The organism is Blautia wexlerae (assembly GCF_013300825.1).
GTDB classification, from domain to species: domain Bacteria; phylum Bacillota; class Clostridia; order Lachnospirales; family Lachnospiraceae; genus Blautia_A; species Blautia_A wexlerae_B.
Genome location: NZ_JAAIMY010000015.1, coordinates 1 through 57,671 on the forward strand (window position 1 = coordinate 1; position 57,671 = coordinate 57,671).

The 57,671-nt window shown below is 42.0% G+C and carries 54 protein-coding genes and 1 riboswitch (1 of these 55 running past the window's edge); of the genes, 39 read left to right on the plus strand and 15 right to left on the minus strand.

All coding sequences use genetic code 11. The features are described 5' to 3' along the window. Positions 1 to 203: 203 nt before the first annotated feature. Both G4417_RS09085 and G4417_RS09090 read left to right on the plus strand, forming a co-directional pair. Positions 204 to 428, plus strand: coding sequence for a hypothetical protein (locus G4417_RS09085; RefSeq protein ID WP_243872104.1), 225 nt, complete (start codon positions 204 to 206; stop codon positions 426 to 428). A gap of 156 nt (positions 429 to 584) precedes the next feature. Continuing rightward, positions 585 to 1,553, plus strand: a complete 969-nt coding sequence (locus G4417_RS09090) for a biotin--[acetyl-CoA-carboxylase] ligase (RefSeq protein WP_173684214.1) — start codon at positions 585 to 587, stop codon at positions 1,551 to 1,553. A gap of 63 nt (positions 1,554 to 1,616) precedes the next feature. Here G4417_RS09090 and G4417_RS09095 read toward each other — a convergent pair whose 3' ends face one another. The 3 genes from G4417_RS09095 to G4417_RS09105 are packed head-to-tail and all read right to left on the minus strand — an operon-like array spanning position 1,617 to position 3,388. After that, complete coding sequence (locus G4417_RS09095) at positions 1,617 to 2,381, minus strand: hypothetical protein (protein WP_173684213.1); 765 nt, start codon at positions 2,379 to 2,381, stop codon at positions 1,617 to 1,619. A 4-nt stretch (positions 2,382 to 2,385) separates the two neighbouring features. Then, positions 2,386 to 2,880: a hypothetical protein gene (locus tag G4417_RS09100; RefSeq protein WP_173684212.1), complete on the minus strand. Its 495-nt coding sequence runs from the start codon at positions 2,878 to 2,880 to the stop codon at positions 2,386 to 2,388. A gap of 4 nt (positions 2,881 to 2,884) precedes the next feature. Beyond that, positions 2,885 to 3,388, minus strand: a complete 504-nt coding sequence (locus G4417_RS09105) for an RNA polymerase sigma factor (protein WP_173684211.1) — start codon at positions 3,386 to 3,388, stop codon at positions 2,885 to 2,887. A gap of 446 nt (positions 3,389 to 3,834) precedes the next feature. Here G4417_RS09105 and G4417_RS09110 point away from each other — a divergent pair, with 446 nt between their 5' ends. Together G4417_RS09110 and G4417_RS09115 are read left to right on the plus strand one after the other, a co-directional pair. Next, entirely contained in the window at positions 3,835 to 4,986 is a 1,152-nt protein-coding gene (locus G4417_RS09110; RefSeq protein ID WP_173684210.1) for an alanyl-tRNA editing protein, read from the plus strand. Between the two features lie 181 nt (positions 4,987 to 5,167). Further along, positions 5,168 to 6,034 (plus strand): amidohydrolase family protein, encoded by an 867-nt coding sequence (locus G4417_RS09115; protein ID WP_173683654.1) that lies wholly within the window; start codon positions 5,168 to 5,170, stop codon positions 6,032 to 6,034. 223 nt (positions 6,035 to 6,257) lie between these two features. On the opposite strand, the gene G4417_RS09120 is transcribed toward G4417_RS09115, so the two are convergent. After that, positions 6,258 to 7,436, minus strand: coding sequence for a hypothetical protein (locus G4417_RS09120; RefSeq protein ID WP_118410739.1), 1,179 nt, complete (start codon positions 7,434 to 7,436; stop codon positions 6,258 to 6,260). A 537-nt stretch (positions 7,437 to 7,973) separates the two neighbouring features. Beyond that, positions 7,974 to 8,079, plus strand: a riboswitch (THF riboswitch). Positions 8,080 to 8,166: 87 nt separating this feature from the next. On the opposite strand from G4417_RS09120, the gene G4417_RS09125 reads away from it, so the two are divergent. After that, complete coding sequence (locus G4417_RS09125; protein ID WP_161276138.1) at positions 8,167 to 8,727, plus strand: folate family ECF transporter S component; 561 nt, start codon at positions 8,167 to 8,169, stop codon at positions 8,725 to 8,727. Positions 8,728 to 8,974: 247 nt separating this feature from the next. On the opposite strand, the gene G4417_RS09130 is transcribed toward G4417_RS09125, so the two are convergent. Both G4417_RS09130 and G4417_RS09135 read right to left on the minus strand, forming a co-directional pair. Then, positions 8,975 to 9,751 carry a GNAT family N-acetyltransferase gene (locus tag G4417_RS09130; RefSeq protein WP_119244183.1) on the minus strand — a complete coding sequence of 259 codons (777 nt, stop codon included), beginning with the start codon at positions 9,749 to 9,751 and terminating at the stop codon, positions 8,975 to 8,977. A 358-nt stretch (positions 9,752 to 10,109) separates the two neighbouring features. Then, the gene (locus tag G4417_RS09135; RefSeq protein WP_173683653.1) at positions 10,110 to 10,742 is read right to left on the minus strand and encodes an SGNH/GDSL hydrolase family protein; all 633 of its coding nucleotides are present in this window, start codon (positions 10,740 to 10,742) and stop codon (positions 10,110 to 10,112) included. Positions 10,743 to 11,277: 535 nt separating this feature from the next. On the opposite strand from G4417_RS09135, the gene G4417_RS09140 reads away from it, so the two are divergent. From G4417_RS09140 to atpC, 8 genes are all read left to right on the plus strand, one after another. Further along, entirely contained in the window at positions 11,278 to 11,940 is a 663-nt protein-coding gene (locus G4417_RS09140; protein WP_173683652.1) for a F0F1 ATP synthase subunit A, read from the plus strand. Between the two features lie 262 nt (positions 11,941 to 12,202). Continuing rightward, positions 12,203 to 12,421 (plus strand): ATP synthase F0 subunit C, encoded by a 219-nt coding sequence (gene atpE / locus G4417_RS09145; protein ID WP_008707007.1) that lies wholly within the window; start codon positions 12,203 to 12,205, stop codon positions 12,419 to 12,421. A 40-nt stretch (positions 12,422 to 12,461) separates the two neighbouring features. Continuing rightward, on the plus strand, positions 12,462 to 12,962 hold the full coding sequence (atpF, locus tag G4417_RS09150) for a F0F1 ATP synthase subunit B (protein WP_243100202.1): 501 nt from the start codon (positions 12,462 to 12,464) through the stop codon (positions 12,960 to 12,962). Next, positions 12,943 to 13,446 carry an ATP synthase F1 subunit delta gene (gene atpH / locus G4417_RS09155; protein ID WP_173681168.1) on the plus strand — a complete coding sequence of 168 codons (504 nt, stop codon included), beginning with the start codon at positions 12,943 to 12,945 and terminating at the stop codon, positions 13,444 to 13,446. Before atpF ends, atpH begins: the two co-directional genes overlap by 20 nt. A gap of 16 nt (positions 13,447 to 13,462) precedes the next feature. Beyond that, entirely contained in the window at positions 13,463 to 14,962 is a 1,500-nt protein-coding gene (gene atpA / locus G4417_RS09160) for a F0F1 ATP synthase subunit alpha (protein WP_330594000.1), read from the plus strand. Between the two features lie 8 nt (positions 14,963 to 14,970). Beyond that, on the plus strand, positions 14,971 to 15,861 hold the full coding sequence (gene atpG, locus G4417_RS09165; protein WP_008707001.1) for an ATP synthase F1 subunit gamma: 891 nt from the start codon (positions 14,971 to 14,973) through the stop codon (positions 15,859 to 15,861). A gap of 5 nt (positions 15,862 to 15,866) precedes the next feature. After that, positions 15,867 to 17,264 (plus strand): F0F1 ATP synthase subunit beta, encoded by a 1,398-nt coding sequence (gene atpD / locus G4417_RS09170; protein WP_008706999.1) that lies wholly within the window; start codon positions 15,867 to 15,869, stop codon positions 17,262 to 17,264. A gap of 12 nt (positions 17,265 to 17,276) precedes the next feature. Then, entirely contained in the window at positions 17,277 to 17,690 is a 414-nt protein-coding gene (gene atpC / locus G4417_RS09175; RefSeq protein ID WP_055053358.1) for an ATP synthase F1 subunit epsilon, read from the plus strand. 111 nt (positions 17,691 to 17,801) lie between these two features. Here the strand turns inward: atpC and G4417_RS09180 are convergent, their stop codons facing one another. Together G4417_RS09180 and bsh are read right to left on the minus strand one after the other, a co-directional pair. Beyond that, positions 17,802 to 19,313, minus strand: coding sequence for an ATP-binding protein (locus G4417_RS09180; RefSeq protein WP_173683651.1), 1,512 nt, complete (start codon positions 19,311 to 19,313; stop codon positions 17,802 to 17,804). A 122-nt stretch (positions 19,314 to 19,435) separates the two neighbouring features. Beyond that, positions 19,436 to 20,413, minus strand: a complete 978-nt coding sequence (gene bsh, locus G4417_RS09185) for a choloylglycine hydrolase (RefSeq protein WP_008706993.1) — start codon at positions 20,411 to 20,413, stop codon at positions 19,436 to 19,438. 269 nt (positions 20,414 to 20,682) lie between these two features. On the opposite strand from bsh, the gene yicI reads away from it, so the two are divergent. The 13 genes from yicI (at position 20,683) to G4417_RS09250 (ending at position 33,582) form a co-directional block, all read left to right on the plus strand. Further along, positions 20,683 to 23,037: an alpha-xylosidase gene (gene yicI / locus G4417_RS09190; protein WP_173683650.1), complete on the plus strand. Its 2,355-nt coding sequence runs from the start codon at positions 20,683 to 20,685 to the stop codon at positions 23,035 to 23,037. Positions 23,038 to 23,267: 230 nt separating this feature from the next. Next, positions 23,268 to 23,768: a prepilin peptidase gene (locus G4417_RS09195; protein ID WP_243872105.1), complete on the plus strand. Its 501-nt coding sequence runs from the start codon at positions 23,268 to 23,270 to the stop codon at positions 23,766 to 23,768. Then, a complete protein-coding gene (locus G4417_RS09200) occupies positions 23,765 to 24,778 on the plus strand; it encodes a hypothetical protein (RefSeq protein ID WP_243872106.1) in 1,014 nt (337 codons plus the stop codon). Before G4417_RS09195 ends, G4417_RS09200 begins: the two co-directional genes overlap by 4 nt. Beyond that, positions 24,775 to 25,965 carry a CpaF family protein gene (locus G4417_RS09205; RefSeq protein ID WP_173683649.1) on the plus strand — a complete coding sequence of 397 codons (1,191 nt, stop codon included), beginning with the start codon at positions 24,775 to 24,777 and terminating at the stop codon, positions 25,963 to 25,965. The genes G4417_RS09200 and G4417_RS09205 overlap by 4 nt, the downstream gene beginning before the upstream one ends. Next, positions 25,962 to 26,735 (plus strand): type II secretion system F family protein, encoded by a 774-nt coding sequence (locus tag G4417_RS09210; RefSeq protein ID WP_173683648.1) that lies wholly within the window; start codon positions 25,962 to 25,964, stop codon positions 26,733 to 26,735. The genes G4417_RS09205 and G4417_RS09210 overlap by 4 nt, the downstream gene beginning before the upstream one ends. Positions 26,736 to 26,743: 8 nt before the next feature. Next, positions 26,744 to 27,778, plus strand: a complete 1,035-nt coding sequence (locus G4417_RS09215) for a type II secretion system F family protein (RefSeq protein ID WP_173683647.1) — start codon at positions 26,744 to 26,746, stop codon at positions 27,776 to 27,778. Between the two features lie 106 nt (positions 27,779 to 27,884). Then, positions 27,885 to 28,085: a Flp1 family type IVb pilin gene (locus G4417_RS09220; RefSeq protein WP_173683646.1), complete on the plus strand. Its 201-nt coding sequence runs from the start codon at positions 27,885 to 27,887 to the stop codon at positions 28,083 to 28,085. A gap of 61 nt (positions 28,086 to 28,146) precedes the next feature. After that, complete coding sequence (locus G4417_RS09225) at positions 28,147 to 29,604, plus strand: DUF5702 domain-containing protein (protein ID WP_243872107.1); 1,458 nt, start codon at positions 28,147 to 28,149, stop codon at positions 29,602 to 29,604. 34 nt (positions 29,605 to 29,638) lie between these two features. Then, a complete protein-coding gene (locus G4417_RS09230; protein WP_173683645.1) occupies positions 29,639 to 30,433 on the plus strand; it encodes a TadE/TadG family type IV pilus assembly protein in 795 nt (264 codons plus the stop codon). Between the two features lie 56 nt (positions 30,434 to 30,489). Beyond that, positions 30,490 to 30,915 (plus strand): prepilin peptidase, encoded by a 426-nt coding sequence (locus tag G4417_RS09235; protein WP_243872108.1) that lies wholly within the window; start codon positions 30,490 to 30,492, stop codon positions 30,913 to 30,915. Further along, the gene (locus G4417_RS09240) at positions 30,912 to 31,352 is read left to right on the plus strand and encodes a TadE family protein (RefSeq protein WP_173683642.1); all 441 of its coding nucleotides are present in this window, start codon (positions 30,912 to 30,914) and stop codon (positions 31,350 to 31,352) included. The genes G4417_RS09235 and G4417_RS09240 overlap by 4 nt, the downstream gene beginning before the upstream one ends. Continuing rightward, positions 31,349 to 32,776, plus strand: a complete 1,428-nt coding sequence (locus tag G4417_RS09245) for a DUF6382 domain-containing protein (RefSeq protein ID WP_173683640.1) — start codon at positions 31,349 to 31,351, stop codon at positions 32,774 to 32,776. Before G4417_RS09240 ends, G4417_RS09245 begins: the two co-directional genes overlap by 4 nt. Before the next feature lie 134 nt (positions 32,777 to 32,910). Beyond that, positions 32,911 to 33,582, plus strand: coding sequence for a rhomboid family intramembrane serine protease (locus tag G4417_RS09250; protein ID WP_173683655.1), 672 nt, complete (start codon positions 32,911 to 32,913; stop codon positions 33,580 to 33,582). Here the strand turns inward: G4417_RS09250 and G4417_RS09255 are convergent. Next, a complete protein-coding gene (locus tag G4417_RS09255; RefSeq protein WP_173683639.1) occupies positions 33,555 to 34,235 on the minus strand; it encodes a sensor histidine kinase in 681 nt (226 codons plus the stop codon). The genes G4417_RS09250 and G4417_RS09255 overlap by 28 nt on opposite strands. A gap of 117 nt (positions 34,236 to 34,352) precedes the next feature. Here G4417_RS09255 and G4417_RS09260 point away from each other — a divergent pair, with 117 nt between their 5' ends. Next, entirely contained in the window at positions 34,353 to 34,766 is a 414-nt protein-coding gene (locus G4417_RS09260) for an HIT family protein (protein WP_173683638.1), read from the plus strand. Positions 34,767 to 34,790: 24 nt separating this feature from the next. Continuing rightward, on the plus strand, positions 34,791 to 35,324 hold the full coding sequence (locus G4417_RS09265; RefSeq protein ID WP_173683637.1) for an RNA polymerase sigma factor: 534 nt from the start codon (positions 34,791 to 34,793) through the stop codon (positions 35,322 to 35,324). On the opposite strand, the gene G4417_RS09270 is transcribed toward G4417_RS09265, so the two are convergent. After that, a complete protein-coding gene (locus tag G4417_RS09270; RefSeq protein WP_173683636.1) occupies positions 35,325 to 36,395 on the minus strand; it encodes an undecaprenyldiphospho-muramoylpentapeptide beta-N-acetylglucosaminyltransferase in 1,071 nt (356 codons plus the stop codon). It abuts the gene before it with no gap. Between the two features lie 189 nt (positions 36,396 to 36,584). Between G4417_RS09270 and G4417_RS09275 the strand changes: the two genes are divergently transcribed. Next, complete coding sequence (locus G4417_RS09275) at positions 36,585 to 37,079, plus strand: hypothetical protein (protein WP_173683635.1); 495 nt, start codon at positions 36,585 to 36,587, stop codon at positions 37,077 to 37,079. 291 nt (positions 37,080 to 37,370) lie between these two features. Further along, positions 37,371 to 38,987: an MBL fold metallo-hydrolase RNA specificity domain-containing protein gene (locus G4417_RS09280; RefSeq protein ID WP_173683634.1), complete on the plus strand. Its 1,617-nt coding sequence runs from the start codon at positions 37,371 to 37,373 to the stop codon at positions 38,985 to 38,987. Positions 38,988 to 39,048: 61 nt separating this feature from the next. Here G4417_RS09280 and G4417_RS09285 read toward each other — a convergent pair whose 3' ends face one another. After that, positions 39,049 to 39,294: a TIGR03905 family TSCPD domain-containing protein gene (locus G4417_RS09285; protein WP_173683633.1), complete on the minus strand. Its 246-nt coding sequence runs from the start codon at positions 39,292 to 39,294 to the stop codon at positions 39,049 to 39,051. A 281-nt stretch (positions 39,295 to 39,575) separates the two neighbouring features. On the opposite strand from G4417_RS09285, the gene G4417_RS09290 reads away from it, so the two are divergent. From G4417_RS09290 to G4417_RS09330, 9 genes are all read left to right on the plus strand, one after another. Beyond that, positions 39,576 to 40,274 (plus strand): 5'-methylthioadenosine/adenosylhomocysteine nucleosidase, encoded by a 699-nt coding sequence (locus G4417_RS09290; RefSeq protein ID WP_173683632.1) that lies wholly within the window; start codon positions 39,576 to 39,578, stop codon positions 40,272 to 40,274. Positions 40,275 to 40,380: 106 nt separating this feature from the next. Next, the gene (locus G4417_RS09295; protein WP_173683631.1) at positions 40,381 to 40,749 is read left to right on the plus strand and encodes a hypothetical protein; all 369 of its coding nucleotides are present in this window, start codon (positions 40,381 to 40,383) and stop codon (positions 40,747 to 40,749) included. Positions 40,750 to 40,848: 99 nt separating this feature from the next. Then, positions 40,849 to 42,009, plus strand: a complete 1,161-nt coding sequence (locus G4417_RS09300) for a class I SAM-dependent methyltransferase (protein ID WP_173683630.1) — start codon at positions 40,849 to 40,851, stop codon at positions 42,007 to 42,009. Beyond that, positions 42,009 to 44,462, plus strand: coding sequence for a hypothetical protein (locus G4417_RS09305; RefSeq protein ID WP_173683629.1), 2,454 nt, complete (start codon positions 42,009 to 42,011; stop codon positions 44,460 to 44,462). The genes G4417_RS09300 and G4417_RS09305 overlap by 1 nt, the downstream gene beginning before the upstream one ends. 203 nt (positions 44,463 to 44,665) lie before the next feature. Then, the gene (galT, locus tag G4417_RS09310) at positions 44,666 to 46,156 is read left to right on the plus strand and encodes a UDP-glucose--hexose-1-phosphate uridylyltransferase (protein ID WP_173683628.1); all 1,491 of its coding nucleotides are present in this window, start codon (positions 44,666 to 44,668) and stop codon (positions 46,154 to 46,156) included. A 171-nt stretch (positions 46,157 to 46,327) separates the two neighbouring features. Continuing rightward, positions 46,328 to 48,751, plus strand: a complete 2,424-nt coding sequence (locus G4417_RS09315; protein ID WP_173683627.1) for an InlB B-repeat-containing protein — start codon at positions 46,328 to 46,330, stop codon at positions 48,749 to 48,751. Positions 48,752 to 48,900: 149 nt separating this feature from the next. Continuing rightward, entirely contained in the window at positions 48,901 to 50,292 is a 1,392-nt protein-coding gene (gene asnS, locus G4417_RS09320) for an asparagine--tRNA ligase (RefSeq protein ID WP_008706954.1), read from the plus strand. An 84-nt stretch (positions 50,293 to 50,376) separates the two neighbouring features. Next, positions 50,377 to 51,429 (plus strand): metallophosphoesterase family protein, encoded by a 1,053-nt coding sequence (locus G4417_RS09325; protein WP_173683626.1) that lies wholly within the window; start codon positions 50,377 to 50,379, stop codon positions 51,427 to 51,429. Positions 51,430 to 51,439: 10 nt separating this feature from the next. Further along, entirely contained in the window at positions 51,440 to 52,765 is a 1,326-nt protein-coding gene (locus G4417_RS09330; RefSeq protein WP_173683625.1) for an ATP-binding protein, read from the plus strand. Between the two features lie 166 nt (positions 52,766 to 52,931). Here the strand turns inward: G4417_RS09330 and G4417_RS09335 are convergent, their stop codons facing one another. The 4 genes from G4417_RS09335 to murC form a co-directional block, all read right to left on the minus strand. Next, the gene (locus G4417_RS09335) at positions 52,932 to 54,119 is read right to left on the minus strand and encodes a ribose-phosphate pyrophosphokinase (RefSeq protein ID WP_026648770.1); all 1,188 of its coding nucleotides are present in this window, start codon (positions 54,117 to 54,119) and stop codon (positions 52,932 to 52,934) included. A 3-nt stretch (positions 54,120 to 54,122) separates the two neighbouring features. Then, positions 54,123 to 55,106 carry an ATP-binding protein gene (locus G4417_RS09340; protein ID WP_173683624.1) on the minus strand — a complete coding sequence of 328 codons (984 nt, stop codon included), beginning with the start codon at positions 55,104 to 55,106 and terminating at the stop codon, positions 54,123 to 54,125. A 67-nt stretch (positions 55,107 to 55,173) separates the two neighbouring features. Continuing rightward, a complete protein-coding gene (locus G4417_RS09345; RefSeq protein WP_173683623.1) occupies positions 55,174 to 56,256 on the minus strand; it encodes a DnaD domain protein in 1,083 nt (360 codons plus the stop codon). Positions 56,257 to 56,850: 594 nt separating this feature from the next. Further along, a protein-coding gene (gene murC, locus G4417_RS09350; RefSeq protein WP_173683622.1) for a UDP-N-acetylmuramate--L-alanine ligase crosses the window boundary here: on the minus strand, positions 56,851 to 57,671 show its 3' portion. Its footprint extends 559 nt past the window's final position; the window shows 821 of its 1,380 coding nt (coding positions 560–1,380); the start codon falls outside the window, past its right edge; it ends in the stop codon at positions 56,851 to 56,853.

Sequence of the window (57,671 nt, forward strand, 5' to 3'; positions counted from 1 at the left end):
TTCTACAGGTATAGAATTTACTCTTGCAAGGTAGAATTAAAAAATACATTTAACCCATAACAGTTTTTTTTTGCTAAAGAAACAATCAAAAGAAACAAACGTTCGAAAAACCTCTTCCATTTTTCATAAGTGTGTGGTATTATAAAATACAGAAACGAATGTATGTTCTGAAAATATGTTCGAAAGAAATAGGAGGGATTATTATGGGAAATGCAGCAGGTACCGCACAGAAAATGAGAAGAAGAAAAGAAAATCATAAGTTTTCCAGAATGATGGCAGTTATTCTGGGCCTGATCGTTACTGTTGAGGTGATGATCGCGGGCGGCATGATCTTCAATATTGATTTTCATTCCGCTGATATGGTTGCGGTAATTATGGGATTTATCGTATTATATTTCGGAGTTGTGGCAGTTCTGACAGATAATTAATATTGACGTGTTGCTGAGAAGGGAGAGAACAGTAATACCAGTGCAGAGATATGTAATGGAAACAAAAACAGATATTAGACAAAAACAGCGGCAGATGATATGATTAACAGTAGATAATGAGAGAAAAATAACGGGAGAAAGTGCGAAGAGAACATTATGACTGTAAAATCAAGTCTTTTGGAAATGCTGGAGAAGAATAAAGGAGAAGTGCTTTCCGGTGAGAGTATTGCCGGTGAGCTAGGGTGCACCAGGACAGCAGTGTGGAAGGCGGTAAAGTCGCTCCGGGAAGAAGGGTATCATATAGAAGCAGGACCGAATAAAGGATATATGCTTGCGAAGGATACGAACCGTCTGTCGCAGGAGGGAATTCGCCTGTTTCTGGATGATCCTGCGGTTAAGGTAGATATTTACGATGAACTGGAGTCTACGAACCAGACTGCCAAGAAAGAAGCTATGGTGGGAGAGGCCGGACACGGTGCATTTGTCATTGCCAGAAGTCAGACTGCAGGCAGGGGACGCAGAGGACGGGAATTCTATTCCCCTGCAGATGCAGGTCTTTATATGAGCGTGATCCTGAAGCCGCAGGGAACTATACATGACAGTCTGCTGATCACAACTGCGGCAGCAGTGGCAGTCTACAGAGCAGTTGCCCGGATCTGTGGAATCCAGCTTGATATTAAATGGGTTAATGATCTGTTTTATAAAGGAAAGAAAGTCTGTGGAATACTCACAGAGGCTGTCACAGATTTTGAGAGTGGAAATATTGAGTTTGTGGTAGTTGGCATGGGATTGAACCTTTATCTGGATCAGGAGAATCTGCCTGGGGAATTAAGAAATATAGCGGGAGCTCTTTATGAGACAAAAGAAGATGCAGAACAGACTGACCGTAATAAACTGACTGCAACGATCGTGAACGAGCTGCGAAAAGAAACAGCAGATCTGAAACTATCTCCGGATTATGTGGAACATAACATGATCCCGGGACATCAGATCACAATTATAGACGGAACCTCTTCCAGACAGGCATTTGCATTGGAGATATGCAGGGACGGACGGCTGAAAGTACGGGAAGAGGACGGGCAGGAGACAATATTGTCCTTTGGAGAAGTTTCGGTATCCATGTGAGAATAATAAGAATGGGATTGTTACATGAAGGTAGATTCCTTGATGTGACAATCCCATTTTGAGTCATGATTCAGAATTTGTTGTTTGTGATGAATCATCCTCCTGAGACACCCCGGCAACAGAATCTTTTTTCAGAGATACCGGGCTTCTGTCGTTTGCGGTATTTGAGATATCGATATCTGTACAGCAGTCAGGATTCACTGTGTCTGTGGTATTTTTCACTGCGTCAGTAGACATATCCGAAACATTCTGCTGATACGGACGATAAGGTGTCCAGTAATGTTCCTCCTCAGTGAAGCTGTCAGGCTGTTCTTCATCCAGTGCATCCTTCTTGTGGGTGAGAATATAAATTCCTGCAAAAATGATAGCAGCTGCAATCACAAGCTGTGGCAGATGATATGTGAATCTGCCGATAACATCAGCCAGATATCCGGGTAAGATCATATAGAGGAAATCTACCAGAGTGTTCCACAGAATAGAAGCGCCAAGGAAAACCAGCAGAATCGCAGTTATCTTTCCGTGATGTTTAAGCAGAGAACTGATATCTCCTGCCAGTTCATCCATATGAAGGAGATAGGAATCTTCTATGGAGTAAAATTCTTCCTCGGAAAGAGATTTCAGATTGTGCACATTAAAGAAACTGTAGAACCAGATGATCGGGATCAGGAACACCAGCCAGTCCATTCCGGTACAGGCTCCGATCGCAAAGACACCCCAGAATAAGAACATAATACTGATTCCCTGTTTTTTGAATCCCATGTACATTTCTCCTGCACCTGGAATCAGGGAGAAGATAAAAAGCCAGAATCCACGTTTTTGTTTTTGCATACTTTTATTTGCCTCCATTCATTAATTTGCTGGAAAAATCACTGACATATTTTATAAAAGAACTGGTGCCATCACCAATGTTCTGTCCGAGTTCTCTGGTGAACTGGTAGAGCCTGCCGTTTTCATGTTCGGGCAATATTCTGTCTGTCTGAGAGGAAGTATCCTGATGTAAGGAAGTGAAATCCAGATTTGGGATACTGAATAAAAGCAACAGGGCAACCATTACACCTGCAGCAGTCTGAAGACTGTAATGAAGCAGCTGGATTTTGCGCGATGCTTTATTTGCTGCCCGGGCAAGCTGCACTTCACCGGAGTCTGCTTTGTCCAAAATCTGTTCCATCAGATAGGAGGGAGCAGTATCCGTACTGCTGTCTTCCTGTTCCATCATCTGATCCAGACAGAAATCGCAGTGATCAAGATGTGACAGAAACTCAATGACCTCCTGTGTGTTCATATTTCCGTTGTCAAATTCTATTAAACCCTTCTTATTAATATGCATCTAATCACCCCCTTTCAAGCATTTTTTTCAGCATTGCCCTCGCACGATAGAGCTGTGTCTGAACTGTTTTCGGATTTTTCCCTGTCTGCTGTGCAATCTCAGGTACTGACATTTCCCTGCAGAAATGTGCGTAAGCGACTTCTTTGTAAGGACTTTTCAACTGCATACACAATGCCTCTACGTGAGTATTGGATGCAGTTTTCATATATTCATCTTCGGGAGAGGATTGTCTGTCCGGAATCTGGGAAAAGTAGGTGTCTTCTGTTGGAATACTTCGCCGTCCGGCTGCCTTCAGATAATCCAGACACTTTCGGACAGCGATCTTGCTTAGCCAGGCTTTCTCGTATGTTCCATCGAAACGGGAAAGGTTTTTGTAGGCAGACAGAAATACTTCCTGAGTCAGATCCTCGGCGTCGAATGGATTGCCGACGGATTTCAGGCAGATCGAGTATATTAAGTTCTGGTATTGTTTGATAAGATATTCCAGATATTGCTTTTCTGTGATCATTTCTGTCTCCTTTTCCCTGTTCAATTAATTATAACGCGGGAGAGGGGGGAATGGATTCAGATATTGAGGAATATAAAAAATCTTTTGATAAGGGACGCGCAGAAAAATAGTTTGTTTTGGGTGCGGTTTCGGACACTAAGATATTCTAAGCTGTCAGAAATCTGCTAAAAGCATGAGGAAAATGCCACAAACTCGCCGCGCTGCGGCTCAGACAGTGTGTCATTTCTGCGCTGGGTACTGGCTATAACAGTTTGGATGTTTCTATTTTGCGAGGAGGTGAGGGGGGAATATGAGATGTGAATATGGTGTAGAGGGTGGACGTGGACTTGATAAGGATGGTTTTTTGTTTTATACTTGAGGGCAGTGAAATATAGATGATGAAATGTAAGTATGGGAGTTTGTGAGTATTTGTGGGTATGATGATTGGCAAAGGAGAGACATAAGATATGACAGAGACAAGACGTTTATATTATGAGGATGTGTATAAAAAGGAATTTACAGCGACCGTTCTGGAGTGTAGGGAGCGTAAGAATGGGTTTGCTGTGATTCTGGATGAGAGTGCTTTTTATCCGGAGGGTGGCGGCCAGCCGAGTGATGTGGGAACTCTGGGGGATGTGAAGGTGACGGAGGTTCATGAGAAGGATGGCGAGCTGCTTCATTATACGGAGCAGGCGTTGGAAGTGGGCGCGAAGGTTGAGGGTAAGATTGACTGGGCGCGTCGTTTTGACCTGATGCAGCAGCATTCCGGAGAGCATATGGTGAGTGGTGTTATCCATGCGAAGTATGGTTATGATAATGTGGGATTTCATATGGGTAGTGATGTAATCACAGTGGATCTGAATGGGATGCTGGATGAAGCGCAGCTTGCGGAGATTGAGAGAGAAGTGAATGAGAAAGTGTGGGAGGATAAGGAAGTTGTGATTACTTATCCGACTGAGGAGGAGTTGAAGACTCTGGATTACAGAAGCAAGAAGGAGCTGACAGGTAAGGTTCGTATTGTAGATTTTCCGGGAGCGGATGTCTGTGCGTGCTGTGGAACTCATGTGACTCATACAGGTGAGATCGGGATGGTGAAGCTTCTGTCTGTGGTGAAATTTCGTGATGGTATCCGCATGGAGATGATTTGTGGTAAACGTGTTCTGAATTATCTGAATATGGTGAATGAGCAGAATCATCAGATTTCCATGAAGCTTTCTGCGAAGATGGACAGAACAGCAGATGCGGTACAGCGTCTGCAGGATGAGAACTTCCGCCTGAAGGGACAGGTTGCCCGTATGGAGGAGGATATGTTCCAGGCAGAGGCGAAGAAGTGGGAAGGCGCAGGAAGTGTCCTGATTTTTAAAGAAGGGTTGGAGGCAGATTCTGTTCGTAAGCTTGCAGATGCGGTGATGAATACCTGTCAGGGATGCTGTGCGGTATTTTCCAGAAATGAGGATGGAAGCTACAAGTATGCTATGGGTGAGATTGATGGAGATTTGCGCCAGTATACAAAGGAGCTGAATGCTGCATTGAATGGAAGAGGTGGCGGTAAGCCATTCTTTGTGCAGGGATCTGTGCAGGCAACAGAGAAGGAAATTCGTGGCTTTTTTGAGAAATAAACAAGTCATAGAAAATATCTGCTTATTTAATATGTTGTAAAACTTCTTGTTTTAACTATTGGGAGCATTAACGATAGAGTTATATTGAGTGAAGGTTAATTTTGATGACAAATGAATCTGGCTATTAAAAAGAAAAATGGATGGAAGTAGCGAAACAAATGAAAGCAGAGGAACGAGAAAAATGTTTGGAGAATGTCATGCGCATATAATCATGGACGGTGTGAATTACCGCCATGCGATTGATCTGCATAGGAATGGACCGGATGACAATGTGATAAGGGAACATTTGAAAATATATCAGGACAGAGGAATTACCTTTGTGCGTGATGGTGGAGATGCCCTTGGAGTTTCGGCGCGGGCGAAGGAACTTGCACCGGAGTATGGCATTGATTATCGGACGCCTGTGTTTGCTATTCATAAAGAGGGTCATTATGGTTCAATTGTCGGGAAAAGCTTTTCTACGATGCCGGAATTTCATAAACGTGTGCTGGAAGCGAAAGAGCAGGGTGCGGATTTTATTAAAATTATGACGACAGGGTTGCTGGATTTTAACGCGCATGGAGCGATTACCGGAACACCGTTGGATGCGGCGGAAGTAAAGGAAATGGTACATATTGCGCATGAGGAAGGTATGGCTGTGATGTCTCACACCAATGGAACTTACGGTGTGCAGGCAGCGGTGGAGGCTGGCGTGGACAGTCTGGAGCATGGGAATTATATGAATGAAGAAAGTCTTACCATGTTATCTGAGAGCCATACTGTGTGGGTGCCTACTCTGGTTACTGTGCGAAATCTTCTGGGTGACGGGCGGTATGCGGATGAGACTTTAAAACCAATTATTGAGACAGCAGAGGAAAATGTGCGAAAGGCATTTAGGCTTGGCGTGAAGGTGGCGCCGGGAAGTGATGCAGGAGCTTACCGGGTTCTTCATGGACAGGGGATTCAGGATGAAATGCAGGCATTTGTGCAGATTCTGGGAAATGAAGAAAAGGCTTATCAATGGCTGATGGAAGGCGAAATGGAAATCCGAAAGAAATTTTGCAGATAGAATAAAATAGACCGTAGCAAGTATTTTCAGAATTTAACCGAATCAAGTAAGTCCCCTGCTTCAATTGCGAGGAGCAATAAGCAGTGGGTGGGACTTGCTTGTATCAGGAGGGGTACAAGCCCCTCCTGATAAACTGCGGAGCAGTTATTCGGTTATGAGCAAGTAGCGAAAGCGGATTGCGAATATCCGATTGACCTGAGAGTATTTGCTACGGTTTTATTTTTTACGAATCCTGTACTTTGACAGCAGTATAAATATTGGAAGATTTTGACCTGGAAGGATGGAAAGTAATGCGGACATAATCTCCGTATTCCATGCCTCCCTCGGTAAGGTTTTCAGCATTTTCGATGCGGAAGGTATCTACAGCTCCATCGTCCGTCTGTAAAGTGATTGTATTGGCGGTGCTGCCAATGATCGTACCGGATGCGGTAAAGGAAATATGTTTATTGTCAATGGTATCAGGATCCTCACCGGTTACGGCAATGATACGGACTGCTTCAAAAGGATTGGTCTGCAAGTCCCCGATATAGGTAACATTGACGTGAGAGCCAGGTGCAATCCCGCCTTTGAAGTAAGCTGGTATTGCGGACATATCAAGATTGAAGGTAGTATCACTTCCGGCTGGAAGAATCTGGAGGATGTTTGCATTTACTCCCTGTATAGTTGCCAGAAATTGTTTTTCGGTATTGGCAATCTGTTCAGGAGTTAATGTGACATTTGGAGCCGGAGTTGGTGTTGGATCAGGAATCTGCAAGTTTTCCAGATCGGAGATACTGAGTACTTTCAGATGACTTGCATTCAGGGACGCGGAAGCGTCATCGGAAGTGTCTGGAAATTTACCTTTGAATGTCAGGTAAACCCAGTTTCCGACCTTGATTCCGTTTTGATAATATTGCTCAGTTCCGGTAATCGGGTAGGTAGCAGTTTTACCCTTTTTTGATTTTATGGTAATTGTATTGGAGGTCAGGGAGATAACCTGTCCATGAGCAGTTCTTTTCTTTAGTTTATTTTTTTTGTGATATTCATCTACGACTTTGAGAACATGCACGCTGCTGGTATCTGTACCGGAGAGCTGCCCCTCATAAATAATACTGATCTCGTCACCGGTGATCATTCCGCCCTTACATTCCAATGTGGCATTAGAAACATTAAATACATAAGAGGCACTGTCTGTATTCAGGATGAGCTGACTTCCGGAAAAATCCTGTAAGGTGCCGGAGAGCTCATCCATATAAACGCGGTCTTTGGCTTCGGTTGTAGTTGTGGTATCAGATGAAGAAGTGAGTTCCCGGACGGATGTATCTCCGGTAGATGTAAATTGTTCCAGTACAGTTCCAGGGCTGCATCCGGCAATAGAGAAGCTAAGACCGGCACAGACACATGCAGCAAGCAGTTTTTTCATAATATAGACAGGACCTCCGATAAATCATTCGTTTGAACATGATTCCTGCCGTATGCAATAATTATTTACAGAGAGGGATACCGTCTTCTGGTGGTTCAGGGATAAAATCAAAAATTTTCCGGTAGCTTTCCCATTCGTCATTGTCTTTGACAGGAGTGCATATCAGGCCGGTACATTCCGTACAGGCGTTGGTATTCAGGTAATTATCATAACATATATTATAAGGATTTTGGCAGTTATTTTTGCATATTTCTGACATTTTTTTACCTCCATGATTATAGCAGACCGGGACGAAATATCTGTATTCATGTAATTTCTCATTGCTGAAGATGCCGGACTGCTGCATAATGTTATAGTATTAGTATATGCGGCTGTTTTATTCATAGACTTATGAGTGTTTGCAGCAATACTCTCAAGTAAAAAAGCAGATTATTCGTATAGAATGAACAAAAAGCAGTATTCAAATTTGTGAAAATAATAACGGAAAATATATTGTAATTTTTATGAATTGTGTTATAATTTCGATAAATAAATAATAGCGAAGTAGGATTTTATGCGTCAAGTGTTCACAGGCTGGGGAGTCGCCGTGAAACGAAAAGCAGAAAAGCGAGCTGCTTACGATATAATTTCCGCACCCGTTGCTACATGTGAGGACATCTCATAATGTGGAGGGATTATTATTTATGTAACTACTCTATTTTTTTAAGCACATTATGGAGGTGTTTTTATTATGCAGAAAAAACAATATTGGAACGTAAAAACATTGGTGTTCATGGCTCTTCTGATCGCCATGCATCTGGTACTCACACGAGTTCTGGTCATTGATCTTGGTGCGTACCGTATTTCTGTGGGAAGTGTATGCACAATCCTTGCTGGTCTGTGGCTGGGCCCGGTAGCAGGTGGTGTCTGTGGATTATGTGCAGATATTATCGGATGCTTCATGAAAGGTTATGCGGTAAACCCGTTTATTACAGTTGCGGCAATCCTCTGGGGTGTTCTTCCTGCTCTTGCGAAACCATTGTTTGCAAACAGAAAGAAAACCGGAAAAACAGTTGGTATCTGTGTATCTATCGTGGTGACTGCAATTCTCAGTTCTCTGGTATTTACAACAGCTGGTCTTGTAATCATGCTTGGTTACAACTTCTATGCGATCATGCCGGGAAGACTGGTACAGTTTGCAATTATGATTCCGATCTACTGTGTACTGACCTGCCTGCTGTACTTCAGCCCGCTGACAGCAATGGTTGTTGGTAATGTGGCACCGGCAGTATTAAAGAAGAAAACCGTATAAATAAGGATTCAGAATAAAAAATGATGGCTTTGCTGAAATCAGAAAAAATGGTAATAGTATAAGACTTGAATGATGGACTGATAAGATAACATAGCATGCGCGAACTATGTTAATTACATATCAATCGATTCCCCGAAAAAGAAAAAAGTGAAGGTAAAGAAGCCCGCTGTGGAGCAGATAAATGAAACTGCTTTATAGTGGGCTTCTTTGATTTGAGAATATCATCGGATTTATTTTGTACTTTCATTTATTTCTCAGGTGGGAAATTCCCATTTTCATCCGGCTGCACGCGGAACCAGTAGGTATAAAGCTGGTGAAATCCGAGTGATTTATAAAGTGCCCGGGCAGTATCATTTCCTTCAACGACCTGAAGGTAAGCATTCTGCGCACCTTTTTTCATCCCCTCTTTCAGAAGTCCGGTGCAGATCTGGCGTGCATAGCCATGCTTGCGATATTCTTCTTTGACGTGGATAGCGTAGATACCTATATAATCACGATCCAGAATTCCAAGTCCGGTTGCAATAATCTGTCCGTCTATACGGATGGAAGCGCAGATCGTTTCTTTCAGGATGGCCTGATACATGGATGGAACGACCTTTCGATGAATCGGATTTGTGGTGTTCTTTAAACGGAACAGACTTTCAATCCATTCGGAAGGAATGTTATCGCAGAAAGTCACGTCAGGATATGGTGCCTCCAGATGTGCTGTTTTCAAACTCATTGCCATGACGTTTGTTGTATGTTGGATTGCATATCCGCGGTTCTCCAGGACATAATCAAAGTCCGGGGAAACAAGGGGGCTGATTTTAAAAACAGCAGGAGTTCCCAGGCGTTTGTAGACGCTTTCGCAGTAAGGGATTTTTTCTCTCCATGTGAGAGTGGAATTTCCAAACTGCTCTACGCTGTTGGTTCTGTGTGTATAAAAATAGGAAAATCTCAGAATCCAGCCATCATACAGTTCCATCTTGTGAGAAGGCCAGGCATTCAGGGACATATCTTCGATTTGCTTAATTGTAGTTTCCATATAATAAGGAAGACTCCTTTCGATAAGATACTTATATACTGAAGTGTCTTTTTTGAATTATACAGAGTTTGAAAAAAATGTGCAAGGTTGTTTGGCATGAAGATCTATGATTTCAAAAGGATTAAAGGTAGATGAAAAAAACAGTTTTGAAATTGTTATGAATAGAAGAGAGTGTCATATGATCATCGAAAGTCAATCGGATATTCGCAATCCGCTTTCGCTACTTGCTCATAACCAAATAACTGCTTCGCAGTTTATCAGAAGGGGCTTGTACCCCTTCTGATACAAGCAAGTCCCCACCCACTGCTTATTGCTCTTCGCAATTGAAGCAGGGGACTTACTTGATTTGGTTAAATGGTCAGTGGAACTCTTTTATTATTACTTCATACAACAGAGTAGCAAGTAATTCGTGTCCATATTGAGTAAGGTGAATGCCATCAGTAGTAATCTGGTCAAATCCCTTTTGAATTGCTTCATTATTAAAGTAATCATGTAATGGCAGAAAAGGCAGATTGAACTTTTCGGAGAGCTGTCGGATATGAGTGGACATGGTTCGGACGTAAGGAATCCATGTCTGATATTCTTCGGGGTGAGGAAAGATAAATGGTTCCATGAGAATCACCTGTCTGGCATCTCTGGTAAGCAGTTTTAGTAATTCTTTATAATGTGCAACAAAGTCCTGCATCATTTGCTTTTTCTGGAACTCGGTGCGGTCAGTGTTCATCATCAGACCGATATCATTGACAGCAATCAAAAGTGTGATAATTGGAGAGCGATGCAGGGGAATTCTTTGCAGTCTGATATTTTCCAGAACTCTTGCTACAGTGAATCCATCAATGCCGTAATTTTTGAATTGCATTGTATCAGATATATTTATAGTATGTTTCTGAAACATTTCAGAAAGCATCTGTACATATCCGTTTCCTAGAGGGAAATCTTCGAATAAATGATTACAGTCCGTGATGCTGTCTCCGAGGCAAATGATCTGCATAAAAATTTTCTCCTGTATAGTACATCTTGAAATGGTATTACCAATATATAGATTGGTAAGTTTGGGAATATAAAATTTATATAAAAACTATATAAAATAATATCATCAGCTTACAGTTCGGTCAATGAAAAATGCCGTTTTTTCGTGAAAATGCCTTGGGAAAACTGTGAAAATAGATTTTTAATCAAAAATAACTGGATAGAATGTACAAAAAACAGAACTATTTTTGTCGGAAATGGTCAAAATGATTGTTGACTTTTTAATAGATTCGAATATAATAAACTCAAAATCTTGAATCTCTTAAAGAATTTATAAACAAATTATAAATTTTAAATATGATTATCCGGATGAATCCCAATCCTTAGCGGATGTGGATTAAATAAAATTTCTACCGGATAAAAAGATACTTTTCAGGCTTTCCGATAAGAACAGAAACAACAAAGACGGACCTCAAAATGGAAGAAGTGAAAAGGAATCAGAGGGATTCGAAATAGAAAAGGAGGGAAAAGAAACGGGTAATTTAGCAGACACGTTAATGGAAGAACTTCAATGTAAGACAGTTTTTACCATACCGGTGTTTGGAGGAATACCAGTTGCAGAGTCAGTAGCAGTGACATGGGTGATCATGGCAGTGCTTTTAATTTTGTCATTGGTGCTCGTAAGAAACCTGAGTGTGGAAAACCCCGGCAAGAAACAGATTTTGCTGGAAACAGGTGTCAGTTTTCTTCATGATTTCTTTAAGGATATCCTTGGAGAAGAGGGAAAAATGTATATTCCCTATCTGATGACAGTTGTCATTTACATTGGAATTGCAAACATTTTCGGTGTGTTTGGATTTGTACCGCCTACAAAGGATTTGAACTGTACGATCGGTCTTGCACTCACAAGTATTTTTCTGATCGAGTATGCAGGATTCCATAAGAAAGGTCTGAAGGGCTTTCTTAAAAGTTTCGCAGAGCCGGCACCGATTATGCTGCCGATCAATATTCTGGAGGTCGCCATTCGACCCACATCACTTTGTATGCGACTTTTTGGTAATGTGTTAGGAAGCTATGTGGTTATGAAACTTCTTGAGTTTATATGCCCGGCAATTCTTCCTATCCCATTCAGCCTGTATTTTGATTTCTTTGACGGATTCATTCAGGCTTATGTATTTGTATTCTTAACTTCTTTATTTATCAAAGAAGCTATTGAATAAAAAAGACTACTGTTCATACAGGAATATGACACCTATATAAGACCTGAGACGCGGGACATAAGGGATAAGACAGCAGTTATGAACAGCACTTAAATGCTGTCCGGATATCCGGTGGGTCATAACGGTTATAAACAACCGTTGGTACAGACATCTGTTGCACAGGCATCAAATGATCTCATCGGAATATCGACAGGATAGCATATTGTGAAGAAAAATTTGTAATATTTAGTTTATTTCAGTTAAACAACAGGAGGAAAAAGTTATGTTAGTAGCTATTGGAGCAGGAATCGCAGTTTTAACAGGTATTGGCGCTGGTATCGGTATTGGTATGGCAACATCCAAAGCAGTAGAAGCAATTGCAAGACAGCCGGAAGCAGAAAGCAAGATCAGTAAATCCCTTCTTTTAGGATGTGCCCTTGCCGAGGCAACAGCTATTTACGGTTTCGTTATCGGTCTTCTGATCGTTATCATGCTTGGCTAATTGACAGATAAAGAATAACTAAGAAAGGCAGGTGGGACAGGTGATCGAGATTAACATCAACCTGGTCTTTACAATTATTAACCTGATTGTTCTTTATCTTTTAATGAAGAAGTTTTTATTTGGTCCGATTCTCAATGTGATGGAGCAGAGAAAAAACATGATCGACCAGCAGTTCGCAAGTGCCAAGGATACAGAAGAACAGGCATATGAACTGAAAGGCAAATATGAAGATGCACTGAAATCTGCGAAAGACGAATCCATGCGTATTGTAAACCAGGCAAAGGATGAGGCAAAAGTACAGGCTGAGCGTATTGTAAAAGATGCAAATACACAGGCTGGTGCAATGCTTGACAAAGCAAAGGCAGATATCAAGACAGAGCAGGAAAATGCTATGAAAGCTATGGAAAGCAGAGTGGCAGAGATTGCGCTGGATGCAGCCTCAAAGATCATGGGAGAGAAAAACAGCAGTCAGCAGGATTTGTCCCTTTATGACCAGTTTATAAAAGAGGCAGGTGATTCCAATGACGGAAACAAGCATTAATTATGCAAGAGCATTATATGAGCTTTCTGTCCCGGAAGAAGCTGTTTTGGAGACAGAAAAGATTTTCAGGAGTACCCCGCAGTTAAAGGGGGCTCTTGAGAATCCGCTGGTTTCTTTAAAAGAAAAAGAACATGTAATTGACAGGGTTTTCCCACAGGAGATGAAAAATTTCCTGAAGGTGACCTGTAAATATCAGAAAATCAGCAGCATTTATGATATCCTGAAAGCATACGGTGATTATAGCCGCAAGCAGAAAGGTATCCTGAAAGCTGTTCTCACATATGTAACAAAACCGGAAGAAGCCCAGAAAGAGAAGATGGAAGATTTCCTTCGCAGGGAATTTGGAGCAAAGGAAGTAATCCTTACTCTCAGAGAAGACAAATCTTTGATCGGAGGCTTCATTCTTTCTGCCGGAGACAAAGAGTTCGACTGGAGTCTCCGCGGACGTTATAACAATTTAAGACAGAAATTGACACGGAGGTGAATAAAAGTTGGCTGCAATGAATCCAGATGAAATCATTTCGATTCTGAAAGAAGAAATTAAGAATTATGACGAAATCAGCAAGGACCAGGAAGTAGGAACAGTCATCTCCGTCGGAGATGGTATCGCCACGGTACATGGTATCGATCATGCTATGTATGGCGAGGTTGTAACCTTTGAGAATGGTCTGAAAGGTATGGTTCAGGATATCCGTGCAAACAGCATCGGATGTATCCTGTTCGGTAAAGATACAGGAATCAAAGAAGGAACAAAGGTGGCAAGAACCCAGAAACAGGCAGGTGTGCCTGTAGGTGACGCTTTTATCGGAAGGATTGTAAATGCTCTGGGAGCACCGATCGATGGTAAAGGCGAGATCAAGGAAGACGGGTATCGTCCGGTAGAGAATCCGGCACCTGGGATCATTGAGAGAAAATCTGTAACAGTTCCGCTGGAAACAGGTATTCTTTCCATTGACTCCATGTTCCCAATCGGCCGTGGCCAGCGTGAGCTGATCATCGGTGACAGACAGACAGGTAAGACTTCCGTTGCACTGGATACCATTCTTAACCAGAAAGGCAAAGATGTAATCTGTATCTATGTTGCGATCGGACAGAAAGCTTCTACAGTAGCTAAGATCGTATCTACTCTGGAGAAACATGGTGCTATGGACTATACAACAGTATTCTCCTCTACAGCCAGTGACTGTGCACCACTTCAGTACATTGTTCCTTATGCAGGTACTGCACTTGCTGAGTACTTTATGCATAAAGGAAAAGATGTATTAATGGTTTATGATGATTTATCCAAGCATGCAGTTGCATATCGTGCACTGTCATTGCTTCTGGAACGTTCACCGGGACGTGAGGCTTATCCTGGAGATGTATTCTATCTCCATTCCAGATTACTGGAGCGTTCCAGCCGTCTGAATGAAAAGGCCGGCGGTGGTTCTATCACTGCACTTCCTATCATTGAGACACAGGCAGGTGACCTTTCCGCATATATTCCTACAAACGTTATTTCCATCACAGATGGTCAGATCTTCTTGGAGAGTGACCTGTTTAACTCCGGTATGCGTCCGGCGGTTAACGTAGGTCTTTCCGTATCCCGAGTTGGTGGTGCTGCACAGGCAAAAGCCATGAAGAAAGCAGCAGGAAGTGTCCGTATCGATCTGGCTCAGTATCGTGAGATGGAAATCTTTACACAGTTCAGTTCTGATCTGGACGAGGCTACAACTCAGCAGCTGAAATACGGAAGCGGACTTATGGAACTTCTGAAACAGCCGCTTTCAAGCCCGTTAAGTCTTCATGAACAGGTCATCACTCTTTGTGCGGCAACACACAAGGCAATGATGCACGTGGAAACTAAGAAGATGAAGAAGTATCAGAGAGACATGCTGGACTACTTTGACAGTGCTTATCCGGAAATCGGAAGAGAGATCGAGGAGAAGAGACAGCTTCCGGATGAACTGGCAGAAAAGATCGTGAAAGTGGCAGAAGAATTTGCAGATAAGAGCAGGTAGGTGTTGATATGGGCAGTACGAAAGAGATTCAGACTCGAATGAAAAGCATTCAGGACACCATGAAGATCACCAATGCCATGTATATGATCTCTTCATCCAAGATGCAGAAGGCCAAAAGAATCCTGTCCGATACAGAGCCGTATTACTATAATATGCAGGCAGCAATTTCCCGAATCCTGCGTCATATGCCGGATACAGAGCATCCTTTTTTCAGTATCCGTCATAAGATCGCAGAGGAAGACCGTAAGATCGGCTGTATCGTAGTTACCGGTGATAAAGGTATGGCAGGTGCCTATAACCATAATATCCAGAAAATGACAGAACAGTTTATGGCAGAGCATGAGCACTGCAAGCTTTATGTGCTGGGTATGGTAGGCCGTCAGTATTTCACGAAGAAACATATGGATATCGCAGAGAACTTTCCATATACAGTACAGAAACCGACCATGCACAGAGCGCGTCTGATCTCAGAGGAGATTGTCAGAGCGTTCCTGGACAGAGAACTGGACGAAGTCCGTATTTTCTATACGGAGATGCAGAGTGCAGTTGCCATGGAGCCGGTGAATATGCAGCTTCTTCCATTGAAGAAAGCAGAGTTCCTGCCAAATCAGGCAATGCTTGCGGATATGCCACAGGAGGAAATCGTGCTGTCACCATCAGCCGATGTACTTCTGAATACCATGATCCCAAATTACCTGACCGGTCTGATCTATGGATGTCTTGTAGAAGCGTATGCCAGTGAAAATAATGCCAGAATGATGGCAATGCAGTCCTCTACGGACAGTGCAAAGAAGATGCTCAGGGAGTTATCCATTGAGTATAACCGTGCGCGTCAGGCTGCCATCACACAGGAAATCACTGAGATTGTCAGCGGTGCAAAAGCACAAAAAAGGAAGTGACGACGATGAACAAAGGTAAAATTGTACAGGTTATGGGACCTGTTGTAGACGTTGTTTTTGAAGATGGAAATCTTCCTGAGATCAAGGATGCCCTTGAGGTAGAGAACAACGGTAAAAGATGTGTAATGGAAGTTTCCCATCATCTGGGAAACAATATGGTACGCTGCATTATGCTGAGCGCAAGCGAAGGCTTACAGCGTGACAGAGAAGTCATCGCCACAGGAAGCGGCATTAAGGTTCCTGTAGGTGATAAGACACTGGGACGTTTATTTAACGTACTTGGTGATACAGTAGATGACGGTCCTTCCCTTGAGGGAGAACAGAAATGGGTCATCCACAGAGATCCGCCGGATTTCGAACATCAGAAACCGGCTGTAGAAATCCTGGAAACAGGTATTAAGGTTATCGACCTTCTTGCACCATATGCCAAAGGTGGTAAGATCGGTCTGTTCGGTGGTGCCGGTGTTGGTAAGACAGTCCTGATTCAGGAGCTGATCCAGAACATTGCTACAGAGCATGGCGGATATTCCATTTTCACAGGTGTTGGAGAGCGTTCCCGTGAAGGTAACGATTTATGGTCAGAAATGAAAGAGTCCGGCGTTCTTGAAAAAACAGCCTTAGTGTTCGGACAGATGAACGAGCCACCGGGATCCCGTATGCGTGTTGCTGAAACCGGACTGACAATGGCTGAGTACTTCAGAGATGAGGAACACAGAGATGTGCTTCTTTTCATTGATAATATTTTCCGTTTTGTACAGGCTGGTTCCGAGGTTTCCGCCCTTCTTGGACGTATGCCTTCAGCCGTAGGTTATCAGCCAACACTGGCTACTGAGATGGGTGAACTTCAGGAACGTATCGCTTCTACTAAGGATGGTTCTGTAACATCTGTACAGGCTGTCTATGTACCTGCCGATGACCTGACTGACCCGGCTCCTGCAACTACATTTGCTCATCTGGATGCAACAACCGTTCTTTCCAGAAAGATCGTAGAGCAGGGTATTTATCCGGCCGTTGACCCGTTGGAATCTACTTCCCGTATCCTGGAGCCGGATGTTGTAGGTGAAGAACATTATGAAGTAGCACGTAAAGTACAGGAAATCCTTCAGAAATATAAAGAACTTCAGGACATCATTGCTATTCTTGGTATGGAAGAGCTTTCTGAAGAGGATAAGAGCACTGTATTCCGTGCAAGAAAGATCCAGAAGTTCCTTTCTCAGCCGTTCCATGTAGCTGAGAACTTCACAGGTATCAAGGGTAAATATGTTCCTCTGAAAGAAACCATCCGTGGATTCAAGGCAATCGTTGATGGTGAGATGGATCAGTATCCGGAAAATGCTTTCTTCAATGTTGGTACAATTGAGGATGTCATCGAGAAAGCAAAGACTGAGATGGGTCAGGAATAAGGAGCGGATTTTATGGCAGATACATTTGGTCTTGAGATTTATGCCAGTAATAAGCTGGCGTTTGCAGGACGTGCCAAAACCCTGACAATCCCGGCTGTTGACGGTGAGCAGGCTTTTCTGGCACAGCATGAGAATATTGTTGCTGCTATCATTCCTGGTGAAATGCGTTTCGAGGAAGCTGATGGCACAAAGCATATTCTGGCTGTGAGCAGTGGGTTTGTGGAGATGATCAATAACCGTGTGAAGCTGTTCTGCCTGACAGCAGAGAGTCCTGAGGAGATCGATATCCGCAGAGCACAGGAAGCAAAGGAGAGAGCAGAAGAGCAGATGAGACAGAAGCAGAGTATTCAGGAATATCATATGAATCAGTTGGCTCTGTCCAGAGCTATGGCACGACTTAGGGTTACGAGTCATAAAGAAATTTAAAGAAACAAAATATATCAATAAAAAGCATCTTTGGATGGTCTGATGAAGGCTTTCCGTAGATGCTTTTATTGCTTTGTACCATGTTCTGACTTGTTTCTTAGCTGGTGAAAATTATTTTTGCAGAGTCCATTTTCTGTTTGAATTATTTCCAATTGGAGATACATCAGGTATTTCTTTTAAAATAGCCCGGGTTCGCGGAAGACTTAATCCAATATATTCAGCAATATCACTGGTTTTTGAGATATTGTTTTTAGATAAATACTCTCTGATTTTTTCTATATTTTCCAAAGTTTTTTGGTTTTGTTTTTTATGACAGGATTTATTCGCTTGTTTTTTATCGCTTGTTTTTATCGCTTGTTTTTTATCGCTTGTTTTTATCGCTTGTTTTTTATCGAAGCTAAGAATCAGAAGAGTTCTGTCTGGATCAAATTGTTCTTCTATAACTGGTTCAACCCAGCCTTGATTCTCCCATGTGTTAAAAATGTTGGGTACTCCGCTGCCGGCACGCTCGCCGATATTGATCAGATTAAACATTTTCATGAGTACTTTGTTGCGAGGATCAGAAATTCCCCCTTTTTTCATTTGTTGTTTTCCTGTTCTGGAATATCCTGGATTTTCAAATACTATTCTGTCAGCTTCTTTTCGGACTACAATGCCTCGAACACCATAAAAGTCTGCATTTATCAAACAGTTTGCGAGGGCTTCCCTCAATGCTTCATGTACGGGAGTATCATCAATACGGTTTCCATCGATTGTTTTAAAAGGTACCTTGATATCTTTAACAAGTTTATTATATACTCGGAAGTAAAAATCACATATATTACCGGACCATTCACCGGAACTTGACTGTAAGCGATCGGTCCAGCGTATAGTTGGATCCAGAATTTCACGATAATCTAAAAAATATTCAGGGAAATGTCGTACAATGTTATATTCATCTCCAAACATTAGCATTCCTGCAGCTGTTGGATGAAGGCATTTATCAATATTGGAAATGGCAGCAGCTCCTATGCTGCGTAAATATTCAGAATCATTTAAACGGCCAAATGGATGTGCAGGTTTAAGGGCTCGATGTCTGTTGCGATATCCCTGAATGGTTTCATAATTTAGGTCGCTTATTGGAACATCATCCAGTACATCCATATCCATAGTGTTGTCTGTCTGGTCGCGGAGCATGGCTTTCACCTGAAGTTTGGTACAATGATAGTCTCCTTCGTGATTTCTTCGAAATGTTCCGCCAAATATATCATCATTAATATACACAGGTTTTTGTTCTCTGTTTGCCATAGGAACATAAATCACGATGATAGTATCTTCATCCTTCTCATATATCTCTACATCCTGATCAGATAGAAGATTTACGTTGACCTTTTTTCGATTATTGATTGTATCCCAGAAATGTTTTAACAGCTTGTCCCTGTCTGTACTTTTTAAACCTGTAGTTCTCCAGGTTCCATCTTTGTTTTCGGCAACTCCCAGAATAATTACGCCGCCATAACAATTTGCAAAAGCAGAGTAAGTCTCCCATAAAGAAGAAGGAAGGCCGCCATTTGCTTTTTTTACTTCGCGCCGGTTATCTTCTTTATATAAGTTGAACTTTGTAATATCAAAAAAATGTACCATTGTTATTACCTCTTTTTGAAACCAATAATTTGTCCTTATTATACCGTACAGAACTGAAAAATGGCAATGGCTATAATTAAAGAGTCTTTGTCGAAATTGCCACAGGTATAGAGTGCTTCACATTAATTCTGGAAACAGATATTCTGTTTTGCGAGTACAGGATATCGGATTAGGACTGTTGTATCCAGATTTTCACGATGCATATCAACAGCATTGATCTGATGATTTTCATAGGTGGTATAATAATAAATTCCCTTTGTTGTGTTGCAGCAGGAAGTGTAGAGAGTGATCTCATATTTGCCTTTTGCTACTTCGCAGCAGCCACGCTGCTGATCTACGGAGCCGAGGATGTGGAAGAACTGGCTGACGCTTTCGAGTTCGGAGTCGCCAGATCTGGAGTTCATTTTTGTGAAGGCAACTTTGGCAAAGCGGGAGGCGGAGGAAAGGTCTCCCGGGAGGCCGAGGGCGCCCATACCGCGGCTGTAGGATTGGAGTTCTAATCCTGGAGCGAAGGTGTTCTCTGGTTGGCGAGGGGAGAGAGACTGGTAGTTGTTAAGCTGGAACATCTGCTGTGGGAAGGGTGGGTTATTGGTTAGTACCCCTACAGGATTTTCGTAGATATGGAGGCCGTCCTGCATGGATTCGATAACGAGGCAGCCGGAAGCATCTGCGAGGATCCAGTGGAGCTGAGCACATGGGAAGTTTTCACTGAACTGTGTGTTGGTGAGATTCATAGTTGAGAGTCTCTGGCGGGCTTCTTTTAAGGTGGCACACTGGCTGAGAATCCATGGGATGAATTCGAACTGGGCTACGTTTTCTTTGTCCGATACTGGTTCTGCATAGACTGCATTTCCTACGAAATTCAGACCTGCCATGCCGAGACCTTTTTCATTAATGGCATCATAGTAGAGTGGATAGTCTCCGGCCACATGAGCCATTCCGATGATGGCATAGTGAGAGTCAGGGGCTTTATCAGAATGACGGAAATGGAATGGGTAGTTTCGTGGTGTGATGGTGATTTCATCACCGTAGGAAAATTCATAATCAAGGGTTCTGCCGAAATAGAAATCTTTTGTTTTATAAGTTGCTGCTGTGCACATATTTTCTTACCTCCTGGTGCCAAAATAGATATACTTGTAGAACGTGTATATTTTGAAGAATATTACCACAATCTTTTGTTTTTATGCAATATACAGATTTTTGTTTTTGCACAGATAAAAATTGGGTTATATTGCTGGTAAGAAAAAGAATCATGATGTATACTGGTATCAGATAATTATTCAGCAGTCCGTTATCCCGCGAGGTACTGAAAGAGTTTCAATTTCGGAAAATAAGCAAATCATAAGATTAAAAGCAAGGAGGATCAGGAATGAAGTTCACAGAAGGTTACTGGGAGAAAAATGAACGCGCAAACGCATCCTATGCGATGCAGGCTTTTACAGCGGAGGCAATTCCGGGAGGAATGAGAATTGTTTCTCCATTCCGCCAGATCATAGACAGAGGCGGTGCTCTGGATGTAGGAACTATCACTACAGAATTTACTTCTGCACGTAAAGATATCATCAGCGTAAGAAGTTATCATTATGAAGGTTATGTAAAAGGTGAGCCAAGATATGAGCTGAATGAGGATCCGCAGGAAACAGAGGTTGAGATTACAGAAGATGAAGCTGTGATGAAAGCCGGAAGAATGACAGTAAGAGTGGACTTGAAAGACTTTAAGATCACATATGAAGCAGATGGAAAAGTTCTCACAAACATCGGATTCCGCAATCTTGGCTATATGCAGTATGACAGAGCTACTCTGACAAAATTCCCGGAACCAAACTATATGGCAGCACAGTATCAGCCATATATGGTGACAGAGCTTTCTCTTGCACCGGGAGAATGTGTATATGGTCTGGGTGAGAGATTTACAGCGTTTGTAAAGAACGGTCAGGTTGTTGATATCTGGAATGAAGATGGCGGTACAGCTTCTCAGATTTCTTATAAAAATATTCCGTTCTATGTAACAAGCAAACATTATGGCGTATTCGTAGACCACAGTGATCATGTTTCCTTCGAAGTTGCAAGTGAAAAGGTTGAGAATGTGGGATTCTCTGTGAAAGGTGAAGAGATCAGATATCATATTATTTACGGAGATGACATTAAGGGTGTGATCGAGAACTACACAGATCTTACAGGAAAACCGGCATTGCCGCCTGCATGGTCCTTTGGATTATGGCTTTCCACATCCTTTACAACAAACTATGATGAAGAGACGACCAATTCCTTTATCCAGGGAATGGCAGACAGAGATATTCCATTGAGTGTATTCCATTTTGACTGTTTCTGGATGAAAGAGTTCCACTGGTGTGATTTTGAATGGGATTCCAGAATCTTCCCGGATGTACCGGGAATGCTGAAACGTTATAAGGATAAAGGACTTAAGATCTGTGTATGGATCAATCCATATATTGCACAGGGAACTAACTTCTTTAAAGAGGGTCTGGAGAACGGATACCTGGTACAGCGTGCAGACGGAAGAGGAATCAAGCAAATCGACAACTGGCAGCCTGGCATGGGCCTGGTTGACTTTACAAATCCGGATGCAGTGAAGTGGTATCAGAATAAGCTGAAAACTTTGCTTGATATGGGTGTTGACTGTTTCAAGACAGACTTTGGCGAGAGAATTCCGGTCGATGTGAAATATTATGACGGTTCAGATCCGGTTTCTATGCATAATTATTATACGTACCTTTACAACAAGGCAGTATTTGATCTGCTGAAGGAAGTAAAGGGTGAAGGTGAAGCAATCCTTTTTGCAAGAAGTGCGACAGCAGGCGGACAGCAGTTCCCGGTTCACTGGGGCGGTGACTGTTCTGCAACCTATGCCTCCATGGCTGAGAGCTTAAGAGGTGGTCTGTCCTTTACTTTATCAGGATTCTCCTTCTGGAGTCATGATATGGGCGGATTTGAAATGACAGCAGCACCGGATGTATACAAACGCTGGCTGCAGTTTGGTCTTCTTTCCACACACAGCCGTCTCCATGGTTCCAAGAGTTATCGTGTACCGTGGCTGTTTGATGAAGAAGCTGTAGATGTATGCCGTAAGTTTACAAAGCTGAAATTAAGATTACTCCCATATCTGTATTCTATGGCTGTAAAATCACACAAGACAGGTATTCCGTCCATGCGTGCAATGATCATGGAATTTAACGATGATCCTGCAACCAAATATCTGGATATGCAGTATATGTTAGGTGACAGTATTCTGGTTGCACCAATCTTCAACAAAGAAGGTCATGCAGAATATTATCTGCCGGCAGGAAAATGGACTCATCTTTTAAGCGGAGAAGTCAAAGAAGGCGGAAGATGGTATGAAGAAGATTATGATTTTTCTTCACTGCCTGTATTTGTAAGAGAGAATACTCTGCTTCCGATTGGTGCTGTAGATACTACCGTTGATTATGAACTGGAGAAAGATGTACAGATTCAGGTTTATGAAGTAAATGAAACTGCATCCTGTGAGGTAGTGACGCGTAAAGGAGAGACAGCTTTTACAGTAAAAGCTGTAAGAGAGGGAAATAAACTCACTCTGGAAGCTTCAGCAGAAAATGGAGGTATGACCTATCTGCTGAGAAATATTCATGAAATAGCTGATGTTACTGGTGGAAGCATAGTGAAAGATACAGAAAATGGTATTATCATTGTACCGGAAGGATGCAGAATGGAAATTGAACTCTAATTGACAGGTAACAAGTTTATAAATATTTTAGAAATTCGACAAAAAATAGGACTGGACAAATCAATTGTCCGGTCCTATAATAATACTCACCAGAGGTCTTCTGGTAGTTCAATCTCGCCGGTTCGGCGGTAAATTCCACTTTTACTTATTATGAAACACGAAAGAATGAAGCATCTGTTTTTTGTTGCTAAATAAAACTGTAGGAAAGGCAGGCGGTGCAGTATGATTTTTTGAAACTTTTTCCTGTAGCAGTTGCCGGAATTTCCGTAATCATGGATATTCGCACTGCAAAGGTTGATAATGGCTGGATTCTGTTTTCTATGTTTATTGGAATGTTTATCCGTGTCTGGCAGAAAGGCATTGCAGGACTCGGTCATTTTGTTATGGGAAGTGTAACACCTTTATTTCTTATTGTTCTGTTTGTCTTCGGAATGATAGGTGCGGGAGATATTAAATTGTTCTGCGTACTTGGAGGCATTCTGGGACCCGGAGCTGTCCTGAAGTGTATTTTCAGTTCTTTTATTGCGGGTACATGTATTGCGGCCGTGCTTCTGATCATCCATCGCAATTTCTGCGAAAGAATCCTTTATTTTATCAGATATGCAGAAACTACGGTCACTACCGGAAAGATTACACCTTACAGAAAGGGAAACATTTCAGCTCCTGAGAATTTTCATTTTACAGTTCCCATTTTGGTAAGCGTGCTGTTATACGCAGGAGGTATCTATTGAAGAAAAATATTTTTGCAGTATGTGATCTGGAAGTGGAATATGCACTGAATTTCATGGATTATCTGAATCAGAAAAAAAATATTCCCTTTGAGATACAGGCATTTACAACTGTAGAGAATCTGATCACTTACGGGAAACACACACATATAGAGTTGCTGTTGATTTCCGGACGTGCCATGTGCAAAGAAATCCGGGAGTTAGATATTGGAAAAGTTATTATTCTTTCAGAAGGAGTACATCCTCCTGAACTTGACCAGTATCCAAGTGTGTATAAATATCAGTCTTCTTCTGATGTGCTCCGTGAAGTAATGGCATGTTATGGTGCTGAAAAAAAGACCATGTCAGATCAGCTTGCGGTATTAAAAAAGACAACAGAGATCCTTGGCGTATTTTCTCCCCTGGGGCGCTGCCTGAAAACTTCCTTTGCACTTACACTCGGACAGATCCTTGCGAAAGACAAAGCAGTTCTGTATCTGAATCTGGAGGAATATTCCGGGTTTGAAGAACTTATGGGAAGAGGCTTTGATCACAATTTAAGTGACCTTCTCTATTATGTGAGGCAGGATAATCAGAATCTTCTTTATAAAATGAACAGTATGATACAGACAGTCAATAATCTGGATTACATTCCGCCTGTGCAGATGCCGGCAGACATTCGCACAACAGCCTGGCAGGACTGGGAACGGCTTTTGCAGATGATTATGCTTGACAGTTCCTATGAGGTGATCGTGCTGGATATCGGATGTGGGATTGATGAGAATTTCCAGCTGCTCGATCTGTGTAAGAAGATTTATATGCCTGTATTGTCTGATGCAGTATCCCAGTGCAAAATTGCTCAGTTTGAGAATCAGGTGAGAATCTGGGATTATCCACAGATACTGGAGAAAATACAGAAGATAAGCCTGCCTTTTCATATGGTGACGGAACCGTCGCCTTCTTATATAGAACAACTGCCCTGGAGTGAACTTGGTGATTATGTGCGGAATCTGCTGAGAAAGGAAAAAGGATGAATAGAGATGTATTTAGAACCTTGCGCCAGATGCTGATGGAACAACTGGATCTGTCCAGAGAATTGTCGGATAAAGAAATCCTTGATGTGATCGATGAGCTGATCCTGAATCAGATAAAAGATGTCCGGCTTGCATTAAAGGATAAGGTGCAGCTTCGTCAGGAACTGTTTTATTCTGTCCGCAAGCTGGATGTGCTTCAGGAACTGGTCGATGATGAAACTGTGACAGAGATTATGGTAAACGGACCGGATACAATTTTCGTAGAACGGGGCGGTAAACTGATCCGATGGCATAAGAGCTTTACATCCGCCGAAAAACTGGAGGATGTGATTCAGCAGATAGTAGGTAAATGTAACCGTGTGATTAATGAATCCATGCCTATCGTGGATGCGAGACTGGAAAATGGATCCAGAGTAAATGCTGTGATCTATCCGGTTGCATTAAATGGGCCAATCCTTACGATACGGCGTTTTCCCGAACACCCCATTACAATGGAGAAGCTGATCGCGCTGGGAAGCATTACACAGGAATGTGCACAGTTTTTACAGAAGCTTGTGAAAGCCAGATATTCCATGATCATAGGAGGAGGAACCGGAAGCGGAAAGACCACATTTCTTGCAGCTATGTCAGAATATATTCCTGCAGATGAAAGGCTGATCACAATAGAAGATAACGCAGAACTGCGCATCAGAGGAATTGATAATCTTGTCCGGCTGGAAGCAAAGATGGCTAATATGGAAGGTGCGGTATCAGTTACGATCAGGGATCTGATTAAATCTGCGTTGCGAATGCGCCCTGACAGGATTATTGTGGGTGAGGTCCGGGGTGGCGAAGCTATGGATATGCTCCAGGCACTTAATACAGGTCATGAGGGGTCCTTATCAACAGCGCATGCAAATTCAGCGAAAGATATGCTGTCCCGCCTGGAAACAATGGTGCTGATGGGGGTTGACCTTCCGTTGGAGGCTATCCGCAGACAGATTGCATCTGGTGTAGATATTCTGATACATCTGGGACGAATGAGAGATAAATCCAGGAAATTACTGGAAGTAACGGAAGTATGTGGCTTTGAGAATGGAGAGATCCAGATCAGGCCGCTGTATCAATGGCAGGAAGGAAAAGGTCTGGTAAAGACTGATTCCCTCCTGCAGGTGGAAAAACTGGAAAGAGCGGGGATTGAATTATGAAAGGGAAAAAGAAAGAACAGTTATATCTGAAACAAGATTATGATGATTATCATTTCTCTCTGAAAGAATTTCTGAAATATCTGGGGCAGGCACTGGCATTGTGTATTATGGCAGACTATCTTTTTTATAAAAATATCTGGGTACTGTTTCTTATGCTTCCTGTTCCTGTATTTTATCTGAAATGGCAGAGGAAACAACTGATCAGGGAGCGCAGAAAGAAATTGAATTATCAGTTTAAAGATGCATTGGTTTCACTAAGCGTTGCAGTTCAGGCGGGATATTCTGTTGAGAGTGCGGTGAAAGCCTGTGTCAGAGATCTGGAACGCTTGTATGGGCGTGGAACAGATGTTGTAGAGGAGTTCCGCTATATTGAGAGCCAGCAGCGTCTCAGTGTGCCGTTGGAGGAGTTGTTTCTGGATTTTGGAGAAAGAAGCCAGATAGAAGATATTGAGAATTTTGCATCTGTTTTTTATACAGCTAAGCGTACAGGCGGTGATATGAACCGTGTGATCCAGAAAGTAACCCGCATGCTTGGCGATAAGATTGATGTGAAACGGGAGATAGAAGCTACTCTGGCAGCTAAAAAGTCAGAACAGATGATCATGAGTCTTATGCCTGTGGGAATTATCTTATATCTTCAGATGACTTCTCCGGGTTTCTTGAATGTTCTTTATGGAAATCCCTTTGGAATTGCAGCAATGAGTATATGTCTTGCGATTTATGCCACAGCATACTGGCTTGGCAGAAAGATTGTAGATATTGAGGTGTGACAGTAAAAATGTGGGTACATATTGTCATTTTTGTTATGATTCTGTGCGTATTGACCGGGTGGAAGAAAGGCTGGATTCCCTCTTCAGGTATTGGAGGCAGAGAAGGAATCAGACTTTTTGCGGCAGTGGCAATATCCGGAAATCTGCTTGGTATGGTTCTTACGGCAGGAAACGGCAGACAGGTGTATCCTCAGGGATATCGTCTGGAAAAGGAGGCGTCAGGATCATATGAGAAAGAATTTATGGTATCCGTGGATGGAGAAGACCAGGGAACCCTGTACATTCAGGTACCGGAAAAAGAACTGGAAGAAGAGGAAGAACCGCAGCAGGACAGGAAACTGACAGGAGAGGAGCAGGCGAAAAAAGATCTGGCAGAAGCGGTAGCCCGTTACAATGAACAGAAAAATGATCCGGATTATTATTATCTTCCAGATAAACTGGACGGGAAAAAAATAAAGTGGGAAATACCTGCAGATACTTCGGGGATGCTGCTGACAGGATTGTTTCTGGCAGCGGCTATGGTAATTCTGGTTATGAAGGGAAGAGAAGAACAGGTTAAGCTTCAGAAGAGATATGAAGAACTTCTCCTGGATTATCCCGGACTGATCATGAAATTCACTTTACTTGTCCAGGCAGGAATGACGGTAAGAAAAGCTTTTCAGAAAATTTCACTGGATTATGGCAGAAAGAAAAAGAAAAAACCAAGATCTGCTTATGATGAAATACAGGTTATATGTTATGAAATGGAAAGCGGAGTTTCTGAGAGTGAAGCATACCGGAGATTTGGAGAAAGATGTGGACAGGTAAAATATAAGACGTTTGCAACCCTTCTGATACAGAATCTTCAGAAAGGCAGCAGACAGATGGCTGATATGCTGGAGAGAGAATCCATGGAAGCGTGGGAAGAACGCAAGAGAAAGGCGAGGGTTCTCGGAGAAGCGGCAGCAACAAAATTACTGCTTCCCATGATGATGATGCTTGTTGTTGTGATGGCAATCGTTATGATTCCTGCGTTTCTGTCCTTTTATGGAGGAACCGGATGAAAGGAATGTTGTTTCTGTAACGGATATGTGAGGCAGGAGAGACTTAGCAGTACTGTGGAGATGGAAATATAGAATGAGATGTGAATGAAACATACGGAGGAAAAAGATGAGACAATTAATACAGAGAACAGTGAAACTGAAAGGGCTGTTGCAAAGATTTGCAGAGGAAGAAGATGCAGTAGGTGTTGTGGAAATCATTTTGATTCTTGTAGTCCTGATCGGACTTGTCATTATTTTCAAAGAGCAGATTACTAATCTGGTACAGAGTATTCTCTCAAAAATTGCCAAACAGAGTAATTCTATTTAACCGGAATATCTGCTTCACTTCTGGATATATCAGAGAAAAAAGGAGGAGGTGTACTTCCTGTATGAAATGTCAAAGAGCGAAAAAAGGAAGCATTACAGTATTTCTGGCACTGATTCTAAGCCTGCTTCTGTCGCTTGTGTGTACCAGCATAGAATCTGTTCGTATGGCATCTGCAAGAACGCAGATTCTGAACGGTATGGATATTGGACTGTATTCAGTATTCGGACAATATGATAAGAAACTTCTTGAAGAATACGATTTGTTTGCACTTGACGGGTCCATGGGAGGAGGACAGATAAAACTTGCAAAGGTATGCGATAATCTGGAATCCTATATGAAACCTGTGCTGAAACAGAACAGTCAGAATCTTAAATTGAAGCAGAGCGGTCTTACCGGATATCGACTTTTCACAGATAATAACGGAGAAGTTTTCTATCAGCAGATTGTTCAGTATATGCAGGAGACTCTTGGCAGTCAGGGAGTACAGATTCTTCTTAACAAAATGTCAGACCGTAAGAGAAAAACAGAAGAGGCAGATTTGAAAGCAAGTCAGGCAGAATCAGGGGGTTCCATAGACCGTTATGATGCAGAAATAGATCAGGCTTCTCAGAAAAGTCAGCAGGCAGCAGAAGAAGCGGAACAGAATCAACAGGAACAGAATCAACAGGAACAGGTAAATAATCCGATCACGGTTATAAAAAGAATTATGAAAATGGGAATCCTGGAACTGGTTTTGCCATCCGGGAGAGGTCTGTCTACCCGCGAAATCGACAGAAGTATGTTAGTCTCCGGGAGAAAACTTCAGCAGGGAATGGCAATGCCTGATGGTGTGACAGAAGAGAACAGTTATACTTCTAATGTTTTATATCAGCAGTATCTTATGAATCATCTGGGAAATTACATCAGTCCGGCAGAAGAAGGACTTGCATATCCGATGGAATATATTTATGCAGGAAAAAGCAGCGATTTTGATAATCTTAAATCTGTGGCATCAAAGCTGCTTTTTATCCGTGAGGGAGTAAATTTTGCCGGTCTTATGGCTGACAATGTGAAAAGATCAGAAGCACAGGCACTGGCAACAGCTATTGCAGCGGGATTTCTCGTTCCGCCTGCGGCTGTGGTGATAGAGACAACATTGCTTTTATGCTGGGCTTTTGCAGAAAGCGTGTTGGATGTGCGGGAGCTTTTGGCAGGTGGCAGGATTCCTCTCGTAAAAACTTCGGCAGACTGGCAGATTTCACTGTCAAATCTTGGAAACCTGATGGAAGGACTGGATTCTATGAGGAGAAATAATGATCATGGAGTGTCTTATGAAGATTATCTTCAGATTCTGCTCTTATCTGTGGCAAAAGAAAAGAAAGTAGTAAGAGGGATGGATATGATTGAAAATACCATAAGAAATAAAGGAAGGGCACATTTTCAGATGGATTCCTGTATTGTGGCACTGGAAGCATTTGCCGATGTAAAAGCAAATAAGAAAAAGGAATTTCATGTGATACGCCAATATTGTTACGAATGAACTATAGCTCAGGAGTGAAAAGAGGTGCAAAAAGATGCTTTTACAGGACAAAAATAAGGGAATTGCAGAAATCAGAAAAAAAGATAGAAAAATCTATGAAAGGGAAAAGTGCTCTCTGAAAAAAATAAAGAAAATATGGAAGATAAATCCTGTAAAAGTGTCTTTTTGCACCTTGTTCAGAAGAAAAGCAGATACATTGAGAAAGGGAAGTCTGGCAGTAGAAACTGTTTTTGTTCTGCCGTTGTTCTTTCTTGGAATGGTGACTTTGATTTCTTTTATGGATATATATAAGCTCCAGACAGAACATCTGACTGCGCTTTGCACCAGAGCGAAGCAGGCGGGAATGTATGCATACATTGCAGGGGAAAGTTCTGTCGGGGATATCACTCTGCCGGATATTTATACATATAAAGCTTTTGGAGGACTGATACCACTTTCGGAGGTTGTAGTTTACAACCATGTAAAGGTTCATGCCTGGACAGGAACAGAATATCAGGACAATGGGGGAGAGCAGGGAGAAACGGAACAGATGGTGTATGTAACAGAATCCGGAAGTGTTTATCACAGAAATCCCGGCTGCAGTTATCTGAACGTTTCGTTAAAGCAGATTCCGGGAAGTGCAGTAAAGTCTGCAGGAAATCAGTACGGGGAACATTATTCAGCGTGCGAAATATGCAGCAGAAACCAGAACCCGGCAGGAGTTGTATATGTGACAGAGAGAGGAAACAGGTATCATAATCTGGAATCCTGCAGTGGGCTGAAACGGACAGTCCGGCTGGTGAAAGCTTCATCTGTTCAGGAAATGGGGGCCTGCAGCAGATGTGGATAAGATAAGTGAAGTGAAGAGGTTTATGTGTCTGGACGAGGCAGAAGGGGATGAGCAGAATGGAGATAAACTCTGTAAAAGATATATGTGTACTGATTTTTCTGGGGATAAACTCATGGACAGATATCAGGAAAAGACAGGTATCTTTACTGAGTATTGTAATATTTGCGATATGTGGGACTGCATGGAGTATCAGCAGTAAAGTGAAGGTACTGGATTTTTTTCTGTGTGCAGGAATCGGTCTGGTATTTGTCGGGATCAGCATTTTTACAGAGGATGCAGTGGGTATGGGGGATGGATGGCTGATTATGGCTCTGGGAACAGTCATGCAGCCTGTGGAACTTTTTTCCATTATTTTTATTGCGGTTATGTGCAGTGCAGTATGGGCCGGAATTACACTGGCAATATTTCACAGAAAGGGATGCACGGAAATTCCGTTTGTTCCTTTTTTGCTGATTGGTTATCTGGGAGGAATGATTTTATGAAAGAAAAAATCAGAAAAGGAAGTCTGACTGTTGAGTCTGCCTGTGTTATGTCTTTGATTTTGCTTGTGATCATGGGGCTTATTTATCTGAGCTTTTTTGTGCATAACAGAGCATGGCTGACAGCGGCAGCCTATGAATCGGCAGTGAGTGGAAGTATGGAAGGGATTAAGAGGACCGGTCAGGTATATGATACAGCCAGGATGCGGAGCGAAGAACTGGGAAGTGCGGGATTTTTCGGAGCAGAGAATCTGAGTACACAGACCAATGTGGGAAAAGAAGTACAGGTGACATATGATCTGGATACGATTTCTTCATACGGAAATTTTAACTGGCATTTACGGACAGAAGGAACATCGGCTATTATAGATCCTGTAAAGCATATCCGTAAGATGAGAGCCGCTGCGGCAGTTCTGAAAGAAATGGGGGATCAGAAGTGAGGGCAGAATATAAAAGAGATATGAATCACAATTATCTGATCCTTTACGGAGAAGATGAGATAAATACAGATGCTTATCAGGTGCGGATGCTGGTGGGGAATGTGATTCCTTCTGTTCTTAAATGCAGGATACAGGGAATGGATGGAAGGTTTCTGATTTATTTTGATATTACCTCAAAACAGGCTTTGAATATTTTGTATGAAGAACGGAAGATGAAAATTGAGGATTTGAATCTGATTTTTGGAGGGTTTGTGCAGGTTATGGAGGATGCTGCAGAGTATCTGATAAATCCGGGGCAGTTTCTCTTGTCTCCTGAATATATGTATGCTGATGTTGAAAAAAAGAAGATATATTTCTGCATGATGCCAGGGTATGAAAAAGACATAAAGAACCAGTTTCAGCTTCTGGCAGAATATATCCTTCCGAAGATTGACCATGAGGACAGCCAGGCTGTACTCCTTGGGTATGGTGTATATAAGCGGACCATGGAGGATTGTTTTCATCTGGAACATATTAAAGAAGAACTGTACAAAGTCCAGGGACAGAAGGACAGGGAGAAGGAAGCGGAAAAAGATATATGGAAATCCGGTGAGGAGAATCAGGATGTTTTGAATATTCATATACAGGAGGATTATCTGGAAGATGATGAACCGGGAATGGAATTTGTAAGAGAGGGCGAAGCACCGAAAAAAAGGGGGCTGCTGTATAAAGCAGGCATGATTGGAGTTGCAGCAGTTTTACTGTGTCTGATAACTGTGGCTGTATTATTCGGATATCTGCCATATATGGAAACCGGAACTGTACTTGGGATCATAATTGTTCTGGCTGCGGGAGTTATGCTTGTGACATATATTATAAAAAAGAAAAAAAATCCCGGCATTTATCCGCGAAAAAATATAAGGGAAAGAGAGAATGAAACATTACGGAAAAAAACAAAAACAAATACGGCAGATTATGATAAAAGCGGATCAGATGCAGAATGGTTTGGCAGAGACAGTCTGGAGATGTCTGAAATAAATAAAGTAAAACAGCAGATTCCAACGGAGGAAAAAAGGGAAAAACGGCTATATGAACAGTCACATCCGGATTATGGAGAAACTGTTGTACTGTCTGCCGGTGCAGTGTCCGGTCCTGCCAGTCTGGTGAGCAAAGAACCGGGAGAACTGGCAACTATTTATTTAAATGAGGATCTTACAGTAATCGGTAAACTGGAGAATGCCTGTGATGCAGTAATCGATTTGCCTACAGTAAGTCGTATTCATGCGAAAATCAGAAAGAGAGAGGAGGCTTATTATCTGACAGATATGAATTCCAGAAATGGCACATCTGTAAATGGGCGTTTGCTCAGACCGGAGGAGGAATATCAGCTTGAGCCGGAAGATGAAATAGATTTTGCCCAGGCGAGATACATATTTTTGTCATAAATGTTTTGAAAAAATACAGGATGTCTGCTACAATTGACAGTAGCGGCCCGGATGAGCTGCTGTTGATGTAATGATATGAAGAATGTTAATGTTCGCTCCATTTACAGCAACGTGTTTCGCGATGCATGGGACATATGCTGAGTGTGTGGACAGTAACTGGAAACGGCAAAACAGAAAAGAGGCAGATATTGGAAGAATTAAAGAAAGAGCCGGTTACAGTATTTCTTATATTAATCAATATGCTTGTATTTGTGATAACAGAGCTGACGGGCGGAACTGAAGATACTATGCATATGCTTCGGTGTGGAGCTGCTTATACACCGGCTATTATCCAGGGAGAGTATTACAGGATTTTTACAAGTATGTTCCTGCATTTTGGAATGCAGCATCTTGCGAATAATATGCTGGTGCTTTTTGTGCTTGGAGGAAGACTGGAACGTACAACAGGGAAGCTGAAATATCTGCTGATCTATCTTCTGGGAGGAGCAGGAGGAAACCTGCTATGCGTATTTCTGGAATTAAACCACGGAGATTTTGCAGTGTCAGCGGGTGCATCCGGTGCAGTGTTTGCAGTAATGGGTGCCATGATCTATGCTGTGATCAGAGGAAAAGGACATATTGAAGATCTTTCGGCCAGACAGGTAGTGATCATGGCTGCGTTTTCACTCTATTTCGGATTTACCAGTGAAGGAGTAGACAATGCAGCGCATGTAGGCGGTCTGCTCTGTGGCTTTATACTGGCAGTATTGCTTTATCATCCTTCACGGAAATATTCCGGTCATATCTCAGAAAGACAGGGAAGATAGAGAGAAAAAGTAGTTCCCTGCTTCGGCGTACTGGTTACTTTGATCTGACCATGATGGGCAGCCATGATTTCTGATGTTACCGCCAGGCCAAGACCGGTTCCCTCTGATTTATAGGTAACAAAGGGCTGAAAGATGTTGGCTGTCTGAGTTTCGGTCATTCCACATCCATTGTCTTTTATTGAGATACAGATGCGGTCATTGATTTTTCGAAGACCAACAGTGATTTTCCCTCCGGGATAGCTGATCGCCTCGCAGGAATTTCTGATCAGATTAAAAATAGCCTGACGCATTTTTATGCGGTCCAGAAGAATCTGTGGGGAAACATCTTCTATATGTATTTCCAAAGTGATTCCCAGATAATCCAACATTGTTTTTTCGCAGGATAAAATAGTGGTCAGAAATTCTTTCGGGTCTGTAGGGACAAGATTGACAGTTTGGGAATGACTGAAATCAGAAAGTTCATTCAATAATTCCTTTACGTAATCAAGATTATCCATCAGACTGTCCCATTGTCTGCAACTGCATAATTCGGGATGGGAATCAGCCATTAACTGAAGTTCGCTGCTTATAAGCGCTATGGGGTTGCGGATTTCATGTGACAGTCTGGACAGAATAAAGCTAAAATCTTTTTTCAATTGTTTTGTTGTTTCCATTGTATATCATCACCTCAGGAAAAGTGTACCATTGCAAAATTTCTGCTGCAACTGATTTCATCGTGGAAATTTCGCACTTAATCGACATTGGTGTAATTTAAGAAAGAAGGACTTAAAATGGATAACTGTATTTTTTGTAAAATAGCTAATGGGGAAATTCCTGCGGCAACACTTTATGAGGATGAGGATTTTCGTGTAATTCTTGACCTTGGTCCTGCAAGTAAAGGTCATGCGTTAATCCTTCCTAAAGCTCATGCTGCCAATATTTATGAATTATCAGATGAAATGGCTGCAAAGGCTATGATTCTTGCAAAGAAAATGGCAACAGCAATGACAGAAGCGCTTAAATGTGATGGATTTAATATTGTGCAGAATAATGGAGAGTGTGCAGGACAGACTGTATTTCATTTCCATATGCATCTGATTCCAAGATATCAGGGTGATACTGTTGGAATTACCTGGACTCCGGGTGAACTGAGTGATCAGGACAAAGAGGAGATTCTGTCAAAAGTCAGAGCGCAATTGTCTTAATGCTCTGATCTTACATAAGATAAAATGGAGAATATAGATTTTGTAAACATTTACAGGGAATACCGTACCAAGGTAATTGATATTGCGGAAACGGTTCTGCATGACAGAAATGAGGCAGAGGATGTCTGTCAGGACGTATTTGAAATTCTGTATAACATGGGTGAAACGGCAGATTTTTCTGACGACGTGAAACTGAATAAGCTGATCACCCGTATGAGTTTCAACAAAGCTCTGGACTATTATAAAAGGGCTTTCAGAAAATATGAATATGTTGATTCCGATGAACTGATGGCAGTTGCTGAATTGAAGGTACAAAGTGGTGGAAATGTAGATGAGATTATTCTTGCTCTGGAAACGGAGGGATATCTGAAGACAATCTTTCACAGGTTGCGTGAGAAGAAAAGGATTGATTATGAAATCTATGTCAGTGTAACGTTATATGACATACCATCGCGTCTCGTTGCCGAACATTATCATATCACAGAGAATAATGTGAATAATAAAGTAATGAGAACGAGACGCTGGCTTGCCAGAGAATATAAAAAGATATTCGGATAATTATTGCCTGTTTGCACAGTCCTCGATCAGGCCGGTGATTTTTTCGATAGAGTTCATATGACTGCTCTCTGACATGGCATCGATATAGGACTGTCTGTTCTGATACAGTTCGCGGATTGAATTGAGGAGAGTACTTTCGGTAATCTCTTCTTCTTCCAGAACCATGCTGTATCCCTGACGTTCAAAGGAACGTGCATTGAGAATCTGGTCACCACGGCTGGCATTTGCGGAAAGAGGGATCAGAAGATTTGGTTTTTTGAGAGCATTCAGTTCGCAGATCGCATTGGCACCTGCACGGGAGATAACAATATCAGCCAGGGCAAAGAGATCTGCCAGTTCCTGTTTGATATATTCGTATTGTACATAACCTTTGGTATCTTTGAGACTCTCGTCCATTTTTCCCTTACCGCACAGATGAATGACCTGAAATTCCTTCAGAAGTTCAGGAAGGATTTTGCGGATGTTCTCGTTGACAGATGCAGCACCAAGGCTGCCGCCGATAACCATGAGTACAGGTTTTTCGTCTGTGAAACCACAGAATCTGCGGGCAGCTTCCTTGTCTCCGCTTAATAACTCCTGACGGATGGGAGTTCCTGTGAGAACAGCCTTGTCAGCAGGAAGATTTTTCACTGTTTCCGGGAAGTTACAGCATACTTTTGAAGCGGATGGGATGCAGAGCTTGTTGGCAAGACCCGGAGTCATGTCTGATTCATGGATAATGGCAGGGATTTTAAGTTTGCCGGCTGCGATAACGACAGGTACGGTTACGAATCCGCCTTTGGAAAAGACAACATCAGGTTTCAATTGCTTTAATAATTTTTTTGCTTCGCTGAAGCCTTTTAATACACGGAATGGGTCAGTGAAGTTTTTGAGATCAAAATAACGTCTCAGTTTGCCGGAAGAGATTCCATAATAAGGAATATTCATTTCTTCAATAAGCTTTTTTTCGATTCCATCGTAGGAACCGATGTAGGAAATGTCGTATCCAAGTTCTTTTAAACGTGGGATTAAAGCGATATTAGGTGTAACATGTCCGGCCGTACCGCCGCCGGTGAGAACAATATGTTTCATAGAGATTCCTCCTGTTTCCTTCTGTTACAGTTCATAAAATAATGCATTCGATCCGGTGTTACTGTGGAGGCTTTCGATTGCATTATTTTCGGAATTGTTATAAAAATATAGTATATTAGCAAATAGCTACGTATAGTCACTATTTACTATGAACCAGCAAGGGAGAATTGTCAAGGAAAGTTGTGGATTATGGAGAATAAAATAAACGAAAAGATAAAAGATAATCATAGTACCGGAAGAGGTCAGGATGTGGAAAACCGGCATGAAGAACAGACAGACCGCAGGCTCAGGGAACTGTATGATGCAGAAACCGGGATTCTTGAGGCTGCATTGCTGAAAGCAGCAGGCAAGAGTTCCTGGGAGGAATTCCCGCGGGAATCAGAAGCAAAGATACAGGAGGGGTATGACAGATTAGTAGCCCGGCTCAGAGAAAAGGGAGAATACAGAGAAACGTTGCCCGAAAACCGAAATACGGAAAAGTTGAAACAAATACAGGAAGTAAAAGAAAATTTTGACGGATGTCAAAATGAGTGGAACAGAACTCACAGATTTCTGAAACCGGCAGCAGCCGTAGCAGCCGCTGCCATGTTTACTGCACTGGTGGGAATGACCATAATTGCAGATTCTGAATCCTGGTATACGCCCGTAAATTCTGAGGAAACATCTTTCCCGGAAAAAAAATAAAAAAATTTTCATTTTTTTGTGATATTTATCATTTTGATTCGTATTATTTATGTAGTGGGAGTTTACAGAAGCATCAGAAACGGAAGTAAACGTGTTTGCGGTAACTGACAGGAATCTGATAAAAATACCAGCAATATTTTTAAATTTCCGGTGGCAAACGCACTGAAAGGCGAAAGCGGTCAAAAAAAGATTTGCTTTCGCCTTTTGTTTTCAGAAAAGATGCTGTTAATATCTTTTATTGTATTGTATAATAAATGCAGTAATAAAAAAAGTCTGGAAGGAGGTTTTCTTATGAAGATTACTTTTATAGGAGCAACTCATGAGGTTACGGGATCCTGTTACTATCTGGAAGCAGCAGGACATAAATTTCTTGTAGACTGTGGTATGGAACAAGGTCCGGACTACTATGAAAATACGGAAATACCGGTGGCTCTGGGGGAAATTGAGTTTGTTCTTCTTACCCATGCGCATATAGATCATTCAGGTAATCTTCCTGCTATTTACGCAAAAGGGTTTAAAGGACCTGTATATGCCACAGAGGCAACCAGCCATCTGTGTGATATCATGTTAAGAGACAGTGCACATATTCAGATGTTTGAAGCAGAATGGCGAAACCGTAAGGGAAGACGTGAGGGCAAACCTGAATTTGTACCGGCATATACAATGGAAGATGCAATGGGTGTGATCAGAAATTTTGTGGGATGTCCGTATAATAAAGTGATCACTCCGGCTGATGGAATTTCCGTACGTTTTATTGATGCCGGACATCTTCTTGGCTCGGCGAGTATAGAACTGACACTCCGGGAAAATGGGATTGAAAAAACCATTGTATTTTCGGGCGATATTGGAAATACCGGTCAGCCTCTGATCAAGGATCCGGAATATCTGCATCATGCAGATTATGTAGTTATGGAATCAACCTACGGTGACCGCAGCCATGGGGAAAAACCTGACTATGTACAGCTCCTTGCAAAAATTATCCAGGAAACCTTTGACAGAGGAGGAAATCTGGTAATGCCGTCTTTTGCAGTAGGCCGTACACAGGAAATGCTGTATTTTATCAGACAGATCAAGGCAGATAATCTGATACACGGACATGACGATTTCAAGGTATATGTAGACAGTCCTCTGGCAAATGAGGCGACTACTATTTTCTCCGAGCATCAGTATGACTGCTTTGATGAAGAAGCAATGGAACTGATTAGAAAGGGAATTAATCCGATCAGTTTTCCGGGTCTGAAGATTTCTGTTACAAGTGATGATTCCAAAGCGATTAATTTTGATGCGGAGCCAAAGGTGATCATTTCAGCAAGTGGTATGTGTGATGCGGGACGTATCAAACATCATCTGAAGCATAATCTGTGGGAATCCAGAAATACAATTTTGTTTGTAGGCTATCAGGCAGTGGGAACTCTTGGAAGGGCATTGCTTGAAGGTGCATCAGATGTAAAGCTTTTCGGAGAACCGATCCATGTGGCGGCACATATCTGCCAGATGCCGGGAATCAGCGGTCATGCAGATGTCAATGGTTTGCTGGACTGGGCGAAAGCTTATGAAGAGAAACCGCAGAAAGTTTTTGTTACTCATGGAGAGGACACGGTTACTGAAATTTTTGCCAAGAGACTGAAGGATGATCTGGGTTATGATACCATGGCACCTTTCAGCGGTACGGTTTATGATCTGGCAGATAATGTATGTATTTATGAGGCAAAGGGTGTAAAGATACAGAAAGCATCTGTATCGCCAAAGACTGCGAGAGCTGCAAGGGCATTTGAAAAGCTTCTGGCACTTGGCTACAGACTGTTGTCAGTGATCAAGAAGAATGAAGGAACTCCTAATAAAGATCTGGAACGTTTTTCAAGAGAAGTCCAGTCTTTATGTGATAAATGGGACAGAACAGATATCTGACACATAAAATAATAATATCCCGCGAAAACTATATTCCAGACAGCTTTCGCGGGATAAAATTTTATTTATTCAGCACTTGCTCCAATGCAATGGAGAGCTGATCCGGACATGAAGTGTTTTTGAAACCACATTTGATTCCTTTCAGTCTGCTAATCACTTCATCAGCATCCATTCCCTCTACAAGACTTGCAACTCCCTGGGTATTTCCGCTGCATCCGCCGATAAAACGTACATTATGGACCTTATGGGCATCATCTACTTCAAATTCGATATGGCTTGCACATACGCCCTTTGTTTTGTATGTCATGGTATGATTCCTCCTGTGTTAAGATTGCTTATATGAGACAGCTCATTCACCTGCCTGATGAAAACTGCCGGTTGATCTGTCGCTGTCCATAATATTATAGCAGAACTTAAAAAAAGTTTCCATATAAATTAAAGATTTGCTATAATAGAAAAGCATGTAAGTGTTACAGCTTATATATTACTGTTATAAATGATCTGATATTCATGGATTGCTCGCTGACAAGCAGCCTGGGCAATTCTGATATCACAAAAATTACAATTATAAAGAAGAGGTATTTTAATATGAAATGTATCGGAATTATCGGAGCAATGGAACAGGAAGTTGCCAGAATTAAAGAAAAAATGCAGGATGTAAAGATTACATCCAGAGCATCCATGGACTTTTACGAAGGAACTCTGGAAGGTAAGAAAGTAGTTGTGGTACGTTCCGGGATCGGTAAGGTAAATGCAGGTATGTGTACACAGATCCTTGCAGACGTTTTTGGTGTAGAAGCAGTGATCAATACAGGAATCGCCGGAAGCCTGAACAATGATGTAAATATCGGAGATATTGTTCTGTCCACAGATGTTCTGCATCATGATATGGATGCAACAGGATTCGGCTATAAAAAGGGTCAGATTCCACAGATGGAGGAGTTTTCCTTCCCGGCTGATGAGAAGCTTCGCAAAATGGCTGCAAAAGTATGCAAAGAAGTGAATCCGGAAATCAGCGTATTTGAAGGCCGGATCTGTTCTGGAGATCAGTTTATCTCAGATAAAGGTGTCAAAGATGCAATTATCTCGGAGTTTGGCGGATTTGCAGTAGAAATGGAAGGAGCTGCCATAGGACAGGCTGCTTATCTTAACCATATTCCGTTCCTTGTAGTAAGAGCAATTTCTGATAAAGCAGACGGAAGCGCCAATATGGATTATGCAGAATTTGAAATGGCGGCAATTGAACACAGTGTGAAATTAACAGTAAAAATGATTGAGGAACTGTAATTTACAGGATCAATGAAACAAGGTGGTATGCAGATAGATCCCGGCACAGTATGCAGTACTTTGCATATACTGAAATAGATAATTGAAAAGAATGCAGGGTCATACTATGTATTTGCAAGAATATTTTCCATTTTATACCACATATTCCAATCCTTTTTTGTATGAGGGCGAACGGCTGCAGGAGAGAGAATTTAACCTGATGAAATCCTATTATCCCAGGACTGTACAGCGTATTCAGGAGAAAATAGAAGAAGAATGTGATCTTCTGGACTATGAGGGAAGCCGTCTTTATGATGAATATCCGGATAAATATATGCTTTATCATCTTGGCAGCAGGATCAGAGAAAGTATGGAGCCGGAAATAAGCACTCAGGCGATCAGGGAGGATTTTCTGGACGAACTGATACAGGTAATGCTCTGTCAGGAGGTATCCAGAAGGAGATGCCGCAGACACCGCTGCAGGAGATATTTTTAAAGCAAACCATAATTGTTTCAGTGTTAAAAAGGCAGGATGTTGAACAGTTACAGTAAGTTATATATTAATTGATAATGATATCGACAGACAGAAAGAATAATGAAAAATTTAAGAGAATATTTAGAAGAACAGATAAATGAAAATCTGATACAGGCTGTTCTGAGTGCCGGAAGAAATAAAAACGGCATATCAAAAGTAAAGATACGTCCGATCCGGCTGAAAGGACAGATCTGTTATCAGGCATCTGCTACACAGGGACAGAAAATTCTGCACAGGAACTATGGACGTATGGAACTGATCGAATATCTGGAAGCTGAACTCGCAGAGAATTTCAGACAGTTTCAGGCACAGGGGGCAGAGACTGACGGAGTAGTCCTTGTAAGTAAAAAAGGTAAAATGACCATTAAGCAGAAGCATCATGAACAGAAAGAAAAGGTTCAGATTCAGGCACATAACCGGGTAAAACAGTACATTCTTAAAGAAGGAGTACCGGTTCCGTTTCTGATCGATCTGGGAGTTATGAACGCTCAGGGAAAAATCGTTCATGCCAGATATGACAAATTCAGGCAGATCAATCGCTTTCTTGAATTTATTGAGGATGTGCTTCCAAGACTTTCAAGAGAACGGGAAGTGACAATTCTGGATTTTGGGTGTGGAAAGAGTTATCTTACTTTTGCCATGTATTATTATTTAAGAGAATTAAAGGGATATGATGTCAATATTATTGGCCTTGATCTGAAAATGGATGTTATAGAGAAATGCAATTCTCTGGCACTCAGATATGGTTATGAGAAGCTGCATTTTTATCATGGTGATATTGCCGATTATGAGGGAGTATCCTCTGTGGATATGGTAGTGACACTTCACGCCTGTGATACAGCCACAGACTATGCACTTGCCAAAGCCGTGGAATGGGGTGCTGAGGTGATCCTTTCCGTACCCTGCTGTCAGCATGAGGTTAATAAACAGATTAAGAATGAAATGCTGGAGCCGGTTCTGCGATATGGAATCCTGAAGGAGAGAATGTCTGCACTGATCACAGATGCAGTGCGTGCCAATCTTCTGGAGAATAAAGGCTATGATACACAGATCCTGGAATTTATCGATATGGAGCATACGCCTAAGAATCTCCTGATCAGAGCTGTGAAAACAGGAAAAAAACAGGATGAACGTAAGATGCAGGAAATGCTTACAGCCTTAAATATCCATCCCACACTGGACAGACTTCTGAATGAAAAAGAGCAGGAAGGGAGTGTGTAATGAAAAGGATACTGAAAAAAGCAGGTATTCTTCTGCTGGTATTCCTGCTTGGAACAGTGGGTACTGCACTGCTTCTTAACAGTGAGTTTACAGATAACCGTTCTGATTTCAATGATGCGGTGTTTCCGGAAGTCATGATAGATATGAACGGTACACTGATAAACCGGATGTATGGATATGCGCAGCCTATGCAGACTGATTTTACCAGAGACAGTGTGACACCTCTGGATACTTCAAAGAAGCTGACATTTAAGGTTAATCCGTATGATTCGGAGGTGCAAAGTTTTTCTTATGAAATCCGTACATCTGATGGAAGTAAGGTTCTCGAAAATAAGAAAATAAAAAATCTGTCAAAAGAGGACGGCTATCTGTCTGTTGATGTGGAAATAGGCAGTGATCTGCGCATGAATCAGGAATATTCCATGCAGATTGCACTGGAAATGAAGGAAAGTACTGCATATTATTACACGAGAGTTGTTTCCAGATCTCAGGTGCATGCGTCGGATTATGCAGCTTTTGTAAAATATTTTTGTGAAGCGTGTCTGGATAAAAATTCTGCAGATGCACTGGGCAGTTATCTGGAGCCAAAAACAACAGGAGCGTCAACGAATTATTCGGGAATCAATATTAATTCGTCTCTGAGTGAGGTCAGTTGGGGAACTCTGGCACCACAACTGCGCCAGGAGGGGATTCCTGTCATTAAAGAAATCAATGAAACAACTGCCAGTGTTACGTTGGAATATCAGATCACATCTCAGAATGAGAATGAGGAGACAGAAATATATGATGTAAAAGAATTCTACAGAATGAAATATCAGGACACCAGAATTTATCTGCTGGATTTCCGGCGCTCTGCAAATCAGGTATTTGACGGTACACTTCCTGTCTGCTCTGATGACGGAATTATCCTTGGTGTGCGGGATAAAAATGTAGAATATATGATGAATGATGCTGCTACTGTGATAGCTTTTGTTCAGGAGGGGGACTTGTGGTCCTATTCACCGGGTAATGAAAAGATAAATCAGATTTTCAGTTTCAGAAAAGCAGAAGATGGGGATTTCCGCGACTCCAGAACTCAGCATGATATCAAGATCGTCAGAGTAACTGATGAGGGGGATATTGATTTCGTACTTTATGGATATATGAACAGAGGAAGCCATGAAGGATACGAAGGTATTGGGGTTTATCATTACAATCATGATAAAAATGTGGCAGAAGAAAGAGCATTTATCCCTGTATCAGAGTCATTTGAATTTCTGAAGAAAGATCTTGAAAAATTATCTTATGTCAATGAAAAAAATGAGTTGTTTCTCATTCTGGCGAAGAATCTTTACAAAATCAATATTGAAGATAATTCCAGTGAGATTCTTGAAAAAGGAATAAAAAATGCGAATTTTGTATCATCTGACAACAATGATCATGCAGCCTGGCTGGTTTCAGAGGGTGATGAAAAAGGAAACATCAAAGAAATTGATTTTGATACCTGTAAGACACGGCTGATCGCACCGCAAAAAGAGCAGAAGCTCCGCACTGTCGGATTTATGAATGAAGATCTGATTTATGGAATTCTGGATAAATCAGATATTCTTAAAGATGAAGAAGGACATAAATCTGTGGGAATCCGTACTTTGCGTATTGAAGATTTTGATGGAAATGTAAAAAAAGAATATAAGAAAGACGGACTTTATATCACGGATATTTCTGTTGGAGATACTTTGATCGAGTTTGAACTTTCCGCGAAATCAGGAGATACTTCCTATGTTGCCCAGAAGAAAGACACGATCATGAATAATAAAAAGGCAGCGGCAAATACGGTCAGAACGGAACTTGTTTCCGCATCCAGGACAGGTGTTCGTGTAAAACTGGTATTTAATATGACGAAACAGACAGATTCACCGCTGACTATGTATGCGAAGGTAAGCAGTACGGATAAAAAAGATATTGTGCTCGATACACAGATTCCACAGGAAACCGCATATTATGTCTATGGTCAGGGTGAACTGGACAGTATTTATACAGATCCGGCAAAAGCTGTACAGCGTGCTGATACACTGGGAGGTGTAGTGCTGAACCGTGCACAGCAGTATGTATGGGAACGTGGCAATAAAAAAACGAAAATACAGATAGGTACAGAAGAACTTCCTGACATACTCCTTCAGGGAACTTATGACATCAAAACCCTGAAAAAGAGTCTTAAGAAAACAGGTACAGTGATCGATCTTTCAGGATGCAGTCTGGACAATGTATTGTATGAAGTAAGCGCACAGCGTCCTGTGATTGCCAAAACCGGAACCAATACAAGTGTGCTGATCGTAGGATATGATGAATATAATACGTATTTGTACGATCCGGTTAAGAAAGAGACATATCCATATGGACTGAATGACAGTACAGATCTGTTCCAGAAGGCCGGAAATGTATTTATCACCTATATAGAAAAGGTAAATTACTGATAATAAATCATAACTGGCAGGCAGCTGATCACGGTGTGACAGTAACCTGCCAGTTATTAATTGAAAAAATTGTAAAAATCCTTCTTTACATTTCTGTGATATTTGAGTATTCTAAAAAGGACAAACAGTGGCAGAGAAATTTATTGTTTAAATTAAGTTACTGCAGAAATGAAACAGTAACAGCGAAACGGAGGAACGTACAAATGTTATATGAGAACATTAAGAAATTAGTACAGTACGGAGTAGAAACAGGACTTACACCGGCCTGCGAGAAGAATTATACAATAAATCTTCTTCTGGATGTCTTTAAAGAAGACGAATATGTGGAACCTGAGGAGGAGTATACAGATATTGAGCTGGAAGAGGTATTAAATGCACTTCTGGATGAAGCTGTAAAGAGAAACCTTATAGAAGACAGTGTTGTGTACAGAGATCTTTTTGATACCAGACTTATGAACTGTCTGATGCCGCGTCCGGCGCAGGTACAGAAAGAGTTCTGGAGCAGATATGAGAAAGATCCACAGGAAGCAACCGATTACTTCTATAAACTCAGTCAGGACAGCGATTATATTCGTCGTTATCGTGTAAAGAAAGATCAGAAATGGACAGTAGACAGTGAATATGGTAAAATTGATATCACCATCAATCTTTCCAAACCGGAAAAAGATCCAAAGGCAATCGCAGCAGCCAAACTTGCAAAGTCCAGCAGCTATCCGAAATGTCTTCTTTGTCCGGAGAACGAAGGATATGCAGGAAGAGTCAATCATCCTGCCAGAGAGAATCACAGAATCATTCCTATCACTGTAAATGACAGTCCCTGGGGATTCCAGTATTCTCCATATGTGTATTACAATGAACATTGCATCGTCTTTAACAGTCAGCATGTTCCGATGAAGATCGAGAAGAATACATTTATCAAGCTTTTTGATTTTGTAAAAATTTTCCCACATTACTTCCTGGGATCTAATGCAGACCTGCCGATCGTAGGCGGTTCTATTCTGAGCCACGATCATTTCCAGGGCGGACATTATACTTTCGCAATGGCAAAGGCACCCATCGAAAAGCATGTGACAATTCCGGGATATGAGGATGTAGAAGCTGGCATTGTAAAATGGCCTCTTTCAGTTTTGAGGATTCGTCATAAAGATGAAAAGAAACTGACAGAACTTGCAACACATGTTCTGGAAGTGTGGAGAGGTTATACAGACGAGGATGCATTTATCTTTGCTGAAACGGATGGAGAACCGCATAATACGATCACACCGATCGCCCGCAGATCCGGAGATGTATTTGAACTGGATCTTACACTGAGAAATAACATTACTACAGATGAACATCCTCTTGGCGTATATCATCCGCATGCAGAGTATCATCATATTAAGAAAGAGAATATTGGCCTGATCGAAGTAATGGGACTTGCCGTACTTCCGGCAAGATTAAAAGAAGAACTGGAACTTCTGGCAGAATATATTCTGGAAGGCAAAGACATTTCTTCAAATGAGAAGATTGAGAAACATGCAGCATGGGTTGCAGAATTCCTTCCGAAATATGACAAACTTGATAAAAACAACATTCAGGATGTTCTCAGAAAAGAAGTCGGCAATGTATTTGTCCATGTACTGGAGGATGCCGGCGTATATAAATGCACTGTAGAAGGCAGAGAGGCGTTTATGAGATTTATCAATAAATTATAAGGAATATTTTCAACCATAAGAAAACAGTGTTTACATAGCAGGATGACAAATCTGGTATTATTTACATATAAGCAGGCTGTAAAGGTCTGGTAATGTTTTTGAGTGATTGGGAATGCATAGAGAACGTCCCGCATATTGTATGTCGGGACGTTTTGCAAAATGGAGGTAAATATGTACAGAAAAAGACACAAAAGAGGAAAACGTCTGGCAAGTGTGTTTCTGACTGTGGCGATGATTACTGCCGCAGTTCCGGCACAGGCAGCAGAATTCAGCACTCCGGACAGTTTTGAACAGATTTTCAGTTCCGGTGAGGAAAATTCATACATTGCTGATAATGGGGATATTTTGTCGGCAGGTTCTGATCCGGAAGAAACGCCCGCACCAACAGTGACTCCTGTACCAGATGGCACACCAACACCATCTCCGGTGCCTACAGAGACTCCGACGCCATCAGTCACACCAGAACCATCAGTCATACCGACTCCGTCAGTTACACCGGGACCATCTTCGACACCGACCCCGTCGATTACGCCAACACCGACAATTAATCCGGAAAAAGAAATCATGCTCCGGTTTATAGATGGAGAGGGTAAGGAATGTGAACATCTGAGGACGGTAATGACATGGGGAGAATCCCTGATCCTGCCGAATGTACCGGATGAAAGTGCTCCGAATATGTGGAAACTGGAGAAAGATGAGAAGCTGGGAGATGCGATCAGTCTGAAGGGGGGAGATATCCTTACACTGAAGAAAAGTGAAAGCTGGAATATATTTCTCAAAGAAGGCGTATTAAATTTCTATATGCCAAAGAAATGTACAGTTTCTCTTTATAATAACTCAGGAACCGGTATATTTTCCAATGGTACTTTGAAAGTGTATGAGACAAAGAAGGTCATACTTCCGGATATGCCATCTTCCAAATATATTAATTATGGATGGACAGATATAAAGAAAGGTTCTGATGCAAAGTATGCACTGAATTCAGAATTTACAGTGACTGACGACACAGATTTCTATATTGTACGCCGTACGGTGCTTCAGGTGAAGTTTATGAACAATACCGGAGCAAGCAACAGTACTTTTGCCGGTCTTAATCAGAAAATCGGAAAAGGGCTTACGATCACAATGCCGTCGGTACCTACCAAAGCAGGCTATCAGTCTCTGGGATGGTCAAAAAGCAAAAAAGCTTCCAAAGCTGATTATCAGGTGAATCAGAAGATAACAGTATCAAAATCATTAAATCTCTACGCAGTATATAAGAAATTGCCCTATAAGGTTGCTTTCAATAATAACAGTGGAACAAGTACCAGCAAAGTCTATACTTCTCTTACTATGTATGCAGGAAAAAATCAGAAGGTAACACTCCCCCAGGTTCCGAAAGCAAAAGGTTATGTAAATCTGGGCTGGACGACTGTAAAGGGAGAGACAGAACCGGAATATTCAGCAGGTGAGACAGTAAAGATAAAAAAATCAACTCAGTTTTTTGCAGTGCGCAGAAAGAGTAATTATTATACGATCAGCTATTATCTGGGAAATGGAAAGACAAACTCAGCTTACAAAAAACTTACACAGACAGTAGAAGAGGGAACATTGGTTACTTTTGCCAAAGTACCGGCAAGAACTGGCTATGTTAACCTGGGATGGTCTACTAAGAAGAATTCCGAGAAGGTAAATGTGAAGACAACATATACGGTAAAAAAGAATATTACACTGTATGCTGTACAGAAGAAGGCGGTATTGCTGACATTACACAGGTATGACGGCAGTACATGGCAGAAAACAACACTGGCGAAGGGAACCTCCTATTCTCTTCCGGGGGTAAGAGATGCAGAAGGCTATACTTTTATGGGATGGTCCACAAAATCCATGCAGAGTACCTCTCCGGAATATGAAGCAGAGGAGAAAATCACAGTAGATAAAAATATGGATCTCTATGCAGTGGTATTTAACAGGGCAACGGAAACGGATCTGACAGAGGATCAGCTTCCGCAGGTAGATATCTATAAATATAAACAGGTGATTTTTGTAGGTGATTCCCGTACGGAATATATGTCAAATGTCCTGAAAGGAATGGGAGAATCCGCAATTAAAAACGTGAAGTTTGTCTGCTCTGCCGGAAAGGGACTGGATTGGTTTACCACTACAGGCTGGGCACAGCTTTATTCTATGGTACAACATGATACCAACAGTATTCTTTCAAGAAAAACAGCAGTGATCTTTAACTTTGGTGTAAATGATCTGGCAAAATATGCAGGTTATGTGGAATATTATAACTGGATTGCACCACAGCTTAAAAGCAAAGGATGTGAGCTGTATTTTATGTCTGTAAATCCGGTGAACCGTCTGATGCTTTCCAATACGGGGAGAGGGGACAGAAGTGAGGCGGCAGTCAGATCTTTCAATGAGTATATGAAGTCAAATTTGTCTTCTGATTACACTTATATTGACATGTATTCTTATCTGAAATCAACAGGATACAGCTTTGCAAGTGATAAGTACGGAAGCGGTACTATAGATGACGGACTGCACTATACTGTAAAGACATATAAGCGTATTTATGCAAAATGTATGGATTCGTTGAGAGTGCCGGCTTAAGAAAGAAAAAACACGGTTAAATACCAGATTACTCCTTGCGTGAAAACAGGGAATAGTCTATACTAAAAGACGAGATGGCTGTTATCAGAAACAGCGTTTCGTCTTTTTGTGTAAGACCAGAACGATGAGGAGAAAGAGGAAACATAGATATGAAGTTAACAACAGTAAAAGAGATTTACAAAGAGAGAGAAAAATACCTGGATAAAGAGGTTACAGTAGGCGGATGGGTACGAAGCGTACGTGACTCCAAGACATTTGGATTTATCGTGCTTCACGACGGAAGCTTTTTTGAGACTCTTCAGGTAGTTTATCACGATACAATGGAGAACTTTGCTGAGATCAGCAAATTAAACGTAGGTGCAGCGATTATTGTCAAAGGTACACTGGTAGCAACTCCACAGGCAAAACAGCCATTTGAGATCCAGGCAGCAGAAGTTACAGTAGAGGGTAATTCTGCACCAGACTATCCACTTCAGAAGAAACGCCACAGTCTTGAATACTTAAGAACCATCACACATCTCCGCCCGAGAACAAATACATTCCAGGCAGTATTTCGTGTACGTTCTCTGTGTGCCTATGCAATCCATCGTTTCTTTCAGGAACAGGGATTTGTTTATGTGCATACTCCACTGATCACAGGAAGCGACTGTGAAGGTGCAGGTGAGATGTTCCAGGTAACTACTCTGGATATGAATAATGTTCCGACTGATGACAAGGGTGCTGTAGATTACTCTCAGGATTTCTTTGGAAAAGAAACCAATCTGACAGTAAGCGGACAGTTAAACTGTGAGACTTTTGCACAGGCATTCCGTAATGTTTATACTTTCGGCCCAACTTTCCGTGCTGAGAATTCCAACACAACCCGCCATGCAGCAGAGTTCTGGATGATCGAGCCGGAATGCGCATTTGCAGATCTGAACGATAACATGGATCTTGCAGAGGCAATGCTGAAATATGTGATCCGTTATGTACTGGAGAATGCACCGGAAGAGATGAATTTCTTCAATTCTTTCGTTGATAAGGGACTTCTGGACAGATTGAACCATGTGATCAATTCTGAGTTTGGACATGTTACTTACACAGAAGCAGTGGAGCTCCTGGAGAAGAACAACGATAAATTTGACTACAAAGTATTCTGGGGATGCGATCTGCAGACAGAGCATGAGCGCTATCTTACAGAGGAGATCTTTAAGAAACCTGTATTTGTAACAGATTATCCGAAGGAAATCAAAGCATTCTACATGAAGATGAATGAGGATAACAAGACTGTTGCAGCTATGGACTGTCTGGTGCCTGGAATCGGTGAGATCATCGGTGGAAGCCAGAGAGAGGATGATATTGAAAAACTTGAGAAACGTATGGACGAGCTGGGACTGAAGAAAGAGGATTATGACTTCTATCTTGATCTTCGTAAATATGGTTCCACACGCCATTCAGGATTTGGTCTTGGATTTGAACGTTGCGTAATGTACCTTACCGGCATGGGCAATATCCGCGACGTAATCCCATTCCCAAGAACTGTTAAGAACTGTGATTTATAATTTGACTGATATCAGTATTGTGGGAGCATTGAAGCTGTAGAACAATCCGCAGATATCAAAAATATTATAGAAAGAGAGATTGGCATGAGATTTATTCATCTTGCAGATGTAAACCTTGGAGCGGTCCCGGACAGGGGCTGTCCATGGAGCAGCAGGCGGGAGGAAGAAATCTGGGAAACTTTCCGCCGGGTTATTGCGGGTATCCGCGAAAATCCGGTGGATTTGTTGTTTATAACAGGAGATTTGTTCCACCGTCAGCCTCTTCTACGGGAACTGAAAGAAGTAAATGACCTGTTTTCCACTATTTTGGATACCCGGATTTATCTGATGGCAGGAGACCATGACTATATCAGGGTGGATTCTTTTTACCGGGATTTTCAGTGGGAAAAGAACGTGACATTTTTTAAGAATGAACAGATTACCTGCGTGAAAGATGAGAAACTGGATGTTTATGTATATGGACTGAGCTATGAACATCAGGAAATAGAGGATCCTCTTTATGATTCTGTACACCCTGCAGAGGGAGAGGGACTTCATATTTTGCTGGCTCATGGAGGAGACGAAAGACACATCCCCATGAACATCCGATCGATTGCTGCATCAGGATTTGACTATGTTGCTCTGGGACATATTCATAAACCCCAGATACTGATCCGGGATAATGCAGCCTACGCAGGTGCACTGGAGCCTGTTGACAGAAATGATCTGGGTGATCACGGATACATAGAAGGCCATCTGGAAAAAGGAAGACTGAGGATAAATTTTGTTCCTTTTGCCTGCCGTTCTTATGAACAGATTCTTCTGATGCTGCGTGAGGACTCCACTCAGGCATCGCTGGAAGAGATGCTGAAGGCAGATCTGGCAAATAAAGGACGCATGAATATCTACAGGATTGTGATCCGGGGAACCAGGGCACCGGAACTTCTGTTGCTTCCTGAGAGACTGAAGTCTTTTGGCTATGTGACAGAGATTCTGGATGAATCAAAGCCTGCCTATGATCTGGAAGCACTTCAGAAAAAATACAGTGGAACACTGATCGGTGACTATATCAGCTATTTTTCTGAAAAAGACAGAAATGCGGTGGAGGAAAAGGCATTATATTATGGCCTTCAGGCTCTACTGGAGACAAGCAGGTGACAGGTAGAATATGATTATCAGACATTTAAATATCAAAAATTTTGGAACGATCAATGACAGAACCCTGGAGTTTTCTCCGGGAATTAACGTTCTGTATGGGGAGAATGAAAACGAAAGAACAACAATCCATACGTATATTAAAAGTATGTTTTTTAAAGATATCAGTGAAGCAATCAGTGATAATGCAGTTTTTGTTGGGCCGTTAAAGAGTGCGACAGAGCAGGATCTGATCAGGGAACTGCAAAAATTTATGGCTGGCTGTCAGGGAACCGGAGACGGTGCCATGGATCTGGGGCGTGCCATGCAGATGCTTAAAATGTCCAGAAAGGGTTATCAGGTTCAGGCAGAAAGAAAACAGAAAGAGACAGAACAGGAACGTCAGAAACTTCTCACAAAGATGGATGATATCAGAAACGAACTGAACGAGATTCAGAAAGAGCTGGTTCAGATTGATGAGAAAGAAGGCTCATTAAGGATGCGTCCCGGAGATGAAAGTGGAGAAATTATTCTGGATGAGAGAATGGCAGAAGCGAAGGCCAGAAGAAACGGATTTGCGGTGGGAATGCTGATATCAGCTTTTGCCGGCATTCTCGGACTGATTTTGTCTGCGATCATAGCAGACAGTATTGCGGTAAGCCTGACTGTGGCTGTAGCTGCTGCCGGACTGGTGGGACTTTGTGGAAAACAGCAGATGAAGTATGCAAGGGAATTTCAGAAGAGAATTCGGATGAAGAAACGCTGGATCTCCAGACAGGAGAAACTTAAGTGCAGTAAAGAAAGCCTCAGACAGGATTGTGATGAGAAAGAAACAGAACTTCGTAATATTCAGGAAGAATACAGGGAATATGAGGAAAATTCCTGTCTGCCTACATCTGAGGAGAGGGAGCTGCAGGCTTTAAATATGGCTATGGAAACCATAGAGAGATTGTCAGGAAATATTCATCTTCAGTTTGGACGAAGGCTTCAGACGCGTACTTCGCAGATTCTGAGGGAGGTTACGGGCGGCAAGTATCAGGATGTACTGATGGATGCAGCGTGCCATATGACTGTAACTGCCGGGGATGGAACAGTTGCGTTGGAGCATCTGAGCCGTGGTACCCTGGAATTGATTTATTTTGCCATGCGCATGGCGGCAGGTGAGCTTTTATGTCAGGAAGAAAGCCTGCCGATGATACTGGATAACATCTTTGGGATGTATGAGGAAGAAGATCTTGCGGCAGTTCTCAGATGGATGTATAAGGAGAAAAGGCAGATAATCATCAGTACATGCAGCAAACGTGAGATGGAACTTCTGGACAGGGAAGAAATCCCCTGTCAGAAACTGATTCTTTCCTGAACTTTCAGGCATTCAGAAACTATAGTAGGGCAGAGCAGATTGTGAATGTCTGTCTGACATCTGTCATTATAATATAACAAAAAGAGAGATTTCATGCACTGCAGGAATTCCGGATAAAATAATCGGAGCAGGACATGAAATCTCTTTTTAATGTTACAGAGCTTGTTTATTTCTCATCATACTGAGCCATGTAATTGCTTACGCAGCGGTTGATCCTGTCAACCGGGTTGAGCAGATAGCTTACGGACTGATCATGATTAAGAGTATCAATGATCAGGGCGATATATTTACTCATATCACAGGAGATGTAGTAATCTTTTGCAAGAAGCTCAGGAGACTGATAGATCAGGTTTGTAGTGAGCAGTTTGTCAAACACTCCTGCCTTATGAGCCTCATCAAATTTCTCGAGTCCGTTTGTAAACAGTCCGAAAGTAGAGCAGATATAAATTCTGCCTGCTCCTCTTTCCTTGAGGAGAGAAGAAATCTTAAGAACTGTATCACCGGAAGAAATCATATCATCGATCAGGATCATATCTTTGCCCTTAAGGTTTGGACCGAGGAATTCGTAAGCTGCGATCGGGTGACGTCCGTTAATCCGTTTGGAGTAATCCAGACGTTTGTAATACATACCCATATCAACACCGAGGATATTGGCAAGATAGATCGCACGGTTCATGCTTCCCTCATCAGGGCTGATGATCATGAAGTGATCATTATCAATGTGAAGTCCCTTCTCATGATTGAGAAGCGCCTTGATAAACTGATAGGATGGCTGTACGGTTTCAAATCCGTGCAGTGGAGTGGCGTTCTGTACACGTGCATCATGTGCGTCAAAAGTGATGATATTCTCCACACCCATACTTACAAGTTCCTGAAGTGCTGTTGCACAGTCCAGGGATTCTCTGCCGCTGCGGATATTCTGGCGGCTTTCGTACAGATAAGGCATGATCACGTTTACTCTTCGGGCTTTACCGCCAATCGCGCCGATTACACGCTTCAGATCCTGGAAATGGTCATCAGGGGACATAAGATTCTCGTATGGTCCGATGCTGTAGGTAAGACTGTAGTTACATACATCAACCATCAGATAGATATCGTCACCACGTACAGATTCCATGATCGTACATTTCGCCTCGCCGGAACCGAAACGTGCTGTCTGGACCGGGATCAGATAGGAATCTCTCTGATAACCCTCAAATGCAAAAGAATCAAGCTCCTCGTGGCTGCGCTCTTTACGCCACTGTATCAGCCATTCATTTACCTTCTCACCCAGATCCTTACAGCTGATCAGAGGGATCAGACCAAGTCTGCCCACCGGAAGTGTAGTTAAATCTTTAGTTGTTGCCTGTGCCATATTTTATTTTCCTCCTAAAAAAATTTTCTGTATACGGATATCCTTTCCTTCCAGCTTCACCATACGGTAGTTGCTGGCGATTCTCGAAAAGGTTCGTTCGGAATAAGTATCCGAGAAATTTTCCAGTTTCAGATTTGTTGATATGATCGTAGACTTCCTGCGCATGATACGTTCATTTATGCACAAAAACAACTGGGAAGAGACAAAGCTGTTTGTAAGTTCAGTTCCCAGGTCGTCGATGATCAGCAGATCGCTGTCAAATACAAATTCCGATCCTTCTGTTTTATCTCTGGAGAATTTGGAGTCTGCCAGCAGTTCAAACAGATCAAATGCGGAAAAGTACATAACGCAATGTGCTGATTCCAGAAGATCATGAGCAATACAGTGAGAAAGAAAAGTCTTACCCACGCCGGTATCACCGTAAAGAAACAGATTCTCAAAGGAACCGTCAAAATTTTTCACGAAACCTCTGGCAATATCATAAGCTCTCCGGGCCGTTTCTCTTTCTGTCAGTCCGGTAGCTTCGTTCTTCATTGTATCAGAATAATAATCAAAAGAAAAGTGGTCAAAGTTTTCTTTTTTGAGAATTTCTTTTAAATTGGACTGCGTATAGAGCAGTTCTATCTCTGCTTTTTTAAAACAGGTACATTTTTGGCTTCCGACGTAACCGGTATCCTGACAGACCGGACACTTATATGGAAGTTCCAGATAATTCTCCGGATACGAATTACATACCAGCAGGGCATTGCGCTCCTGAGACAAAAGAGAAATTGCAGCTTTAAGGTCCTCAAGACCTGATGATTCTCCGCTTAAGAGTGCTCTTGCTTTTTTTGCGCTCAGAGTGGCAACCTCTTCATCTATTTCGCGGATGCGTGGGATTTTTTTATAAATCTCCTGAGTACGCTCCTCCAGAATACGTCTGTTCTGAGACTGGGTCTTGCTGTATTCCCGCATGATCGTATCATACTGATAATTCTGTAAAGGCATAACCTCACACCCTTTCGTTTGTTTTTTGTAGCTGTTCAGTGGTTTTCAGACTGCTATATCACTGCTGTTACTGATTCAGTAATTTCTTCTCATATTCATTAAAGTCGTACTGTCTCTGATGAAAATTGTTAAACCTGTTTGAAGCAGTTGGTTTTTGGGCTGTTTTTCGCTGGGTATTCTTTTCCAGCTTCTGGCGCTGATGTTGGGCATCGAGAAGCCGGACATCTGCAAGTGTGCGGACATTTTTATCTTTCCATCCGGAGAGAATCTTATCCGCATACTGGAAACTGGGCTGTCCTGTGGAGAGAACTGTGCGGCTGCAGGCTTCCTGGATAATATCCATGGTAAAGCCATAGTCATTCAGCCAGGTGTTCATAAGAGAAACTTCTGTATCTACAGGATTTCGTCCGCTGATCCCCATTGACCTGAAAATGGTAAAATATTCCTTTGCATAACGGGAATTTGCTTCTTTTGCCATAGTGACAGTGGTGATTCCCTCATCTGCCCAAGCAAGAGCGACGGTTTCTATGTAACGCATACTCTTATGTCCGCGGCTGACGCTGTATTCGATCAGATATTCGATCAGATCAGGTGAGAATTTCAGCTCATCATAGAAAAACAGAATCTTTTTCATTTCAGTAGGGGTAAGGGTTTTGCCGAGATACTGTTCTGCAATATAAAGGAGCTGTACGATCTCATCATTTTGCTTTAATTCTTTTACACGGTCAGGAGAGAGCGAAGAGGTTGTCCTGGCAGTCTGTTTCACGGGCTGTGCCGGCGCAGACGAAGCCTGTGCCTCTGTTTGGGCAACAGGTACTGCCTGAACAGGTGCGCCGGGAGATTCTGCTTTTATGGGTGGTACATTAAGTGTAATATCTGCAAGATCTTCATTACTTCTGTAGGTTAAAGTAAGGAGTTTCTCCTTCTCCCAGTATTTTAGAGCGCGGATGATGTCACGTTCCGTACAGAAGAAATGATCTGCCATCTGCTCCAGACTGAAAGGTACAGAAGCGTCAGAAAGAAGCCTCAGAAGATAGATATAGACTTTTACAAATTCTCCGTTGGCTTCGGGCATATAGTTGTCTATGAAATTGTTGGTTAATACAGTGACCTCCGCATTGCGGGAATTCTGTAAAGTGATCATAGCCATGAATCTCCACTCTCTTTCATAATAAGATGTCAGGAATAAAAGGAAGTTAGTCCCTGACTTGATATCTATGAATTATAGCACAACATTTTTTAAAAGAGAATAGGGGATTTTTGTCGAAGATTTCATCCACATTTGAATGTGGATAATGTGGATAATGTGGAAAGATAAAATTCAGTATATATTATTGGAAACCTGAAAAATGTTGAATTTCAGGGAAAAACAGAGTATTACAGGGGACGAATAATGTCGAATTATGTTAAGTGATTTATGCACATATACATCCACACAGGCAGACAGATGAAAATGTGTATAACAATGTGGAAAATGTGGATAAGTACTCTGGACTACTTTAAATAAAGGAAGAACTGAGGGGGATAAAATGTTTATAACTTTTTGGAGAAAATTGTCGACAGAGACACAAGGGTTCAGTGTCTTCTATTGCTATAAGTTGGGCGGTTGTAAAAAACAAGACAATCCAGAAAAAATATTTTCCGAATTGTCCTGTGTAAATTGTTGATATCTATGTCAGGCAGCGGATTGCAAATAACTGTCTGACAACTGCCTATTATAATAGGAGGTTATCCGTCAGAAACATTATTTACCCAGCAGATGTTCTCCGATATTAACAACATCGCCGGCTCCCATGGTGATGAGCAGATCTCCCTCCTGACAGTTTGCGAGAAGATAATTCTCAATCTCATCAAAGGTCGGGAAATATTCGCAGGGTGTTCCAAGTTCCTGGATACGCTTCTGCAGATCCTCTGAAGAAATTCCCAGAGTATCGGTTTCTCTTGCAGCATAAATATCTGCAACTACCACATGATCTGCCAGGCTGAGTGCTTTGGCAAATTCCGGAAGCAGAGCTTTGGTACGGGTATATGTATGTGGCTGGAATACACACCATAATTTTTTATGTGGATAATTGTGTGCGGCATGAAGAGTTGCTTCAATCTCTGTAGGATGATGTGCATAATCGTCTACAATCGTAACCCCTGCAACTTCTCCTTTATACTGGAAACGGCGGTCTGTACCTGTGAAGCTTCCAAGTCCCTTGATGATTACGTTTTCGGAAAGACCAAGAAGATGGCCAAGGGCAATTGCTGCCAGTGCATTGGAAACATTGTGGATGCCCGGCACTTTCAGATAATAGCTGCCAACCTTAACGCCGTTGCGCAGAACAGTGAAGGAAGCATGTCCATATTTGTCGTAAGTGATATCTGCTGCCTGATAATCTGCATCATGTTCCAGACCATAAGTAATCACATTACATGGAAGATCCCGGATGATATCTTCATATTTCGGAGTATCTGCATTAATGATCAGTGTACCGTCAGCAGGAAGAAGCTCTGCAAAGCGGCGGAAGGAATGACGGATATCGTCAATATCCTTAAAGAAATCCAGATGGTCTGCATCCA

What these genes read in the sequence shown, in the direction of transcription:
- G4417_RS09085 (WP_243872104.1), top strand. Translation starts at nt 204, where the DNA reads ATGGGAAATGCAGCAGGTACCGCACAGAAAATGAGAAGAAGAAAAGAA.
- G4417_RS09090 (WP_173684214.1), top strand. Translation starts at nt 585, where the DNA reads ATGACTGTAAAATCAAGTCTTTTGGAAATGCTGGAGAAGAATAAAGGA.
- G4417_RS09095 (WP_173684213.1), bottom strand. Translation starts at nt 2,381, where the DNA reads ATGCAAAAACAAAAACGTGGATTCTGGCTTTTTATCTTCTCCCTGATT.
- G4417_RS09100 (WP_173684212.1), bottom strand. Translation starts at nt 2,880, where the DNA reads ATGCATATTAATAAGAAGGGTTTAATAGAATTTGACAACGGAAATATG.
- G4417_RS09105 (WP_173684211.1), bottom strand. Translation starts at nt 3,388, where the DNA reads ATGATCACAGAAAAGCAATATCTGGAATATCTTATCAAACAATACCAG.
- G4417_RS09110 (WP_173684210.1), top strand. Translation starts at nt 3,835, where the DNA reads ATGACAGAGACAAGACGTTTATATTATGAGGATGTGTATAAAAAGGAA.
- G4417_RS09115 (WP_173683654.1), top strand. Translation starts at nt 5,168, where the DNA reads ATGTTTGGAGAATGTCATGCGCATATAATCATGGACGGTGTGAATTAC.
- G4417_RS09120 (WP_118410739.1), bottom strand. Translation starts at nt 7,436, where the DNA reads ATGAAAAAACTGCTTGCTGCATGTGTCTGTGCCGGTCTTAGCTTCTCT.
- G4417_RS09125 (WP_161276138.1), top strand. Translation starts at nt 8,167, where the DNA reads ATGCAGAAAAAACAATATTGGAACGTAAAAACATTGGTGTTCATGGCT.
- G4417_RS09130 (WP_119244183.1), bottom strand. Translation starts at nt 9,751, where the DNA reads ATGGAAACTACAATTAAGCAAATCGAAGATATGTCCCTGAATGCCTGG.
- G4417_RS09135 (WP_173683653.1), bottom strand. Translation starts at nt 10,742, where the DNA reads ATGCAGATCATTTGCCTCGGAGACAGCATCACGGACTGTAATCATTTA.
- G4417_RS09140 (WP_173683652.1), top strand. Translation starts at nt 11,278, where the DNA reads ATGGAAGAACTTCAATGTAAGACAGTTTTTACCATACCGGTGTTTGGA.
- atpE (WP_008707007.1), top strand. Translation starts at nt 12,203, where the DNA reads ATGTTAGTAGCTATTGGAGCAGGAATCGCAGTTTTAACAGGTATTGGC.
- atpH (WP_173681168.1), top strand. Translation starts at nt 12,943, where the DNA reads ATGACGGAAACAAGCATTAATTATGCAAGAGCATTATATGAGCTTTCT.
- atpA (WP_330594000.1), top strand. Translation starts at nt 13,463, where the DNA reads ATGAATCCAGATGAAATCATTTCGATTCTGAAAGAAGAAATTAAGAAT.
- atpG (WP_008707001.1), top strand. Translation starts at nt 14,971, where the DNA reads ATGGGCAGTACGAAAGAGATTCAGACTCGAATGAAAAGCATTCAGGAC.
- atpD (WP_008706999.1), top strand. Translation starts at nt 15,867, where the DNA reads ATGAACAAAGGTAAAATTGTACAGGTTATGGGACCTGTTGTAGACGTT.
- atpC (WP_055053358.1), top strand. Translation starts at nt 17,277, where the DNA reads ATGGCAGATACATTTGGTCTTGAGATTTATGCCAGTAATAAGCTGGCG.
- G4417_RS09180 (WP_173683651.1), bottom strand. Translation starts at nt 19,313, where the DNA reads ATGGTACATTTTTTTGATATTACAAAGTTCAACTTATATAAAGAAGAT.
- bsh (WP_008706993.1), bottom strand. Translation starts at nt 20,413, where the DNA reads ATGTGCACAGCAGCAACTTATAAAACAAAAGATTTCTATTTCGGCAGA.
- yicI (WP_173683650.1), top strand. Translation starts at nt 20,683, where the DNA reads ATGAAGTTCACAGAAGGTTACTGGGAGAAAAATGAACGCGCAAACGCA.
- G4417_RS09205 (WP_173683649.1), top strand. Translation starts at nt 24,775, where the DNA reads ATGAATAGAGATGTATTTAGAACCTTGCGCCAGATGCTGATGGAACAA.
- G4417_RS09210 (WP_173683648.1), top strand. Translation starts at nt 25,962, where the DNA reads ATGAAAGGGAAAAAGAAAGAACAGTTATATCTGAAACAAGATTATGAT.
- G4417_RS09215 (WP_173683647.1), top strand. Translation starts at nt 26,744, where the DNA reads ATGTGGGTACATATTGTCATTTTTGTTATGATTCTGTGCGTATTGACC.
- G4417_RS09220 (WP_173683646.1), top strand. Translation starts at nt 27,885, where the DNA reads ATGAGACAATTAATACAGAGAACAGTGAAACTGAAAGGGCTGTTGCAA.
- G4417_RS09225 (WP_243872107.1), top strand. Translation starts at nt 28,147, where the DNA reads ATGAAATGTCAAAGAGCGAAAAAAGGAAGCATTACAGTATTTCTGGCA.
- G4417_RS09230 (WP_173683645.1), top strand. Translation starts at nt 29,639, where the DNA reads ATGCTTTTACAGGACAAAAATAAGGGAATTGCAGAAATCAGAAAAAAA.
- G4417_RS09235 (WP_243872108.1), top strand. Translation starts at nt 30,490, where the DNA reads ATGGAGATAAACTCTGTAAAAGATATATGTGTACTGATTTTTCTGGGG.
- G4417_RS09240 (WP_173683642.1), top strand. Translation starts at nt 30,912, where the DNA reads ATGAAAGAAAAAATCAGAAAAGGAAGTCTGACTGTTGAGTCTGCCTGT.
- G4417_RS09250 (WP_173683655.1), top strand. Translation starts at nt 32,911, where the DNA reads ATGCTGAGTGTGTGGACAGTAACTGGAAACGGCAAAACAGAAAAGAGG.
- G4417_RS09255 (WP_173683639.1), bottom strand. Translation starts at nt 34,235, where the DNA reads ATGGAAACAACAAAACAATTGAAAAAAGATTTTAGCTTTATTCTGTCC.
- G4417_RS09260 (WP_173683638.1), top strand. Translation starts at nt 34,353, where the DNA reads ATGGATAACTGTATTTTTTGTAAAATAGCTAATGGGGAAATTCCTGCG.
- G4417_RS09265 (WP_173683637.1), top strand. Translation starts at nt 34,791, where the DNA reads ATGGAGAATATAGATTTTGTAAACATTTACAGGGAATACCGTACCAAG.
- G4417_RS09270 (WP_173683636.1), bottom strand. Translation starts at nt 36,395, where the DNA reads ATGAAACATATTGTTCTCACCGGCGGCGGTACGGCCGGACATGTTACA.
- G4417_RS09275 (WP_173683635.1), top strand. Translation starts at nt 36,585, where the DNA reads ATGGAGAATAAAATAAACGAAAAGATAAAAGATAATCATAGTACCGGA.
- G4417_RS09280 (WP_173683634.1), top strand. Translation starts at nt 37,371, where the DNA reads ATGAAGATTACTTTTATAGGAGCAACTCATGAGGTTACGGGATCCTGT.
- G4417_RS09285 (WP_173683633.1), bottom strand. Translation starts at nt 39,294, where the DNA reads ATGACATACAAAACAAAGGGCGTATGTGCAAGCCATATCGAATTTGAA.
- G4417_RS09290 (WP_173683632.1), top strand. Translation starts at nt 39,576, where the DNA reads ATGAAATGTATCGGAATTATCGGAGCAATGGAACAGGAAGTTGCCAGA.
- G4417_RS09295 (WP_173683631.1), top strand. Translation starts at nt 40,381, where the DNA reads ATGTATTTGCAAGAATATTTTCCATTTTATACCACATATTCCAATCCT.
- G4417_RS09300 (WP_173683630.1), top strand. Translation starts at nt 40,849, where the DNA reads ATGAAAAATTTAAGAGAATATTTAGAAGAACAGATAAATGAAAATCTG.
- G4417_RS09305 (WP_173683629.1), top strand. Translation starts at nt 42,009, where the DNA reads ATGAAAAGGATACTGAAAAAAGCAGGTATTCTTCTGCTGGTATTCCTG.
- galT (WP_173683628.1), top strand. Translation starts at nt 44,666, where the DNA reads ATGTTATATGAGAACATTAAGAAATTAGTACAGTACGGAGTAGAAACA.
- G4417_RS09315 (WP_173683627.1), top strand. Translation starts at nt 46,328, where the DNA reads ATGTACAGAAAAAGACACAAAAGAGGAAAACGTCTGGCAAGTGTGTTT.
- asnS (WP_008706954.1), top strand. Translation starts at nt 48,901, where the DNA reads ATGAAGTTAACAACAGTAAAAGAGATTTACAAAGAGAGAGAAAAATAC.
- G4417_RS09325 (WP_173683626.1), top strand. Translation starts at nt 50,377, where the DNA reads ATGAGATTTATTCATCTTGCAGATGTAAACCTTGGAGCGGTCCCGGAC.
- G4417_RS09330 (WP_173683625.1), top strand. Translation starts at nt 51,440, where the DNA reads ATGATTATCAGACATTTAAATATCAAAAATTTTGGAACGATCAATGAC.
- G4417_RS09335 (WP_026648770.1), bottom strand. Translation starts at nt 54,119, where the DNA reads ATGGCACAGGCAACAACTAAAGATTTAACTACACTTCCGGTGGGCAGA.
- G4417_RS09340 (WP_173683624.1), bottom strand. Translation starts at nt 55,106, where the DNA reads ATGCCTTTACAGAATTATCAGTATGATACGATCATGCGGGAATACAGC.
- G4417_RS09345 (WP_173683623.1), bottom strand. Translation starts at nt 56,256, where the DNA reads ATGGCTATGATCACTTTACAGAATTCCCGCAATGCGGAGGTCACTGTA.